We start from the raw sequence: 57,671 nt of genomic DNA on the forward strand, positions 1-57,671 counted from the left end.
TAAAATCTACTCAGTTAGTGAAACTTTATAATTTAAAAGATTTTAAGTCCTTTTTTCAAAAAAGGAAATGAAAGTATAACCAATTAAACTTAAAAGGGGATTAAATAAAGGATTAAATAGTATAAATATTTGTGTAAGTATTTATATAAGTATTTGGTGGGTTGAAAAATGGGGGGGGGGTTATATTTTAATGATAATAAAAAATGCAAGATATAATATACTATTATTGGGATTAAAAGGCTTGACTTAGGGAAGATAATTTCCCTAAGTTTAGAAATATTTAAAAAATTTTAATATTTTAAAAAATACTCTTGAATTTTTTTAGGATCACTTGTTTTTGTAAGCGCTAACATAAGTAAAACTCTTGCTTTTTGAGGATTCAAATCTTCAGCACTAATAAAACCTAATTTTTCATCTGAATCACTCACAGCAACACGACCTGCTACAACCCTTGAACTTACAACAACATCAAGTCCTTTTTTCATAAGCTCTTTTAAAACATTTTTTTGATCTTCATGTATACTTCCTGCACCACTTCCTGCAACAACTATGCCCTTAGTTCCATGTTCAAATAAAGCTTTTGCAGCGACGCCACTACCATCATTTGAATAACTATAAAGAATATCTACTTTTGGCAAACTTGTGAGTTTGCTTACATCAAAAGGAGCGTTTTTTGTATGAGCTTTAGTAACATTATTATAGAAAAAGACTTTACCATCTACTATATAACCCAAATCCCCAAAATCAGGAGAAGAGAAAGCATCAACATTTAAACTATGGGTTTTTACCACGCCTCTAGCACTTAAAATTTTATCATTCATAGCTACCATAACACCCTTACCCTTAGACTCTTTATCAGCAGCTAATGCTACAGCATTGTAAAGATTTTTTGACCCATCTGCACTTATAGCAGTTGATGGACGCATAGCGCCAACTAAAACTACAGGCTTATCGCTTTTAATGGTTAAATTTAAAAAATAAGCAGTTTCTTCCATAGTGTCAGTACCATGAGTTATAACCACACCATCCACCCCTTCGGCAAAAAGCTTATTGATTTCTTTAGCAAGCTTTAGCCAAATTTCATCACGCATATTTGAACTATCGATATTTGCTATTTGTTCCCCGCTAATATTAGCTAAATCTTGAATTTGTGGAACTGCTTTGATTAAAACATCTACACCAACAACCCCAGCTGTATAACCTGTTGTGGCAACAGCACTATCAATAGAACCTGCTATCGTTCCACCTGTTGCTAAAATAGCAATCTTTGGTTTAGCTTCTGCCATACATGCTCCTATAGATAAAAATACTAATACACACAATAGTAACTTTTTCACAATTCTCCCCTTGTTTGTTAAAATTCGTTTCATTAATGAAACTTATATAATATTAATAAATAATAAATAAAAATTTTATAAATTTTATAAAATTTCTTTAATAACAAATTGTGGAGTTACTAATCCTCTAAATTCATTCTTAGAAATACTTCCAAGCAAAGAAATATTTTGATTCAATTCTGGCTCTTTATCAAAATTAAAAAATAAAGCTTCTATGGTTTTATTTTCCTTGGTTAAAATAAGCTTTAAGTGTTTTTCATCTTTACCTAGAAGTTTTTTATTTTTTACACAAAGATTTTCTAAAACAAAAAAAGGTCGTGGATTTTTATGTCCAAAAGGTTCAAAAGATTCTAAAATTTCAAGCATTTCAAAATCAATTTCGCTAGGTTCTAAGATTCCTAAAATTTCATCTGTGTCCAAAAATTCACTTTCAGAAATTTGCGAACATTCTTTTTTGATTTTATTTTTAAATTGTTCAAAATTTTCAGAGTTTAAACTGATTCCAGCAGCACCTTTATGACCACCATAATTGCTTAATATAGTATTTGTCTTAGAAATTAAAGCTAAAATATCAATCTTGCCAACACTTCTTGCACTGCCTTTTAAGTGTTCTTCATTTTGAGAAAATACAAAAGCAGGTTTATTAAAATGTTTAGCTAAACGACTTGCCACAATCCCTAAAACCCCTTCATGCCAATTTAAACCCGATACCACAATACAAGAATCGTTTTCATCGATTTGATTTAAACTATCTTCAAAAAGCTGTTTTTCTTCATCTTTACGACTTTCATTAAAACTAACAATTTGCTCTAGATATTCTAAAGCTTTATTAAAATCTTTAGTGTGTAAAAATTCATAAGAAATACTTGCATCATCCATTCTTCCAGCACTATTTATAAGCGGAGCAATTAAAAATCCTATATTATCAAGAGCAAATTTATCCTTTTGATAATAATGCTTAATAGCCCGAAAAGCAGCTCTTTTAGATTTGTTAATATGATCTATACCACGCCTTACTAAAGCACGATTTAAATCTCTAAGCTCCATCATATCTGCAATAATTGCAATCGCCAAAAGTTCTAAAAATTTACTCATATCGTATTTAAGCTTGCAAACTTCTTTTAAAGCTGCTATCAAATACCATGCTACTTGAGCTCCACAAATTTCAATTTCTGGAAAATCACAATCTTTTTGCTTTGGATTGATAATGGCAAAAGCATCAGGTAAAACATCTTGAGGCATATGATGATCAGTGATAATCAAATCTATATTTTTTTCTTTACAGAGTTTGGCTGCTTCAAGAGCAGCTATTCCATTATCTACTGTTATTATTAAATTCACATCAAGTTCGTTGATAATCTCAGCATTTAATCCATATCCATCTTTAAAACGATTTGGAATTCTTACTATATAATCAAAACCTATATCATCGAAAAATTCTGCCATAATAACACAAGAAATGATTCCATCAACATCATAATCCCCTACTATGGCGACTTTCTCATTTTTTTCTACAGCTTCTTTGATGCGATTAGCTGCTTTATATGCATCCTTTAAACAGCATGGCAAAGGCAGATCGCAAAGTTTGGTATGCAAATCTTTTTCAAAGCGTGAAGCCAAAATTTTTTTAATTTCATTTTTATTAATTATCTTCATAGTTTATAGCTGCCTTGATAAAACCGCAAATCACAGGATTAACATGCTCAAGTCTTGATGTAAATTCTGGATGAAACTGCACAGCCAAGAAAAAAGGATGACAGTTAAGCTCAACTGCTTCGATCAATCCTTTGCTTTCACCACTTACAATCAAACCGTGTTTTTCAAAATCTGCTCTATATTTTGGATTTGCTTCATAACGGTGGCGGTGGCGTTCTTTTACACTTTTTGCTTCATTATAAACCTTAGCCAAAAGGGATTTTTCCTTAATATCGCATTTATAAGCTCCTAAACGCATAGTTCCGCCTAAAGGAGTTTTTGCAGTACGAATTTGTTTTTCTCCATTTGTATCCATAAATTCATCAATCAAATAAACCACAGGATTTTGGCATTTCTCATCAAATTCACTTGAATTTGCATCTTTAAGTTTTAATACATTTCTAGCAAATTCCACCAAAGCAAGCTGCATACCCAAACAAATTCCTAAAAAAGGAATTTTATTTTCTCTTGCGTATTGAATGGCTTTTATCTTACCTTCTACACCACGATATCCAAATCCCCCTGCAACTAAAATTCCACTCACATCTTTAAATACTTCAGCACTTTCCATATTTTCAAGTTTTTCACTATCTACCCATTTTAACTCCACTTTAGTATCTAGGGCTGCACCTGCATGTATAATAGCTTCAGTAAGGCTTTTATAGCTTTCTTTTAAATCCACATATTTGCCTACAAAAGCGATTTTAACTTCATTGCTTGGAGCTATAACTCTTTTTACCAAAGAGTCCCAATTTTCCATATTAGGTTTTAAATTTTTCAAATCCAAAATTTCAGCAATAGGACTTAAAATATCTTGCTTTAAAAAATTAAGTGGAATTTGATAAATACTAGCCGCATCAACACTTTCTATCACACAATTTTTTTCCACACCACAAGAAATAGCAATTTTATCTTTTAAATCCCTATCAAGAGCTTTTTCACTACGACAAATAATCATATCAGGACTAATGCCTATGCGTCTTAACTCGCCTACACTATGTTGAGTAGGCTTTGTTTTTAATTCCCCTGCAGCTTTGATAAAAGGTACTAGAGTAAGATGAATATTCATAGCATTATTTTTACCCACTTCCAAACGCAAAGCACGAATAGCTTCTAAAAAAGGCAAGCCTTCTATATCCCCAACAGTTCCGCCTATTTCAACGATGAGTATATCTTTGCCTTCTCCTGCTTTTTTAATGCGATCTTTGATTTCTCCTACTATATGAGGGATAACTTGAATGGTTTTGCCAAGATATTCTCCACGCCTTTCTTTTTCAATCACACTTTGATAAACGCGTCCTGTAGTAAAGTTATTATCTTGAGATAAACTCTCATCCAAAAAACGCTCATAATGTCCCAAATCAAGATCCGTTTCTGCTCCATCATCAGTTACAAAAACTTCCCCATGCTCAAAAGGACTCATGGTGCCTGGATCGACATTGATATAAGGATCAGCTTTTAAAATACTCACTTTAAGCCCTGAATTTTTTAAAAGTGTTGCGATAGAAGCAGCAGCTATCCCTTTACCCAAAGAACTTAAAACTCCGCCTGTTACAAAAATATATTTTGTTTGTTTCATTGATAATAAGCCTTATTTTTTTATCTAATTATAGCTTGATAAAACTTTTTATTTCATTAGAATTTTAAGTAAAAAATGCAAGAATTACAAAAAATATTTTTATCAAAAAAGGAATAAGCATGCAAATCACTTTACTTTTTCACACTCCATTATCTGTTTGTTCTCATGCAACAAGAACTTGTTGGCAAAGCTTTGAAAAAGGCGATTGCGGTGGCGAAAAAGATAAAGAACTTATCGATCGCGTGGGCAACAAATTCAAACACGCTTCAACCTTAGAACATCTAAACTATACTTTTTATATACAAGGAATTTCAAGAGCTTGCTTACAAGAAGTTGCAAGACACCGTCACACTAGTCCTAGTGTAAAAAGCACGCGTTATACCTTAAAAGAACTTCGCAATGAAGCTGAATTTAAAATAGGAGATTTTGAAAATGCAAGCCGTTATCTTGTGCTTTGTGGTAATGAAGAGGTTGATAACGCAAGCATTAAAGCCTTAGAAAATTTACGCACTATTTTACAAAAAAGCATTAGTCTAGATATAGCCAAATACTGCTTACCAGAAAGCTATAAAACCGAACTTACACTAACAATTAATGCAAGAAGTTTACAAAATTTCATATCTTTGCGTAGTTCAAAATCAGCTCTTTGGGAGATTAGAAATTTAGCAAATGCTTTATTTGAAGCCTTACCACAAGAACACAAATTTATATTTGAACATTGCTTACATAAAGATATAGAATAAATCATACTAATTTTATCTTATTTAAAATATTTTTATGCTACCATTATATAAAATCAAGCCTTTATACAAGTATATTTTCATATACCTTGTGCTTGATTATAGTTTCTTATAAGGACTTTTTATGGATAAACAATTTTTTCAAGATTTTCTAATGATTTCACAAGCTCATACTATAACTACTCTTGCTATGCTTTGCGTTGTTTTTTACGCATTAAAAAAAATGCGGGATATAAAAATCAATTTTTCTCTTCGCATGCTATTTGCGCTTTTAATGGGTTTGGGGTTTGGTTTTGCTTTGCAATATTTGGCAAATTTTCCAGATGCTAAAGAAGCAAGTAATATACTTTGGTATAGTGAAACAAAACATTGGTTTGCATTTGTAAGTTCTGTTTTTGTAGCTTTTATAAAAATGCTAGTTGTTCCTCTTGTAAGCATTTGCATTATAAAAGTAATTATAGAAATTGATAAAAATATCAAAATATCCTCCTTGCTTGGAATAAGTCTTTTTTGGATACTCTTTAGCACAGCCATAGCTGCAACCTTGGGTATATTTTTAGGTTATAGTTTTGATTTAGGAAGTAATTTTGCTATACATGAAGGAGATAAACAAATTCGCGAAATTCAAACTTTTTCAAATATTATACTAGGGCTAATACCTAGCAACATCATTACAGCTATTAATAAAGAAAATATTATAGCTATTGTCATTTTTTCTTTTTTTATAGGAATTAGTGCTAAAAAAATTTCTAAAAAAGAAGAGTATGAACAAGCCTTTAAAAGTTTTCATAATTTTATCCTAACCTTTTATAATATTATGATAAACATGACTGCTACAGTTATTAGATTTATGCCTTATGCTGTAGTTTGTATGATGGCTAATGTGCTTTTAAGCAATGGTTTTGAAGCTATCAAAACAGCTGGACTTTTTATAATACTTATTTATATAGCTATGTTTATAATGTTTGGGGTGCATTTTTTACTTCTTGCTTCACAAGGGCTAAACCCTATAAAATATGCAAAAAAAGCCTTTCCTGTATGGTTATTTGCATTTAGCTCAAGATCTTCTTTAGGCGCTTTGCCTATGACCACTTCAACTTTGCAAAATAAATTTGGAGTTAATTCAGCTATAGCTAATTTTGTAGCATCTATAGGTACAACAACAGGACTTAATGGTTGTGCAGGATATTTTCCGGCTTTAGCGGCAGTTTTTGTAGCTTTTGCTACACATACACATATTGATTTTACATTTGCTTTGATGATAGTTTTGGTAGCTGTTATTGGATCCTTGGGTATAGCTGGGGTACCTGGAAGCGCAACTATGGCAGCTTCTATTATGTTAGCAGGGATTGGATTTGGTAATAATTTTGTCATGCTAAGTTTGATTTTAGCCATAGATCCTATTATAGATATGGCAAGAACAGCAAGCAATGTCTCAGGAGCTATGACTTCGGCACTTTGTACTGCAAAAAATCTAAAAGCTCTAGACAAAGAAATTTACAATTCTTAATCTTTTAAAACCCAATGTTTTTCATTGGGTTTTAGTATTTATTGGCAACCTTCACATTCTATGCTACGATCTGCAACATTGACTTTTTCACTATCAGGGCTTTCACTTCTTAAATAATAAGTAGATTTTACTCCAAGCTCCCAAGCGAGTTGATAAATTTCATTTAAATATCCCCCACTTGCTTTATCGAGTGACAAAAAGATATTTAAACTCTGCCCTTGATCGATCCACTTACCACGCACAGCAGCAGCCTTTACAAGAATTTTTTGATCAAGTTCGTAGGCTGGAGTATAGTATTGCCAAGTATCAAGGCTTAAATTTGGCACAACAACAGGTATCATACCACTTAAATTTTGTTCAAACCACTTTCTTTTATAAACAGGTTCTATAGTCTGCGTAGTGCCTACCAAGATAGAAATAGAAGAAGTAGGTGCAATGGCCATCAAATAACCATTTCTCATACCATCTTTTTTAACTTTTTCTCTAAGTTTAACCCAATCGCATTCACTTTGATCAAATAAACCTTCTCTTAAAGTTAAAGCTTTAGCCTTAGGACTTGCTACATCAATAGGAAAAATCCCCTTGCTCCAGTTTGATCCTTCAAAATCTTCATAAGAACCTTTTTCAAGAGCTAAATTTGAACTCGCATTAATAGCCTCAAAGCTAATTTGCTCCATGATTTCATCGATTTTATTTAAATGCTCATCACTTCCCCAATGAATCTTAGCTTCAGCAAGCATTTGTGCCTCACCCATGACTCCAAGACCTATGGCGCGAGATTTTAAATTTGTATCTTTTACTTTTCTATGAGGATAAAAATTTAAATCAATTACATTATCAAGCATACGAATAGCCGTTGGCACAACACGCTCTATATCTTCTTTGGTATATACTTTGCTAAGATTTATACTTGCTAGATTACAAACGGCTGTTTTTCCATCATTTTTATATTTTTCTACTATATAAACTTTATTACCATCAATACTATCTAAAGTTGAGATTTTTTTGGCTGGTTTTTCATATCCCCCATCGATTACGACCTTTTGTTCTTCATCAAAATGAAGCTCATCTCCATTTTCAAAAACTACTTTAATTTGATAATAATTTGGCTCGGTATTTTGAAAAATTTCAGTACATAAATTTGAACTTCTAATAATTCCTACATGAGCATTTGGATTTGCTCTATTAGCACTATCTTTAAAACATAAAAATGGCAAGCCTGTTTCAAAATAATTTAGCAAAATTTTCTTCCAAAGCTCTTTAGCTTCTATGATTTCTTTGGTAATGCTTTCATCTTTTTCATATTCTTCATAGCGTTTTTCAAAAGCCTCGCCATATAAATCACACAAATCCGCTGTATCTGCAGGATCAAAAAGAGTCCATTTATCATTAGCTCTTACTCTCTTCATAAAAAGATCATTGATCCATAAAGCAGGGAAAAGTTCATGAGCACGGCGTCTTTCTTCACCTGAATTTTTACGCAAATCAATAAAATCACTTATATCCATGTGCCAAGGTTCTATATAAACGGCTATAGCTCCTTTTCTGGTTCCTAGTTGATCTACTGCCACGGCAATATCATTAGTAATTTTCAAGAAAGGTATGATCCCTCCTGCAGCGTTTTTATGTCCATCTATGCTTCCACCCATAGCACGCACTTTAGACCAATCCCAACCTATACCGCCACCAAATTTGGAAAGCAAAGCCATTTCTTGATAAGAATCAAAAATGCCTTCAATATTATCAGGAGTTGAACCTATATAGCAAGAGCTAAGTTGATGGCGCGTTGTCCTAGCGTTTGATAAAGTTGGAGTTGCAAGCATGAGTTCAAATTTAGAAATAAGATCATAAAATTTCTTTGCCCATTCTTGGGGATTAAATTCATTCTGCGCTAAAAACATCGCAATGGCCATAAACATTTGTTGAGGAAGTTCTATAGGCATACCTTTACTATCTTTAATCAAGTATCTATCATATAAAGTTTTAATACCAAGATAAGTAAATTGCATATCGCGTTCAGGTTTAATATAAGCATTTAAATCATCTAAATCGTATTTTTCTTTAAGACCAAGTAAAATTCTTCCTTCTTTTTCGCCCTTTTCAAAATATTCACGCAAATGATTATAGCGATTCATACCATTAACTTTCTTATACAAATCAAATAAAAAAAGTCTAGCTGCAACAAAGGTCCAATTTGGACAATCAATATCTATCTTATCTACCGCGGTTTTAATTAAAGTTTTTTGAATTTCTTCAGTTGAAATTCCATCGCGAAATTGAATCTTTGCATCGAGTTCAAGTTCGCTTAAATTCACACCTTCTAAATCTTTTACAGCATCAGAGGTGCATTTTTTAATCTTAGAAATATCCAATTCTTCTGTGCGACCATTTCTTTTAATAACTTTCATTGCCTTCCTTGCTTTTTATTTAAATGTTCTTTTAAAAATTGCATCAACATTTTTTGTATAGTAGTTATAATCGAAACATTTTCTTACATCCTCTTCGCTCAAACTTTTTCTTAAATCCTCATCCTCTAAAAGTGCCAACAAAAACAAACTTTCATTTTTTTCATTGATAGCAGCCTTGCCATTTTGCAAATCCGCCCAAACTTTCATAGCATTTCTTTGAACTATTTTATAAGCTTCTTCACGACTAATGCCTTTAAATGGAAGCTCTAAAAGCACCCTCCCTGAAAATACAAGCCCGCCTGTAAGATTTAAATTTTTCATCATATTTTCAGGATAAACCAAAAGCTTATCAATCATATTTGTAAGACGCATAAGCATAAAATCAGCCGTGATAAAAGCATCAGGCAAAATAAATCTTTCGACACTAGAATGAGATATATCTCTTTCATGCCAAAGTGCAACATTTTCTAAAGCTGGAGTTACAAAAGATCTAAGCACACGACAAAGCCCTGTGATATTTTCACTTAAAACGGGATTTCTTTTATGTGGCATAGCTGAACTTCCCTTTTGTCCTACACTAAAATACTCTTCAGCCTCATAAACTTCAGTTCTTTGAAAATGTCTTATGGCTACAGCGATTTGCTCACAACTTGAAGCTAAAATCGCAATAGCAGAAATAACTTGAGCGTAACGATCTCTTTGAATCACCTGATTTGAAACAGGAGCGGCTTTAAGACCTAAATTTTTACAAACTTCTTCTTCAAATTCCAAAGGTGCATGAGCAAAATTTCCCATTGCACCGCTGATTTTTCCATAGCTTATCACTTCTTTTGCATGTTCTAAAAGCTCTTTTGCATGCAAAATTTCATCATACCAAATAGCTAACACCAAACCAAAAGTGATAGGCTCTCCATGAATTCCATGACTTCTTCCTACCATTAAGGTGTTTTTATGCTCCAAAGCACGCTTTTTGATCACTTCTAAAAGCAAAGAAACATCTTCTAAAATAAGCTCCAAACTCTCTTTTATCTGTAAAGCAACAGCTGTATCTATACAATCAGAACTTGTCATTGCATAATGCACAAAACGACTCTCTTCTCCCAAACTTTCACTTACACTTGTAAGAAAAGCGATAACATCATGTTTTGTGGTTTTTTCTATTTCGTCTATTCTTGCAATATCAAATTTTGCATTTTTAAGAATTTTTTCGCAGTCTGTGTCATTAATGAGACCGAGTTTATTCCAAGCTTTTACAGCAGCTAATTCTACTTTTAACCACGCATCATATTTTGCTTGCATGTCCCATTTTTTAGCCATGATTTCTCTGCTATATCTTTGAACCATCTTTGAAACCTTTTTAGCTATAATTTTATATTTTAAAAAACGGAAATTATATCAAATTATCCTAAGAAAGTTATTAAATGGCCTACATAAAAATAAAACTCTCAAACAATGGAAAAAAGGCGTTTCAAGTCCTTATGGAAAATTTAAAAATTAGCATAAATGAAGCACAAAAACTCATAGACAAAAAAAGACTTTTTTGTGATGGAATTTTAGTAGAAGAAAAGAATAAAATTTTAAATGGTTTAGTAGAGCTTATAGTCTATGAAAACAACCCCAAAGGAGTAGAAATTGTCTTTGAAAATGAAGACTTTGCCATACTTGAAAAAGAAAGTGGGATCTTAAGCCATCCAAATGGTAGACATTGCAAATACAGTCTTAGTGATGAAATTTGGCATCTTTGGGGAAAAGAAGCTTGCGTAGCGCACAGGCTTGATAAAGAAACAAGCGGACTTATACTTGTAGCCAAAAATAAAAAAGCTCAAATTGATCTTAAAAGCTTGTTTGAAAAAAAACTAGTTCAAAAAGAATACCTTGCTCTAGCTCATGGAAAAATAGAAGAAAATTTTATAGTTGATAAAGCTATAAATTTAACTAAAAACTACGATGATATAAAAACAAGAATGCAAATTTGCAAAGAAGGAAAACAGGCTATCACTGAATTTGAAATTTTAGAATACTTTCCTAAAATCAACGCCACTCTTTTACTTTGCAAACCCTTAACAGGCAGGCAACACCAAATAAGAGTGCATTTGCACTATAAAAACCATACCATTTTAGGAGATCCGCTTTATGGGCTTAGCAAAGAACAAATCGAAAGCATTTTAGATGAAAAATTAAATCCTAAAGAACGCTTAAAACTTACAGGTGCCTTGCGTTTGTGTTTGCATTCTTATCGTTTGAAATTTCAATATAAAAATCAAAATTTTGATATCAACTCAAAAATAAACATAAAAGAAATTTTCAACAATTCCATAAAATAAAATGATGTTTCACTACGCTACAATCAATCACTTTTTTACCAAATTTTAAAACAAAAAAATAATTCTTGCTAAAACTTTAAGTATAATTAAATAAAAAAGCGAGATTTTCTAATGAAATTTGTTAATTTTATACAGGATCAAAAACCCAATCTAGGAGTACTAAATTCTAGTGGAAAAATTGTAAGTTTTGCTGATCTTGGCATTGAAACTAACGATATGAATGAATTTATTATCTATTTTGATAAATTTAAACACAAGCTTACAGACTTGGATTCTAAAATAGCCTATGAAATTCCAAAAGAAGATTATCTAGCTCCTATTATAGAACCTCGTCAAGATATTATATGTCTTGGGATTAATTTTTTAGATCATGCCAAAGAATCTGCCAAATTTAAGGGTGAAAAATTTGAAGAAAGAGAATATCCTGTATATTTTGGAAAACGCTGCAATCAAGCTACGCCGCCTTTTGGTGATATACCTTTACATGCAGATGTAACTTCTCAGCTTGATTATGAATGTGAGCTTGCATTTATTTTAAGTAAAGATGCTTATAAAATCAAAGCTAAAGATGCAAAAAATTATATCTTTGGCTATACTATTATCAATGAAATTTCAGCTCGCGAACTTCAAAAACGCCACAAACAATTCTACCGAGCAAAAAGTCTTGAAGGTAGCACTATAATGGGACCTTATATCACAAGCGTAGATGAAATTTCTTATCCTCCTAAACTCCAACTTCAAAGCTATGTCAATGATGAACTACGCCAAAACTCTAACACCCAATTATTTATTTTTGATATTGCTTATGTCTTAGAAGAACTTAGCGCGGGCATGCTTTTAAAAGCTGGAAGCATTATATCTATGGGAACTCCTAGTGGAGTAGGTATGGGGTTAAATCCACCTACTTTTTTAAAATCAGGAGATAAAGTACGTTGTGTCATAGAAAATTTAGGAGAACTTTGCAATAAAATAAAAAAACTTTAAATAAAAAATATCAATATATTAAACAATTTACCAAAATTAAAGTATAATGACATTCTGAGAAATTTAAACTTAAGGTAGAAATTTATTATGAAAAAAATAATAATAATTTTATGTTTATCTTATGCAAATATAGTCTTTGCAGTAGATATGATAACCCCTATTCCAAATTCCATCCCTTATGATAAAGAAAAAGCTAAGCTTGGAAAAAGTCTTTATATGGATAAAAGCTTATCCAAAGATGGAAAAGTTTCATGTAATACCTGCCATAGGCTTGATCAACACGGCGTTGATGGACTTGAATTTTCAATAGGAGTTGATAATCAACTTGATAAACCTTTTAACACTCCTACAACCTTTAATTCTGTGTTTAATTTTGTGCAATTTTGGAATGGCAGAGCCAAAGATTTAGCAGAACAAGCAAAGGTGCCTTTTTTTAATCCAAAAGAAATGGGACTAAGTCCTGAACTTCTTTTACAAAAAGTTAATTCTAATGAAGATTATGTAAAAACTTTTAAAAAACTTTATGGAGAAGTTACGGTAGAAAACATAGCTCTTGCAGTTGCAGAATTTGAAAAAACCTTAATCACTCCAAATTCTCCTTTTGATCGCTATCTTAGCGGAGATCAAAATGCTATTTCAGCTCAAGCTAAAAAAGGTTATGAAGATTTTAAAGCTAATGGCTGCATTTCTTGTCATCAAGGTCAAAATATAGGTGGAAATATGTTTCAAAAAATCGGTATTTTTGAAGAATACCCAAATCAAGAAGATTTAGGACGCTATGAAATCACAAAAAGAGAAGCTGATAAAATGATATTTAAGGTTCCTAGTTTAAGAAATATAGCCAAAACCGCGCCTTATTTCCATGATGGTTCTATACCTACTTTAGATGCTTGTGTTCAGTTTATGGCTTACTATCAACTAGGAAAATTTTTAGATCAAGAAACAGTTGATAATATAGTTGCATTCCTAGAAAGCTTGACAGGAGAATATCATGACAAATAAAAAAAGTTCATTTTTGATAAAATTTATTATTTTATCTACACTAGTTTTAGCTTTTATTCTTGTTTTGCTAGGTATTATTTTTAACAACTACTCCTCATCTAAAGATAATAAAGACTTAATAAACATAGTTCAGCAGCTACAAATTTCAGATGAAAAAATCAATTCCGTTTTTCAAAATAGTTTTAATTTTATTAACTATGATCCAAGTGTTCAAGCAATAAAAAAAATGCAAGAAAACTTTAAAAAACTTAAAACTTTTGGGATTGATATAAGCAAAGCGGAAGAAATTTTTAATGCCAAACTAATCCAGCTTAATTATTTCAAATCCGCAAATTCCATAGCAGTAAATTCAAAACTTTATTTGTTTGAATTGGCTAAAAATTATTTTGAAGAATTAGAACAAAACCATGAAACAAATAAAAACAACTATAGAACAATGAGTTCTATGTTAAGCGTTCTTTCAACTGAAAGTATTTTACAAAAAACAACACTCAATCAACTCAACAATCTTATGAAAGAAATCAAAAACGATACAAAAAGTGAAAATTTACAACTTTTTCTAAAACACTATAAAATGATTGTAAAACAGATTTCTATTATGCAAGATAATTCTTCTATTTATGAGAATAATTCTCTTATGAAAGAGTTAAAACAACTTAACACTTTCACCCAAAATACTATAGAACAATCCAATTTATTTAAATTTTATATCGCTTTAATAGTGTTTGGAATCACTCTTGTATTATTTGTATTTTTTATTTTATTAACACTAAAAAAAGTCATCATGCCAATTCATACTTTAGAAAAACTAAGCGCTAATTTAGCTAGTAAAGAAGCCAATCTACACTCTCGTTTAAATATAGATCCAAAAAGCGAACTTGGACAAAGTGCTCAATATATTAATTCATTTATATCCACCGTTCAAAACTCAATCATAGAAGCCATAGAAAATGCTAAATCAAGTCATCAAAATTCACAAAAGCTCAAAAACAACTCTATGATGCTTGAAAACAGTTCTAATTCACAACATGAACAAATTCAAGGTGTTAAAGAAATCACCTATGTCTTAGATGATCATATCAATCTTGCGGGAAATTTAGCGCAAGAAAGCATAGAAAATATGCAAGATATGCACATACTGATGGATAAGGTAGAACTTACTCTATCTGAACTTATAAATTTAATAAATGAAAATAATGAAAAAGAGCAAAATATAGTAGCCAATATGGATAATCTAACTCAAAGTGCAGATAATATCATAGAAATTACAAGTTCTATTAGAGATATAGCCGATCAAACCAATTTACTTGCCTTGAATGCAGCTATTGAAGCTGCAAGAGCGGGCGAACATGGACGGGGTTTTGCAGTTGTTGCTGATGAAGTAGGTCAACTTGCCGATAAAACAAGTAAATCTCTTTTAAATATAAATGCTACTGTTAATGCTATAGTCCAACAAATCAATGACAACAAAGCCTTGATGGATCTTATCCACGATTCTATGAAAGAAACCTCTTTAAAAACCAATGATTTACAACAAGAACTTGTAAATTCTATGCATAAACTAGAAAGCTCTATAGAATCAACCCAAACCATGAAAGATAAAAGCATGGAAGTAAAAGATAAAATGCTTATCCTAGGAACAAGCATAGACAAGGTTAATGAACTTGCAAATTCTGTTAAAGATTTATCATCCGAAATCAATAATATCTCTCAAAATGTTCTAAATGGTGCGTCTAAACTCTCTGAAAAATTAAGTAGCTTTCAGTAACTTTTTTCGTGTTAATTTAAATTAACACGAAATTTTAATAAAAAATTTATCTTTAATTTATGTTTTTAAAGTAAAATTAACGGTTTTTATTTCATAAGGAGATACTATGGAGTTTCTTGAACTTTTATTAGTTTTAATCGCCTTGATACTGATTATCAAAAAACCAGAAAAAGAAAATTTGGCTTTTGGTTTAGTAATGGTAGCTTGGCTTTTAATGGTTTTTTTCTATGTTGGCCACAAAACAGGCGCACTATTAACAATAATGAATCTGTAAGGAAGGGCTAAATGAACGAAATCAATAAAACAAAAAATTTCTACTCACTAATGTGTTTAGCAGGCTTTTTGATCATACTCTTACCTGTAGGTATTGCAAATTTTGTATTTGGTTATATGTTGGGTGATAGTCCCTGCACACTTTGCTGGGGACAAAGAGAAGCAATGATCTTTATCGGTGTGATGGCGCTTTTCATTGTTCGTTATGGTATGAAAGGTAAATACCTTGCTGCTCTTTTAATCATGACAGCAGTAGGCCTTTATCAATCTTTTGCTCACTATGGCAATCACGCTCATAGAGATTTAGATCAAGGTTTTGGTTTAGCAGTTTTTGGTATCCATACTTATTTTTGGGCTGAAGTGGTATTTTGGGCTGTTGTATTGCTTTTAGGTGTGATTTTTGCTTTTGCTCCTAAATTTAATGCTTTTGAAGCAGAATTAAATGGAGAAAAATTTAGAAAATATACGAAATTTTCTCTCGCAGCTGTAGTTATCAGTGCGATTGTAGTAGCTTCAAATGTTTTCCAAGCTTTTGTAAGCACAGGAATTCCTCCTTATGTGGGACAAGGCGATCCTGTAAGATTTAGCTTAAATCCAAAATACATCATTTGGAGTAAAGAAGGTTGGAATGGTTTATGGCAAAATATTTCTTTCTTAGGAAAGCGCGATGTTAAAGCTCCTGATTATGCTTTTGCACCTGCAAGTGAAAAACTTGGCATAAAATTTGATAATGATATCAACAATGCTCCATTTGCAAAAATCAATGATGAGCTTAAAATCACAAATGAACAAACTATAAATTTTGACAAAGCCATCAATACTCTTGATTATATCAACAATGAATTTGTAGCAAGCTCTAAATGGGATGTGGCTTTCTTAGATAATAATTTTAGCGTTAAAGAAGGTTTTGAGCTTGATCCTTATTTTTCAGCTACTATCGATCCAATTATTGGCATCATACCTTATATGAACGATAAATTCATTCTTATGGGCTCAAACAAATCTTTCTTAAGATTTGCAAAAAATCCTAATGCAAGTAAAGAAGATATCGCTAAACAATACGCTGATTTTGTAAAAGGTAATGATAAATTTAAAGGCCAAGGCGAAGGTTTAGGTCGTGGAAGACTTGATACTGTAAGAGCAAAATTTAACCATGTAGCAAGCATGAGCACAGATGGAAATTATCTTTATCTTGCAACTGTTCCAAACAACAAAGACGCTAAAACTTTTGTAATCTCTAAAATTTCTTTAAAAGATCGTGTTCTTTCAGGAGAATTTACTCCAAAAGCAAATCTTAAAGAAGGTAAAACTTTAGGCGATCTTTATGTAACTTCTATGACTTTTAAAGATGGAGAAATTTATGCACTAAGCAAAAATCACAATGTGATTGCCGTAATTGATCCAGTTAAGGAAGAAGTAGTAAAAACTATCGCTTTCCCAAGCTCTATCACTAATGCAAGAAGTATTTTCTTTAAAGATGGAAAAATCAACATTCTTTCTTATCAAGATGGAGCAAACAAGCTTTATACTCTAAACTAAGCTTTAAGTCCTAGTGAAAACTAGGACTTATATTTGATCTTATCTTTAAACCCTGCTTTTTCAAAACCTCTTAAACGAAGCAAACAACTATCGCACTCCCCACATGCTTCATCTTCACTCTCATAACAAGACCAAGTAAGTTCTAAAGGTACATTTTCTTTTAAAGCTAGTTCTACAATTTTAGCTTTGTTCAGTCTAACAAGCGGAGTTTTTATACAAACTTTGAAATTCTTACTCGTACCTTCATTGATAAATTCTTGTGCCTTTTGTATAAACTCATCAGTACAGTCAGGATAACCACTGCCATCTTCTTCTACCACCCCTATAAAAATACTCTCACAATTTTCCTTTTCAGCCAAAGATCCTGCTATGCTTAAGAAAATTCCATTGCGAAAAGGCACATAGGTGATAGGTGGGGTATTGCTTATGTAAAGCTCGTTTTTAGGAATGTCTATGCTTTTATCGGTTAAGGCATTACCCCCTATATCTTTGATAAAACTCACATCTAAAATATAAGATTTTTCTACTTTTAAAGCCTTGCAAATTTGCTTAAAACATTCTCTTTCTTTCTCTTGAGTGCGTTGTTCATAATCAAAATGCAAAGCGATGATTTCATAACCTTCTTTTTTGGCTAGATAAGCACACAAAGTACTATCCATACCGCCACTTATGATACAAAGTGCTTTTTTACTCATTTTTATCCTTAAATTTGCTATAATTTCGCAATTTTAACGAAAATTTTTAAATTTAAATTGCAAAAAAGGCAAAAGCATGATAAACATAAAACTCATAGAACACATTTTTAAAGCCGCTTCTATCAGTCGTTGGAATGATTATCCAAGAATGGCAAATTTGGTTGAGCTTGACAAACAAGCTCATAAATTCATCATCGCATATTTTATCGCTAAAATGGAAAAAGATGTGGATATGAGAGTGATTATAGAAGGGGGAATTTTTGAGTTTTTAAGTCGTGTGGTAGTAACCGATATACGCCCTGATGTGTATCATGAAATCGTGCGTCAAAAAAAAGCTGAAGTTAATGCTTGGGTTTTAAGCAAAATCGAACCTATGATAGAAGATATAGAAGAAGGAGAGTTTTTAAAGCGTTTTGAAGCGTATTTAAACGGCAATGCTTACGCTAAAGAAAGGCTTATCTTAAAAGCAGCTTCGTATTTTGCTACAAGATGGGAATTTAACATAGTTTATCAAACCTCAGCTTTTTTAAATGATATTGATGAGATTAAAAACAAAGTTGAAGAAGAATTAGAAGATTACTATGAGCTTATAGGAGCTAGAAAAATCGCTTTAAATCAAAAAATAGCCAAAATCATCGATCTTAGCGGAAGACTTCGCTTTCAAAAGCGTTGGGCTCAAACTCCACGCATACCAGAAACTGCGGTTTTAGGACATATGCTTGTGGTGGCGATTTTGGGATATTTTTACTCACTAAAAATCAAGGCTTGCGATAAAAGACTTGAGAATAATTTTTATTGTGCTTTGTTTCATGATTTGCCAGAGTCTTTAACGCGTGATATTATCAGCCCTGTAAAATACGGTATTGATGGGCTTCATGATATCATAAATGATTATGAAATGAAACTTATTAATGAAAGAATTTTACCCTTTGTGCCTGAGGGTTTAAGGGCTGAGTTTTCTTATATTTTAGGTATTAGAGAAGGTAGAAACGATGAGTCAAATTTTGTAAAAAATGAGTTTGAAAATCGCACTTATAAAAATGCTAAAATAGAGCTTTGTAGCGGAAGTTTAAGTTCTTTTAATGAAAATGAATTTGGTGCTATAGATGGTAAGGCGCTTAAATACTGCGATAAAATTGCTGCTTATATAGAAGCAGGACTTAGTATAAGCTATGGTGTAAAGTCTAAAGAACTTGAAAGTGGTTTTTTAGGAATGTATGAGTTTTTTAAAGAAAATCCTACTATAGATGGGGTGAATTTTTTTGAAATTTGTGAAAGTTTAAGAGAGTATTTTAAAATTTAAATAAGATTTTTATACTCCTATTTTCAATATGTTTTAAATAAAAATATTATAAATTCAAATTTTATTTTGTATAAAACATAAAGGAGTTATTATGAAAAAATACTTTCAAAAGCGCTATACTTTAGCCTTTTTTATAGGTATATTAGCGGGTATTTTCGGAGCTATTGTTAAATGGGGTTGGGAAGTACCTTTTCCTCCAAGAAATCCCAATATTTTTTGGCCAGCAGATGCTTTAGAACGTGTTACTCCACCTAAAATTTTTCTAGAACAACTAGGCTTACCTACTGATTGGACTTATATGTTTTCAGGTATGCAAATGCCTTTGTCAATTTTTATAGTGCATGTCGGTTTTTCTATTGTTTTTGGAGTGGCTTACTGTATGATAGCGGAAAAATGGCACCGTATTACTATGTGGCAAGGTGCAGTTTTTGGATTTTTTGTTTATCTTTTTGCCCATGTTATTGTAATGCCTTTAATTGCAGAAGTTCCACCACTTTCTGAAATTCCTTTTGATGAACACCTGTCTGAAATTTTTGGCCATATTGTTTGGCTGTGGGGTATGGAAATAGTTCGTAGAGATATAAGAAATCGTATAACTAAAGAAATAGAAGAATGAAAGTTTTCCTTTCATTCCATATCCAAAACCGCACCTTTACTAGCATTGCTAACAAGTTTTTGATACATTCTAAGCCATCTTGAAGGCACTTCTTTTTGAGGTAATACAAATTCTTTTTTGCGTTTAGCAATTTCTTCTTCGCTTAAATTTGCATGGATGGTATAAGCATCTACATCAATTTCTATTTCATCTCCATCTTTTAAAAGTCCTATAAGACCACCTTCAGCTGCTTCAGGGGAAATATGACCCACGCTTAAACCCCTTGTAGCCCCACTAAAACGACCATCGGTGATTAAAGCCACATCAGCACCCAAACCCATACCCATTAAAAGTGAAGTAGGGCTTAACATTTCTTGCATACCAGGACCCCCTTTTGGACCTTCATAGCGTATCACACAAACATTTCCTTTTTGCACCTTGCCTTTGATAATGCCTTTTATAGCTTCATCTTGAGAGTTAAAACAAACAGCTTTGCCTTTAAATTTTCTTTCTCCGATTATTCCTGCGGTTTTTATGACACAACCTTGCTCAGCTAAATTTCCAAACAAAATAGCAAGCCCACCTACTTTTGAGTAAGCATTATCTACCTTACGAATGATATTTTCATCTTTGATTTTGGCATTTTTTAAGCGTTCTTTGAGACTTTCTCCTGTGATAGTCAGTGCATCAAGTTCTAAAATATGTCCTTGTCTGCTTGAAATTTCAGCCATAACTGCACTCACACCCCCTGCTTTGTGGATATCATCCATATAAACACTATTTAGCGATGGGGCTATTTTTGCTATGTGTGCAACTTTGCTTGAGATGAAATTTAAATCTTTAATGTCTAGTGCTACCCCTGCTTCACGCGAAATGGCAAGCATGTGTAAAACTGTATTGCTACTTCCACCCATTGCCATATCTACTACCATAGCATTACGCACGGCTTTTTGAGTGATGATATTGCGAATTTTAAAACGCTCATCTAAGGCGATTTCACAAATACGACGCGCTGCTTTTCTTAAAAGCTCTTCTCTTTCTTTACTTAAGGCTAAGATGGTTCCATTACCTTCTAGTGCTATACCCATAGCTTCGCATAAGGTATTCATAGAATTTGCTGTAAACATTCCCGAGCAAGATCCACCGCTTGGACAAGCTGAACATTCTATGTCTTTAAATTCTTCTTCGCTAATTTTTTTGGCTTCATAAGCCCCTACAGCTTCAAAAACAGAGCTAAGGCTGATCTTTTCTCCTTTTTTGGTTACTCCTGAAGCCATAGGCCCACCACTTACAAAAATGGTTGGAACATTAACCCTTAAAGCTCCCATTAACATACCAGGAGTGATTTTATCGCAGTTTGGGATACAGATTAAAGCATCAAGTTGATGAGCATTCATCACTGTTTCAATGGAATTTGCGATAATTTCACGACTTGGTAAAGAATAAAGCATACCTTCATGCCCCATAGCTATACCATCATCTACACCTATGGTATTAAACTCAAAAGGCACACAACCATTTTTGCGTATCTCATCTTTAATGATTTTAGCATAATCATTTAAAAAATAATGCCCTGGGATTATGTCTATATAGCTATTTGCTACACCTATAAAAGGTTTGTCAAAATCTTCATCTTTCAAACCACAAGCACGAAGTAAAGAACGATTAGGTGCTTTTAAATGTCCTTTTTTTATCGCATCGCTTCTCATTGTAACTCCTGATAATAATTTTTTAAAATTATATTTAGCAAAGCTTAATTTTTGTGAAATTTATTTTGATATACATTTTCATAAATGATAAAAATTATTAATTGACAAAAATATTTTTTTATAATACAATGCTTTTTGATAATCAAAAAGGAGTCAAAATGAGACAATATGAAACCTATAAATGCCAAAAATGTGGCAATGAAGTAGAAGTTCAAAATGTAGGCGGTGGTAAACTTAGTTGTTGCGGTGAAGAAATGAAATGTATCACTACAGATTTAACTGCAGTAAATTTGATGAAAGCTTTTGCAGGCGAATCTATGGCAAGAAACAAATACGATTTGTTTGCTGATGTAGCTGAAGAAGAAGGTTGGCACGCGGTTGCTAGACATTTTAGAGAAGCAGCTGAAAATGAAAAATGGCATGCAAGAGCAGAATTTAAAGCATATCATGAAATCGTTGATGGCAAACCTTTAGAAGTAACTACAAAAAATCTAGTAAGTGCCGCAGAAGGTGAAAACTATGAGCACACAACTATGTATCCAAATTTTGCAAAAATCGCTGAAGATGAAGGTAAAAAGGCTATAGCAAGATTATTTACAGCTATTGGTAAAGTAGAAATCGAACACGAAAGAGAATATCTAGCGCTTAAAAAAATGCTTGAAGAAGAAGAATTTTTTAATAGCGAAGTAGAAGAATTATGGGTTTGTGAAGTATGCGGACATATACATCGTGGCAAAAAAGCTCCAGCAGCCTGTCCTTTATGTAAAGCACCAAAAGAGTATTTTAAACGCGAATTTTTGGGTTAAGTTAAGAAATTCTTATCCTTTTTAAGATAATATTATAATTATTTTTTAATAAAAGGATAAGAAAATGAAAAAATTACTATTTTTATTTTTTGCTTTAACGGCTTTTCTCTTTGGTGCTGTAAATATCAACACTGCAACACTAAAAGAATTAAAAAGTTTAAATGGTATTGGCGAAGCTAAGGCTAAAGCGATTTTAGAATACCGCAAAGAAGCAAATTTTACAAGTATTGATGATCTTAAAAAAGTTAAAGGCATAGGTGATAAGCTTTTTGAAAAAATCAAAAATGATATCACAGTAGAATAAAAGGGCATTTTTGCCCTTCTTTTTAGAAAAATTTTGAAAACTTTATTTGACACAAAAGAACTTTTAAACGAATTTGACATAAATTTAATTGGTATTGATGAAGCAGGACGCGGTGCTTTGGCAGGTCCTATGATGATGGCAGCTTGCAAATTGAACAAAAAACTTCATGGGTTGTGTGATTCTAAAAAACTAAGCGAAAAAAAACGCGAAGAACTTTATGAAATCATCATCAAAAATTCAAACTATCTCATACTTGCTTTTTCTTCAGAGCAAATCGACGCACTAGGCTTAAGCACTTGTTTAAAAACAGGCTTAAAGCTTATAAAAAAGCATTTTAAAACAGAAAATAACTTCTTATATGATGGAAAGACCAACCTAGGTATAAATGGGATAAAAACACAAATCAAAGCCGATTCTAGCATTTTGCAAGTAAGTGCAGCTAGCATACTTGCAAAAGTTAGTAAAGATAGGGTGATGAATTTCTTAGCTAAAGACTTTCCTTGTTATGAATTTGAAAAAAACAAAGCCTATGGCACAAAAGCTCATAAAGAACTTATAGCTAAATTTGGAATTTGCAAACTCCACCGAAAAAGTTTTAAACTTTTATGATTATTTTGCTAAATTTTGATGCAAACTCAAAGCACATTCTATACCATCTTTTATAGCCCAAACAACTAAAGATTGTCCTTTTCTAGCATCTCCACAAGCAAAGATTTTTTTATGAGTGGTTTGGAAATTTTCTGTGCTTATGTTGTTTTTCTCATCTAATTTCACTCCAAAATTTTTAGCGATAGCTTCTTCGCACCCGCTAAAACCCATAGCTAAAAGCACTAAATCCGCTTTATAAGTTTTTTTAGAATTTGAAATTTCGACATTTATAGCTTTGCCTTCTTTAAACTCGCGTTTTAAATCATTTGCTTCAACGCCTTCTACATGAGTTTTTCCTAAAAATTTCTTTGTCATTTTTTGATATTCCCTAGGATCTTTGCCATATACAGCAATGGCTTCTTCTAAACCATAATCAGTAGTAAAAATGTCAGCTTTTAAAGGCCAAGGATTGTTTTGGCTTCTTTGCAAAGGTCTTTTTGGACTTCTTTCAAAACGCACTATAGATTTAGCCCCTTGTCTTGTCGCTATAGCGATACAATCCACACTTGTATCCCCGCTTCCTATAACCAAGACATTTTTACCTTTGGCCGTATCTGCACCCTTGCCTGTTTTTAACAAAGTTTTGGTATTTTGCGTTAAAAAATCAAGGGCAAATTCAACCCCTTTTAGCTTTCTACCTTCTATATCAAGATCTATAGGCTTACTTGCTCCTGTACAAAGCACCAAAGCATCAAATTCTTTTAGAAGTTTTGAAACCTTATCTTTGCTGTCTATATTTTCATTCACTTTAAATTCAATCCCGCTTTTTTTAAGCAAATCCACCCGTCTTTGAACTATACTTTTATCAAGCTTCATATCAGGGATGCCATACATCAAAAGTCCGCCTATTTTATCGCTTCTTTCAAAAACACTTACTTTATAACCTAGTGAATTTAAAGTATTAGCACAAGCAAGTCCAGCGGGTCCACTTCCTATGATAGCGATTTTTTTGCCATTGTATTGCTTAGGTTTATTTACTCTTACTAAATTTTCTTTAAAAGCATTTTCTATAATGGATAATTCATTATTTTTGATACTCACACTTGTACCATTTATCGCACACACACAAGAATCCTCACAAGGAGCAGGGCAAACACGACCGGTAAATTCAGGAAAAGGATTAGTAAGTTCAAGTCTTTCATAAGCTTCTTCCCATAAAGAACGATAAATAAGATCGTTCCATTCAGGAATGAGATTGTTTAAAGGACAGCCTACGTCTTTCCCTTCGCTCATCACGCCCGTATGACAAAAGGCCACACCACAATCCATACATCGTCCGCCCTGAATTTCTTGTTCTTTTTTATCCAAAGGTATAGTAAATTCTTTGAAATTTAAAACCCTTTCCTTAGGAGCAATTTTTTTAAAATCCATTCTTTTAAAGTCTAAAAAACCTCTTGCATTTCCCATTTTTACTCCTTATTTTTGTGTGATTTTCAAAAATGCTGCTAAATTTGGATCTTTTTCATTTTTGCAAAGATCAAGCATTTTTAACATCTTTTCATAATCTCTTGGCATGACTTTAAAAAAGTCTTTTTTATCGAATTTTTCTAAAATATCTTTAGCCTTTTTAGAATCTGTATAAGCGATATGTTTTTCTATCACAGCTTTTAATTCTTTTTCATCCTTAGCATTAAGATCTTTAATATCCACAAGCTCGGTATTTACATGAGCTTCATTGTGTCTTCCAAAAATATAAACAACGCCCCCACTCATACCAGCAGCGAAATTCGCACCCACATCTCCAAGAACTACAACTTGCCCACCTGTCATATATTCACAACCATGCACGCCTGTTCCTAAAACCACAGCCAAAGCTCCTGAATTTCTTACACAAAATCTTTCCCCTGCTATACCATCTAAATACACTTCACCCTCAGTTGCTCCATATAAACAAGCATTTCCTGCGATGATATTTTCTTCAGGCGAAAAAGTAGCTTCATTTGAAATTTTTGCTATGATTTTGCCACCACTTAAACCCTTGCCTAAATAATCATTGCTATCGCCTATAATCTCAAGTTTAATGCCCTTTAACAAAAACGCTCCAAAGCTATTACCTGCATTGCCTATAGCTTTGATATGGATACTATCTTCATCTAAAGCATCTTTTCCATAAGTTTTTAAAATTTCACTTGAAAGCATAGTTGCAAAAGTACGACTTTGATTTCCTACTTCTAAAGAAAGTTTGATAGGCTCTTTTTTCTCCACAGCATTTTTACAAAGTGGTAGTAAAATTCTATAATCAATCGTTTTTTCAAGTTTATTGTCTTTATAATCTTTAAAATGCACAGCAGTTCTATTATAAGTAGGCAAGGATTTTAAAATTTTATCTAAATTTAGCTTTCCTGCTTTACCTTGCACACTTTTTTGGCGGAGTTTATCCACGCGACCTATCATATCATCTAGGCGTTCAAAACCAAGCCTTGCCATGTATTCTCTAAGCTCCTGGGCTATAAAATACATGAAATTAATCACATCATCTACTTTGCCTTTGAAACGATCTCTAAGTTCTGTATCTTGAGTGGCTATACCAAAAGGACAGGTATTTAGATGACAAACTCTCATCATCGTACAACCTAAAACAATCAAAGGCGCGGTTGCAAAACCAAATTCTTCAGCTCCTAAAAGTGCTGCTATGGCTAAATCACGCCCATTCATAAGCTTTCCATCAGTTTCTAATCTTACCCTATCTCTAAGCTTGTTTAAAATCAAAGTTTGATGTGTTTCAGCCAAACCTAACTCCCAAGGAATTCCTGCATGCGGTATAGAAGTTCTAGGACTTGCACCCGTACCTCCATCATAACCTGAAACAAGGATTAAATTCGCTCCTGCCTTAGCCACACCTGCAGCAACCGTTCCTATGCCATTTTCGCTTACAAGTTTTACTGAAATTTTAGCGTCTTTGTTAGCATTTTTTAGGTCATAAATAAGTTGAGCCAAATCTTCTATAGAATAAATATCATGATGAGGAGGTGGGGAAATAAGCGTCACACCTGCAGTAGAATGTCTAGCCTTGGCTATCCAAGGATAGACTTTAAAGCCCATTAATTGTCCGCCTTCACCTGGTTTTGCGCCTTGAGCGACTTTGATTTGAATTTCTTTTGCATGACTTAAGTAGTTTAAATCCACGCCAAAACGCCCACTTGCTACTTGCTTAATGGCTGAGTTTTTATCCACACCCTCTTTGATTTCATAGCGTTCTTCATCCTCTCCACCTTCACCTGAATTTGATTTAGCACCTATTTTATTCATAGCTTGTGCTAAACACTCGTGTGCTTCTTTAGAAATAGAACCATAACTCATCGCCCCTGTTCTAAAGCGTTTAACTATACTTTCTACACTTTCAACCTTATCTATACTGATAGCTTCACTAAAATCAAATTCCATCAAAGAACGCAAATTAACTTGTTTTTCATCTACTAAAGCCGAGTATTTTTTAAAGCTTTTATAGTCTTTGTTACGACAGGCTTGCTGAAGATTAAAAATCACAAGCGGATCGATTAAATGTTCTTCTTTAGCACTTCTAAAACTATGAATTCCTTTAGAATCTAAAGCCTTATGTGTATCATTAAAAGCATGTTTGTGTAAAGCAATGAGTTCTTTTTCAAAATCTTCTAAATCCATACCTTCAATGCGTGAAGTTGTAGAAGTGAAGTATTTATCAATCACCTTAGAGCTTAAACCCAAACATTCAAAAAGTGCAGAGCCATTATAACTTTGCAAGGTAGAAACTCCCATTTTAGAAGCAATTTTGACTATACCACTTGAACTTGCCTTGATGAAATTTTCTACCGCCTTTTCATAACTTAAATTTAAATCTTTATTGACAATGAGTTTTTGTATGCTCTCATAAACCAAATAAGGATTAATAACAGTCGCACCATAACCTAAAAGACATGCAAAATGATGAATTTCTCTAGGTTCACCACTTTCGATAATAAGACTTGTGTGTGTTCTTAAATTTTTTCTTACTAGATGATTATGCACTCCAGAAACAGCAAGCAAAGCGGGGATATAAGCGTTTTTTTCATCCACTCCTTTATCGCTTAAAATGATAATAGAAACACCTTTTTTAACCTCATCTTCTATCTTAACGCAAAGCTCATCTAAAGCCTTTTCTAAAGTTTTTTTAGAATAATCATAAAGTATAGAAAATTCTTTAACTTGAAATTTATTTAAAGCCTTAACTTCAAAAAGTTCTTCATTACTTATCACAGGCAAGGCTATTTTTACGCGTTTTGCATTGTTTTCATCAGGTTTTAATAAATTGCCTTCACTTCCTAGATAAATCCTTGTAGAAGTAACGATCTCTTCTCTTATGGCATCAAGAGGAGGGTTAGTTACTTGTGCAAAAAGTTGTTTAAAATAATTATACAAAGGTTGATAAGTTTTAGAAAGTATAGCCAAAGGAGTATCTACACCCATAGCTGCTATAGCTTCTTTACCATTTTGAGCCATAGCAGCCACACTCATTTTAAGCTCATCATAACTCCAACCAAAAGCTTTTTGGAGTTTTAAAACCTCATCTTCTTTTAAAAACTGATGTTTATAAACTCCGCTTTTTTGTTTTTCAAGTTCAACTAAATTTTTAAGCCATTTTTTATAAGGCTTAGCATTAGCATAATGCTCTTTGATTTCATTATCAGCTATAACCCTACCTCTTGCTGTATCAACGAGTAAAAGTTTTCCAGGTTCTAAGCGTTTTTTAGCTTTGATATTTTTTTCATCAAGTTTTAAAGCCCCTGTTTCACTTGAAAGTATGAGCATATCATCTTTTGTAAGATAATACCTTGAAGGACGAAAACCATTTCTATCCAAACTCGCCCCCATAATCACTCCATCAGTAAAAACTATAGCAGCAGGTCCATCCCAAGGCTCCATCAATAAAGAATGATACTCATAAAAAGCACGCTTTTTGCTTTCCATATTTTCATTTTTATGCCAAGGTTCTGGCACCATCATCATAAAAGCTTCTTCTAAAGTGCGACCATTTAGAGCTAAAAATTCTAAAGTATTATCAAACATTGCAGAATCACTGCTAGGTTTAGCTATGATGGGAAAAATTTCATCTAAATTTTCAAAATACTCACTTTGCATCAAGCCTTCTCTAGCTCTTATGCTATCAACATTTCCGCGTATGGTATTAATCTCTCCATTATGCACCATATAACGGTTTGGATGGGCTCTTTCCCAACTTGGGAAAGTATTAGTCGAAAAGCGAGAATGCACCAAAGCAATGGCTGATTTCATATTGACATCTTTAAAATCAAGATAAAAATCGCTCAATTGAGTTGAAAGAAGCATTCCTTTATAAACTATGGTGCGTGAAGAAAAACTTGAAAAATAAAATTTTGGCACATTAATAGCTCTTTTTTCTATAAGTCGACGCGTACTATAAAGCACTCTTTCAAACTCAAGTCCTGCACTTATTTTACTTGGTTTTTTCACAAAGGCTTGTAAAAAATAAGGCATAGCTTTTAAAGCACTTGCACCTATATCGCTAGGATTAAAAGGCACTTCTCTAAAACCTAAAAATTCAAGTTTTTTATCCTTTAAACCTTGTAAAAATATTTCTTTTGCTTCTTCTTTTGCATCAGTATTGGGTGATAAAAACATCTGTGCTACACCATAATCACCCTTTTTAGGAAGTTCAAAACCCAATTCTTGAGTTTTAAAAAAATCATGTGGAATTTGGATCAAAATCCCTGCCCCATCACCTGAATTTTCTTCAGCTCCTGCACCACCTCGGTGTTCAAGATTCATCAAAATTTCTAAAGCATCACAAATAACCTTATAAGAGGCAATACCGCGTATATTAGCAATTGCAGCGATACCGCAGGCATCATGTTCGTTCTTTGGGTGATATAAACCTATGCTTTGATTATTTTCTAGGATATTTTCTAAATCCATTCTGCTCTCCTTATAAGACTGATTTAAATTTTGTTAGCTTTATAAAGGATTATAGCATATATTTTTTTAAAATCGATATAATTTTTATCTTAAAAATAAATAAATTAAAAAATATTTTGATAGATTTGTAAAAATTATAAAAACATGGCGATAATACTACCTAAAATCAATAATGGGCCATTATAAAAAATAAAAGTTGGTATGCAAGTATCTTTAATGTGATCGTGTTGTTTATCAGCATTTAATCCTACAGTAGTTCCCATGGTTGTTTCACTAGCTGGACTTCCTGCATCTCCTAAAGCTCCTGCTACTCCTAAGATAAATATAATAAGTGCTGTACTAAAACCAAGTTCCAAACAAATAGGACAAAAAAGCGTAGCTATGATAGGTATAGTTCCAAAAGAAGTACCTATACCCATAGTGATGATAAGTCCTATTAAAAGCATAAAAAATACTGCTAAAAATTTACTTTGTTCCATCCAAGGAACGACTGAATTTACAAGCTCTACTACTGATCCACTTTCTTTTAAAACTTCTCCATATCCTGCAGCAACAAGGATAACAAAAGCTATAAAACCCATCATTTTAAGCCCATCATCAAAAACTTCATTGACTTTTGAAAATTCAACTCCACCCAAAATAACCATTAAAACAAAACCCAAAAGCCCTGATAAAGGTAAATTCATAGTCAAAATTTGCAAAATTAAAGTTAAAACAAGCCCAGCTAAAACGCCCCATTCCTTACGAGTCATTTCAAGATTTTCTAAATTTACTTTAGCAATTTCTACTTCTTGATATTCTCTTGGCTTACGATAAAACACAAAAAGCGCTAGAAAAAGTCCTGTTATCATACAAATAGCAGCAAAATACATAGTATTTGTAACATCATTTAAAGATACACTTACATTATTTGCATTTAAATTATCTTTTAAAAGATCTTGAAAAGTAAGTCCAAAGCCTACTGGCAAAACCATATAAGGCGTAGTAAGTCCAAAAGTTAAAGCACAAGCAACCGCTCTACGATCGATTTTAAGTTTATTAAAAAGACTTAAAAGAGGTGGAATTAACAAAGGTATAAAAGCCACATGAATAGGAATTAAATTTTGAGAAAAACAAGAAATCAAAGCTATAAACAAAAGCAATAAATATTTTTTATGAGATATAAAATGGCTTACTATCTTAATCAAATATGCAGTTAAATTTGTCTTTGAAATCGCTGCGGCAATGGCTCCTAAGAGTATATAGCTAAGAGCTGTTTTTAAATTTTCTTTCATTCCGCTTATAAGTATATTCATAGTATCTACGAGTTCAAGATGAGAAAATACACCTGCAACAAGAGCTGAAATCAAAAGACTCAAAAGCACATTAAAACGAAGCAAACAAAGTAAAGTCATCAAAACAACACTGATAATGATAGGATTAGTAAGTAAAGTCAAAATCATTCCTTAAATAATTTTAAAAATTTAATTGTAGAAAAAACTTAGTTAAAATGTAATAAAACTCGAACATATGATGATTTTATTTAATATGTAAAATTATAAAAATAATTAATTTTTTTAATTTAAATAATTAATATAATTAATTATTTAAATTTTTAAAATTTATAATAAAATAAAAGATTATATACATATTTAAGGATATTTCAATGAAACAGAACGATCAAAAAGAAAATCGTAGAGACTTTCTAAAAAATATAGGACTTGGTTTATTTGGCATTAGTGTATTGTCAAATTTTTCTTTTGAGAATTTTTTAGGAAGTAAGGCTTTGGCAAAAGAATTACCTGATTTTAAAATAGAAGGTAAAAAAGATCTTATCTATCATGGTGAAAAACCATTAACAGCAGAAACTGAAATTTATGCTCTTGATTCTGATTTTACAAAACCTGAAAATTTCTTTGTTAGAAATAATGGCTTACCACCAAGCCTAGAAACGATAAAAGAAAGACTTCATAAAGGTTGGACTTTAGAAATCGATGGAGAAAGTATTATCAATAAAAAATCTTACACCATAGAGGATTTAAAAAATAAATTTAAAACCTATACTTATGCCTTAACAGTTGAATGCGGTGGAAATGGTAGATCTGAAGTTATACCTAGCACAAAAGGAACTCAATGGGGTTATGGTGCAGTAGCTTGTGGTAGATGGACAGGAGTGCGTTTAAAAGATATTTTAAAAGATTGTGGCATCAAAAATGATGCGGTGTATATCGGATATTATGGTATAGATACAAAATTAAACGGTGAAGAAACTTCACCTATTAGTAGAGGGGTTCCTATTTCTAAAGCTTTACAAGATGAAACTTTAATTGCTTGGGCTTATGAAGGTAAAGATATTCCTTTAGTTAATGGCTATCCGCTTAGACTTGTTTGCGGTGGTTATCCTGCAAGTACAAGCGGTAAATGGCTTTATAAAATTTCAGTAAGAAATAAAATTCATGATGGTGAAAAAATGGAAGGTTCTTATAAAGTTCCTGTAAATCCAGTAAAACCAGGAGATTTTAACTATAAAGGCGAGATGAAAATCATAGAATCAATGCCTATAAGATCTGTAATTACCAATATCAAAAATGGTTCTGAAATAAAAGCAAATAAAAAATTTGAAGTTAGAGGTAAAGCTTGGGCTGGCGAACTTGAAGTTAGTGAAGTTTATGTAAGCAATGATTATGGCGTAACATGGACTAAAGCAAAAGTAGAAAAACCATTAAATAGATTAGCATGGCAAAAATGGAGTGCTCAAATATCAATACCGACAAAAGGATATTATGAAATTTGGGCAAGAGCTATCGATAGTCAAGGTAACAGTCAACCTATGGTTTTAGCACAGTGGAATCCAGGAGGATATATCAATAATGCATGCCATAGAGTTAATGTTTATGGAGTTTAAGTATGAAAAAAATTATATTGATCTTAGCATTGTTTTTAAGTGCAAGTTGGGCTCAAAATCTTGAAATTAACCCTGATACAGGATTGATTATCGATCCTGATTCACCTTTAGTGGAAGCAAATTGTTTAGCTTGTCATGGATCCAATCTCATTACCAACATGCACGCAAGTAGAAAAGCTTGGTTAGCAGCTATAAGATGGATGCAAGATAGTGAAGGACTTTGGGAAATAGAACCTGAAGATGAAGAAAAAATTTTAAATTATCTTGAAAAATATTATGGAGAAAAATACGATACAAGAAGAAGAATTCCTCTAGCTATACTCTTACAAAACAAAACTCATTGAAGAAATCATTTCTTCAATGATAAATTTACACATCCAAATGTTTTACATCTTTAGCGTGTGCTTGGATATAATCGCGTCTTGGTTCAACCTCATCACCCATAAAGAGATTAAAGGTATCATTTGCACTTTGTGCATCTTCAATAGTGATTTTTAAAAGTCTTCTTACGCTTGGATCCATTGTGGTTTCCCAAAGTTGCTCAGGATTCATTTCCCCTAAACCTTTATAGCGTTGTATAGTAGCACCTTTTTTAGCATTGGTTTCAACATCTTCAAGAACTTCTAAAATATCTTTATCAAATTCCAAGCCTCTATCTTTAATCTTATCAAAAATATAACTTGCTTCTTCATATAGTGGATGAGTGAAAAGTTCTTCATTGATCACAAGTTCTTCTAAGCCATTTTGAGTTTGAACGAAAGCTCGAATTTCATTTTCGTTGATATAATGATTTAAGATATTGTGTCCTTGTGTTTCTAAAAATTGTTTGATTACACTAAATAATTCTTCATTATTTCCTTTAACTAAATTTGAATTTTCTATCATATAGCGTATCACAGAAATCACATTAAAACGCTTTTCAAGATCTTTTAAAATCGCACGATAAGCTGCAACGATTTTTAAATAATCTTTTAAATCATTCATTCCTATACCTTCATAGTTTAAACCTTCTATTCCCGTTTCTATCAGGTATTCGCTCAAAGCTTTTTCATCTTTTAAATAAATTTGCTTTTTAGCTTTTTTATAAAGATATAAAGGTGGTTGTGCTAGATAAATATGTCCATTTGTTACAAGTTCATTCATAAAACGGAAGAAGAAAGTTAAAAGCAAGGTTTGTATATGAGATCCATCAACATCCGCATCTGTCATGATGATGATTTTATGATATCTAAGTTTTGAAAGATCAAAATCTTCACCTATACCACAGCCAAAAGCGGTAATCATATTTTGAATTTGCTCAGATTTTAAAATTTTATCTAGTCTTGCTTTTTCAACATTTAAAATTTTACCACGCAAAGGCAGTATAGCTTGGAAAGATCTTTCTCTACCTTGTTTTGCAGAACCTCCTGCAGAATCCCCTTCCACAAGATAAATTTCACTTTCACTTGGATCTTTACTTTGACAATCAGCTAATTTCCCTGGTAAAGTTCCTACGCTTAAACTTTCTTTTTTACGCGTTAATTCTCTGGCTTTTTTCGCTGCTTCTCTACCACGAGCAGCCATTAAAGCTTTGTTCATTATAGCTTTAGCTTCGATAGGATTTTCTTCAAAATATTTAGTCAAATACTCAAAACTTGCTTTTGAAACTATAGGACGCACATAAGTTGAACCAAGTTTTCCTTTGGTTTGTCCTTCAAATTGTGGTTCAGGCACCTTTACACTCACAACAGCGATTAAACCTTCACGCACATCTTCACCCGTGATTTTATTATCTTTTTCTCTAGCACTTGCATTTGCTTCTATATAGTTACTTATCACACGAGTTAAGCCCATTCTAAAACCAGCTTCATGTGTTCCACCATCTGGAGTTTTGATATTATTTACAAAAGAGAGTAAATTTTCGCTATAAGTATCATTGTAAAGCAAAGCTACTTCAACATTCACATCTTCTTCATCTATGCTAAAGAAAATTGCTTTAGTTAAAGCTTCTTTTTTATTTAAGTCTGTAACAAACTGAGAAATTCCACCTTCAAAGTGAAAACTTTCATGTTTGCCTACGCGGTTATCTTTAAAATTTATAGTGATTTTTGGATTTAAGTATGCAAGTTCACGAAATCTTTTAGCCAAAATTTCATAATCAAATTCAGTCACTTCAAAAATTTGATCATCAGGCCAAAATTCTATAGTTGTTCCTGTCTTTTTACTTTTTCCTATCACACCAAATTCACTGATAACTTTACCTTCTGAAAATTCTTGACGATAAATTTCTCCATTTCTTTCAACTGTAGCTACAAGTTTTTTAGAGAGTGCATTTACAACTGAAACCCCAACACCGTGCAAACCACCTGAAACTTTATAAGTATCTTTATCGAATTTTCCCCCTGCATGAAGGACAGTTAAAACAACAGTTAAAGTTGGCATATTTTCAGTTGGGTGCATATCAACAGGAATACCACGACCATTATCACTAACTATACAGCTTCCTTCAGTAGTGATTTCTACATCTATAGTATCACAATGTCCTGCCATAGCTTCATCGATAGAATTATCCACAACTTCATAAATCATATGATGAAGTCCGCCTATGTTTGTATCTCCTATATACATACCTGGGCGTTTTCTAACAGCTTCTAGGCCTTTTAGGACTTTAATATTACTCGCACCGTAATTTTCTTGCATATTTTTCCTTTATCTTTTACTTGTTCTTATTATAAAACCATAGGCATGATAATCATTGATAGTCCTTGGGATTTGACTATAAATGCTGAATTAGGTTCATTTACACTTAAAGTGAATTTTTCTTCTTCTATAGAAGTTAAGAAGTCAAGTAAATATTTGATTTTTATAGTAAGATTAAATTCTTCACTCACTCCTGTTTGAATTTCAAGTTCTGTTTTTGCTTCCATATTGTCTAAACTTATACCTTCAAAGATGATTTTATCTTTGTTAAAATGAAGTTTCATTTTTTCAGTTACAACGCTGATTTTTTTAAGACTATCTATAAAATCTTCAGTTGAAAAGCTAAGTTCTTGTTTGAAAGTTTTTGGTATAACTTTTTCATAATCTGGAAATTTATCGTTAATAAGTTTTGTAAAGAATTCAAAGTTTTCATTTTTAGCGATAAGCATATTTTGATCATAAAAAATTTCTATTTTTTCATAGAAAAGTTTTTGCATTTCCATGATAGCTTTTTTAGGGATACTAAAACTGAATTCTTGATTATTTGCTTTTTCTAAAGTATAGATTGCAAGGCGTTTTGTATCAGTTCCTACGAAGTTAATTTTATCTGTTTTTATATCTAAAAATGCACCATTTAAGGAGTATTTTGGGTTGTTTGTATCAATACTTGGTAATATCTTTTTAAGAGAACGACTTAAGTCACTTGAGTCAATGTCAAATTGGTTTTTTCCTTCTGTATTTGGAAAATTTGGAAAATCTTCGTGATTAAACATAGGAAGTTTATATTTTGTGCTTTTTTGTCTTATAAATAAGAAATTATCAATAGTTTCTAAAACAACTTCTTCATTATTTAAGCTTTTAATAACATCTGTAATACTTTTTGCATTTGCAGTAGCAAAACCACTTGATTCTACGCGGATTTTTTTTATCTTATAGTTGATACCTATTTCATAATCACTAGCTCTAATAAGAAGTTTATCTTCATCAACATGAAAAAAAAGATGAGAAGTAATGGTGCTTGAATCTTTTTTTTCTACATAAGCATTACATAAAATCACTGCAGATTCTAAAGTATTTTTATTGATACTTAACTTCATTTTTTCTCCTTGGTTTATTTTAATTTAAATTCGTTGTAATAATAAGCTTGTTGAAATTGTGAAATTCTTCAAAGCAAAATAATCAAATTTGTATTTTATCATACTTTGCTTAATTTCTTTTTTTCACACTCTAGAATTTATTTTTCACATCCTTTCACTTAACTTTGACTTTTAACAAGAATTTTGTTTTTAAGTTCTTCGATTTTTGCTTTTAAAGAAGCATCATTTTCTATCATTTCTGTGATTTTTTTAACATTATGTGAAATAGCTGTATGATCTTTCATTTCAAAATAATTCGCAAGTTGTGGCATAGTCAAAGCCGTAAGTGCCCTAGCTAGGTAAATCACAATGCGTCTTGCTGTGACTATATTTTGAGTTTTTTTATTGGATTTCACATCGCTTGGTTTGATGTTAAATTCTTTACATACTAAAGATAAAATATCATCTATGGTGATATTTTCTTTCTTTTCTTTGATATGATCTTTCATCACACTTTTTGCAAGTTCGAGTGTGATTTCTTGTCCTAGTATGGTTGCATAAGCATTTAAACTTATGATGATACCTTCGATTTCTCTTATATTATCCCCTAAAGAAGTAGCGATATAGTTTATGATATCATTAGAAAGATTGATATCGTTAAATTCACATTTTTTTCTTATGATGGCTATTTTTGTATCTAGTTGAGGTGGAGTTATATCAGCTATGATCCCATGTGCAAAACGACTTTTTAAGCGTTCGGTTATACCTTTTAGCATGTTGGGTGGATTGTCTGAAGTCATGATGATTTGTCCATCGTTGTTTTTGATTTCATTAAATATAAAGAAAAATTCTTCTTGAATTTTATCGGTTTTTCCTAAAAACTGCACATCATCTATAAGCAAAACATCGCAGTTTCTATATTTTTCATGAAATTTATCTAAAGAGCCATTTTTTAAATTTGAAGTAAAATCATTGATAAAATTTTCACTTGTAGCGTAAATGACTTTTTTTCCCATTTCTAAGCTTGCATTTCCAACCGCTTGAAGTAAATGTGTTTTTCCAAGTCCTGTAGGTCCATAAACAAAGATAGGATTATAAAGTTTTCCAAGCTTGTCTTTATGTATTATAGCTTTACATGCTCCATAAGCGTATTTGTTAGAATCCCCTACAACAAAACTTTCAAAAGTAAAAGAAGGATTTAAAATCGTGCTTTGTGCCTTTATATGAGCTATGTCGATTTTTGTGCTTTTGTTGCTTTGCTTAGCACTTTGTGCTTGTATGTTTATGATGGCTTTATTTCCGCTTTGCACTTCATAAAAATGTGCGATTTTTTTGCCGTATTTTGTTTGTATGAATTTAGCCATGAGTTCATTTGGAGCATTAAAAACCAAAAGATCTGCTTTGCTTTGCTTTTCATTGAATTTTAAATTTGATAGATAGTTTTCGTATTCGTTTTCGCTTAATTCTTTTTTTAAATTTTCAAGTATTTGGCTTGGATTCATAATCTCTCTTTAAATTTTGCATAATGTATAAATTTTATCTTAAATTTCATAAAAAAAGGTTAAAATCCGCTTTTGTATTTTATTTTCAAAAGGTATGAATTTGAAAATTTTAGGTATAGATCCAGGTTCGAGAAATTGTGGTTATGCTATCATAGAAGTCAGCAAAGGAAAAAATATTCTCATAGAAGCAGGGCTTATAAAGATAAAGCCAAGCATCTTACAGTATCAAATCACAGAGCTTTGCGAGGGTTTGGATTTGATTTTTAAAAATCATTCTTTTGATGAGGTGGCTATAGAAGATATCTTTTTTGCTTACAATCCAAAAACCGTTTTAAAACTTGCACAATTTCGCGGAGCCCTATCTTTAAAAATTCTTCAAATTCATGGAGACTTTGCAGAATACACTCCCTTACAAGTGAAAAAAGCCGTCACAGGAAAAGCCAAAGCAACCAAAGAACAAGTTGCTTTTATGGTAAAAAGACTTTTAGGACTTAGTAAAGATGTCAAGCCTTTAGATATCACAGATGCTATAGCAGTGGCTTTAACCCATGCGGCAAATTTAAGAGTTAGGGTATGATTTTGGTAATTTTCATTACACAAAAGCCCAAAGTTCCATAAACTCCTAAAATACCTTTAAATTTTTTCTATAAATTTTTAAAAAATTCATAAAAAATTTCAAAAGTTGGAACAGAACTTGCTTGTAAAACTTCACATAAACGCAAAAGTTTTTAAAGTCAAAGCGTTAAATTTTTAAAGCAATATTTTATAAAGGATTTAAGATGATGAGATCACTTTGGTCTGGCGTAAGCGGACTACAAGCACATCAAGTTGCGATGGATGTTGAAGGTAATAACATTTCAAATGTTAATACCACTGGTTTTAAATACTCTCGTGCAGATTTTGGAACTATGTTTAGCCAAACAGTAAAAATCGCTACAACTCCAACTGATGGAAGAGGCGGACAAAATCCACTTCAAATCGGTCTTGGCGTTTCAGTAAGTTCTACTACAAGAATTCACTCTCAAGGTTCAGTTCAAACTACAGATAAAAACACTGACGTTGCTATCAATGGTGATGGTTTTTTCATGGTAAGTGATGATGGCGGTCTTACAAACTATCTTACAAGAAGTGGGGATTTTAAACTTGATGCTTATGGAAATTTCGTTAATAACTCTGGTTTTGTTGTTCAAGGATGGAATATCAACTGGGATGATCAAACCATAGATAGCTCAAGAACTCCACAAAACATTTTCATCGATCCAGGTATGCATATCCCTGCAGCAAAATCAACCGAAGTAGCTATCAAAGCAAATTTAAATAGTGGTTTAAATATAGGAACTTCAAGTAGAAATCTTTATGGTCTTGACTCAGTTCATGGTTATAATACTAAAACCAACAAAGCTGAAGATGAAAACGATACTGGAACGACTCAGTTTTATACCACTTCTAAAAACTCGATTGAAGTAACTGAAAAAGGTGTGGATGCAGGATCGCTTTTTAACGCCAGTGGAACAGGGCTAAATTTAAGAGATGGTCAAGGAATTTGGGTTTCATACGCTGATGCAAAATATACTATCAATAAAACCGGAACAGCTTTTGATGAAAATAATAAAGCTAATCAAGGTGATACAGGCAATGGTGTAATTTTTTGGGGTAATAAAGATAATAAAGTAACTCTTGATATCACTATAAATGGAGTTAAAATTCAAAACTCAGACATACAAAGTCTTGATGATGCTATAGCTTATATCAACACTTTCACTGCACCAACTGATACTAGAGATGGAACGGGAGTAAAAGCGGTTAAAAAATCTGATGGAACAGGGTTTGAACTTGTTAATGATAATGCTGATGGCACCACAGACAATATGAAAAATATCGATTTAACTGTAAATCAAGCTAATACGGCAGGTGAATTACACTCTTTAACTTATGATAAAAATACGGATACATTTAAAGCTGCTTCCAAAAAAGCAAATGGAAATTCAAATTGGATAGATAACGCAAATGCTGTAGCTGGAACAACAGAAAGAGTTCAAGTTGTTACTGCGCATAAATATATTTATAGTTCAAATCCTGTAGATTTAGCTCCTATGTATAATCCTGATGGAGGTCCTGGTTTTGATGCTACAGGAGGAACTAATTTAACCGATCCTGCTTCTAAAAACTATAGAGATGCTCTTAATGGTGGACTTTTAAATACTACTGCAAGACAGTTTAGAACCACAGAAGATTTAAGAGAGCTTTTGCAAAGAGATGCTAGATATGGGGTAGACTATGATGGAGATGGTAAATTTAGCACAACTGGAGATGTAAACCAAGCTGTAAAAGTTGTGGTAAATGATACAGGGCATTTTGCTATCTCAAATGCTAAAGAAAATTCAACTATACCAGCAGGAGCAACAGGTAATAATGCTGCTATTGCAACTGGTACACCAAAAAATATGAGTTTTAATATCACTGCTTATTCTAATAAAGAAGGCACAGTGAGTACAAACGATGCTTTTACAGCTATCTTTAAAGCTTGGGATGGTCCTTTAGTAACGGGTGGATCGATCAAAGAAAGCGAACAACTTAAACTTTCATCTTTTTCAGCCGCACTTGATATCTATGATTCTTTAGGCTCAAAACACAGTCTTGAAGTACAGTTTGTAAAACAAAGTACCACTCAAGATGGGGGTAATGAATGGCAAATGATCATCCGTGTGCCAGAACCTGCAGAGATCAACACTACAGGAGAAGGTCCTACGAACATCATCGTGGGTAGTGCAAGATTTAACAACGATGGATCTTTGGCTAGCTATACACCAAAAACTATAAGCTTTTCACCAAACAATGGTGCTGCGCCAAATCAACAAATCAAACTTTCCTTTGGAACAAGCGGAAGCAATGACGGCCTTGTAAGCTCAAACTCTGCTTCAACTCTAACAGGACAAGCAACCGATGGTTATACTTCGGGTAACTTAAAACCTGATGCTATCCGCGTTGATGATAAAGGAAATATCTTAGGCGAATTTACCAATGGTAAAACTTTTGCAGTGGCAAAAATCGCTATGGCTTCAGTGGCTAATAACTCAGGTCTTGAGGAAATCGGCGGAAACCTTTTCAAAGTTACTGCAAATAGTGGTAATATCGTAGTAGGTGAAGCAGGAACAGGGGGTCGTGGTGAGATGAAAACCTCAGCTCTTGAAATGTCAAATGTGGATTTGAGCCGTTCTTTAACAGAACTTATCATTATCCAAAGGGGTTATCAAGCAAACTCAAAAACCATTTCAACCAGTGATCAAATGCTTCAAACCTTGATCCAGCTTAAACAATAATTTAAGCTTAGCATTCTATAAAATATTGTTTTTTGCTCCCTTAAAGGGAGCAAGCCTTGCTTTACAAGCCTATCTTGGTAGTCTTGTAATACTAGGCTTAGGCTTGAACTGCCTTCAATTTATTGCTAACTCACTCTTGCTAGGGGTGAGTTGCAATAAAATTGCATTTTCTTATCTGTATCATAATCGTTTTAAAAACTTATTTTGTTATAATTTTTGCTCGAAATTTAAATTTTTAAGGAAAATCTATGCGTTATGGTGAAAAAGAAATCAAAGAATTTGATGTAGAAAATATGGAAATTTGGCCAAATGATGCGAAAAATGACTATATCATTAAAATCACTTTGCCTGAATTTATGTGTTGTTGTCCGCGTTCGGGTTATCCTGACTTTGCGACGATTTATCTTGAATATATGCCTGATAAATTTGTGGTTGAGCTTAAGGCGATAAAGCTTTATATCAATACTTTTATGTATAGAAATGTTTCACATGAAGCAAGTATCAATGAAATTTACAATACTTTAAAAGATAAACTAAAACCAAAATGGATTAAAGTTGTGGGGGATTTTAACCCGCGTGGAAATGTGCATACGGTGATAGAATGTCGTAGTGATATAGTTGTTCCAAAATAATATTTGAGTAAAATATTCACATATTTTTATGTAAAGATTAAATATTTTATAAAAAATTCTTATTTAATCTTTGAAGAATATATAATATAAAAAGATATAAAATTTTTAGATCGAATTTTATTATAAGGAGTTAGGATGAATAAAAAATTATTAAGCATTGTCGCAAGTGCTACTTTGTTTTCAAATTTGGCTTTAGCAGATGAGAATTCTGGTTTTTTTATAGGTGCTGATGCAGCTTGGATGCATGCTCAAGTAAAAAGCGATCTTAAGCATAATGGGAATAAAAGTTCAGTGATCAATGGAGATATGATAGAAAATATTCCGGTTTTAGATTTGAAAATAGGATATCGTTTAAATCAACTTCATAGAATTTATTTTCTTTATGCTAATTCTGATGGCTTTGATGATTTTATTACAACTCCTCAGTTTAATATAGAAGCTGATTTTTCTATAAATAAATTTTTATTAGGTTATGATTTTACTCCAGAACTTTTTGAAAAAACAAGAGGAGTTTTAGGTGTGTATTCTGGTTATGCAAGAACAGATATTGATTTAAAAACTTCGCGTTTATCTTTATCTAAAAAATTTGATGGTTTTGTTTATGGAGTTAAAGCAGGTGCTATATATGAGCTAACTGAACACAATGAAATAGAACTAGGTGTTAAAGCTGAACAAATAAGATATAATTCTAGAAATTTTTATGAAAATAGCATCGGATCAAATTTTTATGATCCTAAACAAACAAACTATAGTATTTATTTAGGATATGCTTATAAATTTTAATAAAATGCAACTTAAAGTTGCATTTTATTAACCTCCACCGATAAAGTATTTTTCAACATCATCAAGTAATTTTTCACAAATTTGAGAATCTGTATTTTTTTCTACTATAAGATTTATATAAGTTTTAGTATCTCTAAAGCTTCCTGCTGATTTTGAATTTTCGCGAGTGAGTTTTTGAGTATCTCTAGTGTATTCTATATTGATGTTAAATTTTAGTGCAGCACTTGCTTCACCTAAATTCGTTTTTACTACTACATTCATTTTAGAAGCTTTAGCGAGTGTAGCTTGGGTTTTATTTATGATTTCTTTAAAGCGTTGGCAAGATCGTATGAGCGTAGCAATAAATTTGTTATCAAGTCCCTCATAAGCTACTTTGAGTTTGTTTTTGATATCTTTTGTACTTTCCTTTTCAGGGGCTACAAAAACCATGTAAAAACCATTTTTTATAGCTACATTGTCTGTTTTTACATCGCGTCCACTTGACATAACTTTAACATAAATGGCATTATCAAGATAAACACGATCTACCATAGGGCCATAAATTTCGTATTCTTTTTTTCGGACTATGACTTCACGAGCTAGGACATTTAATTTCACATTGGCTTCGTGGATAACAGGTTCCATTTCTTTTTTAATCTCTAAGAGTTCTTTTAACATCAACATCCTTTTTGTTACTTAAAATTACAATTATATCAATAATTTTCTTAATTTAAGAATTTTACAAACACATTTACTAAAAATATGATACATTAGGAATTAATTTTAACAAAGGAGGAAAAGATGAAACAAATTTTTAAAATTTCAAATTCAGTCCAACAAAAAAGTAAAGATACTTTTAATCTACTACTGCAACTCTCACTTTAAAACTCAATTTTATTTTTAATCATTTTTTATATTTTTAAGTTTTTATCATTGTTGTCAAGTTTTTGAATTTTTTTAAATTCATTTAGTTTGTTTGGTTTTAAAGGATTAAATCATGAAAGATAATAAAATCATAATCTTTGATACCACTTTGCGTGATGGAGAACAAGCTTTAGGCAGTTCTTTAGGTATCAATCAAAAATTACAAATCGCTTTAGCGCTTGAAAATTTAGGCGTAGATATTATAGAAGCAGGTTTTCCGGTATCTTCACAAGGGGATTTTAAAGCGGTACAAAAGATCGCTTCTAAGGTTAAAAACTCAACTATTTGTGCGCTTTCTAGGGCATTGGATAAAGATATAGATATGGCTTATGAAGCTTTAAAAGTGGCAAAGCATTTTAGAATTCATACTTTTATAGCCACTTCGACTTTGCATATACAAGATAAATTAAAAAAAGATTTTGATGAAATTTTGTCTATGGCAAAAAGAGCGATTATAAGAGCAAGATCTTATACTGATGATGTAGAATTTTCATGCGAAGATGCAGGAAGAACTCCTATAGATAATCTTTGTTTTATGGTGGAAAATGCGATAAAAGCAGGTGCTAAAACTATAAATATCCCAGATACTGTGGGCTATACCTTGCCAAGTGAATTTGCTAATATCATCAAAATTTTATTTAACAAAGTGCCAAATATAGACAAAGCTATCATTTCTGTGCATTGTCACAATGACTTAGGTATGGCAACGGGTAATAGCTTAAGTGCTATTTTACAAGGTGCAAGACAGATAGAGTGCACTATAAATGGACTTGGTGAAAGGGCGGGCAATTGTGCTTTAGAAGAAGTGGTTATGGCAATAAAAACTAGGAAAGATTATTTAAAAGGTTTTTATACTGATATTAAATGTGAAAATATCTCTAAAACTTCAAAATTAGTTTCAGCTATTACTAATGAAAGCATACCTTCGCATAAAGCTATAGTGGGTAGCAATGCGTTTTCTCATAGTTCTGGCATTCATCAAGATGGAGTGCTTAAAAATAGGCAAACTTACGAGATCATAAGCCCTAGTGCTATAGGAATTCATGAAAATCGTATGTTAATGACGGCAAGAAGCGGAAGAGCTATGATAAAAACTTGCCTTGAAAATTTAGGCTATGATGAAAATACTTATAATTTAGATGATGTTTATGAGCGTTTTTTACGCCTTGCGGATAAAAAGGGTCAAGTGTATGATTATGATTTGGAAGCTTTGATGTTTTTAAGCTATGAAAATGAAGAAGAAAATGAATTTATACTTGAAAAATTAAGCGTGATTAGTGGCAATATCCCAACAGCTTGTGTTTGTATGCGTATCAAAGAAGAGCTAAAAACTGAAGCTTGCACAGGAAATGGTCCTGTTGAAGCAGTTTTTAATTGTATTGCTAGGATAACAAATTTAAAGCCTGTGCTAAAAGCTTATAGTATCAATGCAAAAAGTTCAGGGGTAGATGCTCAAGGACAAGTGGATGTAGATTTGGAATTTAAAGGGAGAAAATTCCATGGAAAAGGACTTTCAACAGATGTTATAGAAGCTTCAGCGCAGGCTTTTGTGAGTGCTTACAATGCGATTTATCGCTCTTTAAAAGTAGAAGAAAGGAAAATGGCATGAAAACTTATAAAGTAGCTATCCTAGCAGGAGATGGTATAGGACCTTTGGTAATGAAAGAAGCTTTAAAAATTTTAACTTTTATTGAGCAAAAATACAATTTTAATTTTGAATTTAACGAAGCTAAAATAGGTGGTGCAAGTATAGATGCTTATGGAGTGGCTTTAAGTGATGAAACTTTAAAGCTTTGTGAGCAAAGTGATGCGATTTTATTTGGTTCTGTGGGTGGACCTAAGTGGGATAATTTGCCCATAGATCAAAGACCTGAAAGAGCCTCGCTTTTGCCTTTAAGAAAGCATTTTAATTTGTTTGCAAATTTGCGTCCTTGTAAAATTTATGAAAGTTTAACTCATGTTTCACCTTTAAAAAATGAGATTATCCAAAAAGGAGTGGATATTTTATGTGTTAGAGAACTTACAGGTGGGATTTATTTTGGTAAGCAAGATTTAGGCAAAGAAAGTGCGTATGATACTGAAATTTACACTAAAAAAGAGATAGAAAGGATAGCTCATATCGCTTTTGAAAGTGCAAGAATAAGAAAGAAAAAAGTGCATTTAATCGACAAGGCGAATGTTTTAGCAAGTTCTATTTTATGGCGAGAAGTGGTGGCAAATGTTGCAAAAGATTATCAAGATATAAACTTAGAGTACATGTATGTGGATAATGCTGCGATGCAGATTGTAAAAAATCCTAGCATTTTTGATGTTATGCTTTGTTCAAATCTTTTCGGTGATATTTTGAGTGATGAGTTAGCTGCCATTAATGGATCTTTAGGTTTGTTAAGTTCAGCAAGTTTAAACGATAAAGGTTTTGGACTTTATGAGCCAGCAGGTGGAAGTGCGCCTGATATAGCTCATTTAAATATAGCCAATCCCATAGCTCAAATTTTAAGTGCGGCTTTGATGTTAAAGTATAGTTTCAAAGAAGAACAAGCCGCACAGGATATAGAAAATGCTATATCTTTGGCATTGGCACAAGGAAAAATGACTAAGGATTTAAATGCTAAGTCGTATTTAAATACTGATGAAATGGGGGATTGTATTTTAGAAATTTTAAAGGAGAATAATAATGGCTAAAACTTTATATGAAAAAGTCTTTGATGCTCATGTGGTTTATGAAGGCAAAAACGAACTTCCTATACTTTATATCGATAGGCATTTAATCCATGAAGTAACAAGTCCTCAAGCATTTTCAGGGCTTAAAATGGCTAAGCGTAGAATGGCAAGAGCGGATTTAACTTTAGCTACTATAGATCATGATGTTTCAACTAAAAGTGTGGATTTAAATGCTTGCTCTGATATGGCAAAAGAGCAAATTACAACTTTGATGCAAAATACTAAGGAATTTGGAGTAAGGCTTTTAGGACTTGGAGATAAAAATCAAGGCATAGTTCATATAGTAAGTCCTGAGCTTGGCTTTACTTTGCCTGGAGTTACTTTAGTTTGTGGGGATTCTCATACGGCAACACATGGGGCTTTTGGAGCTTTAGCCTTTGGTATAGGCACGAGTGAAGTAGAGCATGTCATGGCAACGCAAACTTTAAAACAAGTCAAACTTAAAACTATGAAAATCGAATGTAAAGGGCAGTTTCAAAAAGGTGTTTATGCTAAGGATTTGATTTTGTATTTGATCGCACAATACGGCACGGCAAAAGGCACGGGCTATGCTATAGAATTTTGCGGAGAACTTATAAGAAATTTAAGTATGGAAGCTAGAATGACTCTTTGTAATATGGCTATAGAATTTGGAGCGAAAGTAGGTATGATAGCTCCTGATGAGATCACTTTTGAGTATATTAAGGGAAAGGAATTTGCACCTAAAGGAGAAGAATTTCAAAAGTATTGTGAGTATTGGAAGAGTTTAAGAAGTGATGAAGGAGCAAAATATGATGAGAGTATTACTCTAGATGTAAGCAAGATACAACCACAAATTAGCTATGGAACAAATCCTTCGCAAGTGATTGGCATAGATGAAAAAATTCCAAAAATAAGTGATTTTAAAAATCAAAGTGAGCAAAAATCTTTACTTGATGCTTTATCTTATGTAAATTTAGAGCAAGATCAAGTTATAGAAGGGGTAAAAATCGACATTGTATTTATAGGATCTTGCACAAATGGGCGTTTAGAAGATCTTAAAATAGCCGCAGATATCTTAAAAGGGCGCAAAATTCATAAAAATGTTAAAGCTTTAATCGTGCCTGGTTCAATGCAAGTAAGAAAAGAAGCTGAAAATTTAGGACTTGATAAGATTTTTATCGAGGCAGGGTGTGAGTGGAGATATGCAGGGTGTTCTATGTGTCTTGGTATGAATGATGACAAAGCAAATTCAGGTCAAAGAGTTGCTTCAACTTCAAATCGTAACTTTGTAGGCAGACAAGGTAAAGGTTCTATCACTCATTTGATGAGTCCTGCAAGTGCGGCAGCTTGTGCCATAGAAGGTGTTATTTGTGATAATAGAAAGTATTTAGGAGTTTAATATGCAAAAATTTATTATACATAAAGGTATAGCTTGTCCTTTAGAATATGCTAACATAGATACAGATCAAATTATACCTAAACAATTTTTACTTGCAGTGTCTAAGCAAGGTTTTGGTAGGCATTTGTTCCATGATTTGCGTTATTTAGATGATAAAGAAAGTGTTTTAAATATGGATTTTAATCTTAACAAAAAAGAATATCAAAATAGCTCTATTTTGGTGAGTTTTGAAAATTTTGGTAGTGGCTCTTCAAGAGAGCATGCGCCTTGGGCTTTGGTTGATTATGGTATTAGAGCTATTATCGCACCTTCTTTTGCGGATATTTTTAAAAACAATGCCTTAGGAAATGGTTTACTTACCATAGAACTTGCTAAAGATGAGGTTTTGGAAATAGTTGATGAGTTAAAAAAATCCCAAGATAAAAATATAGAAATTTCTTTGTTGGAAAAAAGAGTATTTTTTAAAGATAAGATTTTTTCTTTTGATTTAGATGATTTTCACAGAATTTGTCTTTTGGAAGGACTTGATAATATAGCTTTAACTTTAAAACATGAAGCACAAATCAAAGCCTATGAGAAAAACTCAAAAAGCTTTTTGGTTTAGAATTTTTTCATAAGCTAAAAAAGGATCTTGGTAATTGGGTATGTCAAAATTTCCACAAAAATTAAAATCGAGCTTTTTAAAAAGCGAATTCATAGGAAAATTTTTACTATGAGTATCTGCTCTTAAACTTGCCTTGTGATTTTCCAAGGCAAAATTTTCGCAAAAATTTAAAAGTTTTTGTGCTACGCCTTTGCCCTTTGCCTTTTGTTTGACGGCTAAACGGTGTAGATAAAAGGCTTTATCATCATAATTTTTGTTAAAAATAACTTGTTTATAAAATTCAGGTTCAAATTTTTCATTGATACAGATAAAGCCTAAAATTTCATCATTTTCTTTAAACACATAAAGTTCTTGTGCTTGTATATCTTCTTGAAAAACTATTTCATTGGGATAATTCTCATCCCATTGGTGAAAATTCATAGCTTTCATAGCATTTAAAGCATCTTTTGTGATTTCAAGTATAGAATTTAAATCTTTATGGATGGCTTTTTGTATGATAGTGTTTTGCATGATAATCCTTTGTATAAGGAAGGGTGATGGTGGCTCCGATTGGACTTGAACCAACGGCCACTACCATGTCAAGGTAGTGCTCTACCAGCTGAGCTACGGAACCATATGGTGGAGCATAGCGGGTTCGAACCGCTGACCCCAACGCTGCCAGCGTTGTGCTCTCCCAGCTGAGCTAATGCCCCTTTATAAGTCTGAGATTTTATCGCAATATTACTTGTTTTTGGCTGAAAACTAAAATCAAATTTTTAATTTATGATGTAATATATGTATAAAAAGATTTATTTTTATGAAAAATTAGAGAATTAATGAGAGTAATTTTACTATTTGATTAATTCTAAAATATCTCTTTTTTTGTTAAGTTCAAGTTGTCTAGAATAATAAAAATATTTGGTCAAAACCAAAATTCCTATATGGAATTCTTTTTTCTTATCTAAAAATTTCTTAATATATTGATGAGCATTATTAATAATTTCCAATGCATCTTTTGGGCGACTTTTAAAATATTCAATTACTGCTGACAAATTCTCATTATCAATCAAAGCAAAGTGATAATTTGGTTTTAAAGTTCCTTCCATAAACCAAGTTTCGCAAGTTATTTTTGGAGCTAAAACTAAAGAATTAGAATTCATAGCCCATTTTAAGTTGCTTGCTACATCGTTACCCTCTAAAGAAATTATAAATTTATACTTCATTTGTTCTTTTTTATTTAAAAAGTTTTTTTTCCATTGGCTAGATTGTTTTGAAGTATCTCCTATATCGCAAAAAGTTCTACCAAAATAAGAATCAAAAAATTCTTTTCTATGTTTTTGAAATACTGCTCCTCTAAATATTGCTATATCCTTTTTATTTTCATAGTTTATGTTATCTTTTAAAAAGCAAAAATGCCTATTTTTATCAAGTTTTAATAAAATATTATTTATATTATTTTCCAAAGATCTTGATTTGCAAATAGTTGCTTCTTTAAAAGTATGTCTTACATCGCCAAATTCTTTATTCCATAAAAATTCATCTTTAAAGTATTTACTGATTTCATAAGCATCAAAAGCATAAGAGGTGTCTTTAAAAGGAAATTTTCCTATTTTTTCCTTTGCTGTAGGTGTAAAAAATTCATTTATTTGATTATAATATTTAACTCGAGTTTGTATTTCTTCTAAGTCTTTAATATTGTATTTTAAAATATCATTAAAAATTTTATCTAAATTTATTTGAAAAAAATATCTTGGTATAAAAGATATTCCTATTCCTTTTAAATTCATCAAAAGTCTTGATTGTAGCATTATAAAAAACCTAATAAATAAAATTTTTAATATTTTATCAAAAATTTAAGAATTTGTAAACAATAAAATAACTTTTGACAAAACAATAATTTTTAAATATTAAAAATAAGAATGGCAGACAGGAAGGGATTCGAACCCTCGAAAGCTTGCACTTTACACGCGTTCCAGGCGTGCTCCTTCAACCGCTCGGACACCTGTCTATGAAATAAAGCGTTCATTATATCTATAAAAGCTTTAAAAATAAAGAAATTTTTTAAATATTGAAAATAAAATTATTTTTTAAAAAAATCAGAAAATTTTTAGTAAAAAGTAGTATAATTATATTTTTATTTTTAGTCAGGGTAGCTCAGCTGGTTAGAGCGCTGGTCTCATAAGCCGGAGGTCGGGAGTTCAAGTCTCCCCCTTGACACCATTAAATGTAATAATTATTTTTTTTCTTTTGTTACTACAAAAACAATTCCACCAAAACCTATAATCACAACAGCTGTTATAAAAACGATTTCAAAAATATCTAACATTGTCATTGTTCTTTTGCCCTTTCTTTAAGCTGTCCACAAGCAGCTGAAATGTCAAGCCCTTTACTTTCTCTTATAGTGCAAGTTACACCTTTATTACTGAGTAAATCTTGGAATTTAATCGCATTTTCTAAACTAGGGCGTTTATATAAACTTCCTTCATGTGGATTAAAGAGTATTAAATTCACTTTAGCTTTAATGCCGTTTAAAAGCTTGACTAATTCTTTAGCGTGTTCAAGCTTATCATTGATACCATCAATTAAAAGATATTCAAACATTACCCTTTTTCTTTGATCTATAGGAAATTCACGCACCGCATCCATAATCGCAGCGATATTATAAGCTTTATTGATAGGCATAAGCTCAGTTCGAAGCTCATCATTAACCGCATGCAATGATATAGCAAGTAAAACACCTAAATTCATTTGACCTAATTCTTTGATTTGTTTTGCTAAACCGCTAGTGCTGATGGTTTGACGGCGAGGACTTATGGCAAGCCCCTCATTTTGCGCTAAAATTTTTACCGCTTTAGAAACATTTTTAAGATTATCCAAAGGCTCGCCCATACCCATATATACTATATTTACACGGCGTTCATAAGGGATATTGTTTTGTTTCTTTATCCATAAAATTTGTCCGACTATCTCACCTGCACTTAAATTTCTTTTCAAACCACTCTTGGCAGTAAGACAAAAACTACATCCGCTTTTACAACCTACTTGAGAAGAAACACAGATAGTATATCTCGCATGAGAAATTCTTTTGCCTTCTGTGTCTATTTTTTCTTCTTTCATAGGCAAAAGCACACTTTCTACCCTTAAACCATCGATAAGTTCAAAAAGATATTTTATACTTCCATCTTTGCTTTGCTCATTTTTAACGCATTTTACAGGAGAAAAATGAAAATTTTGCGCAAGTTCTAAACGTAGATCTTTTGGTAAACTTGACATATCGGAAAAATCATTGGCGTATTTTTGATAAATCCATTGATAAATTTGTTTCACGCGAAACATCGGTTTGATTTTTTCTCCTAATTCTTCAGGTAAAAAATCTAAAATATTAACAAGCTCTTTCAAAATTATTTTCCTTTTTGAATTTTTAAATATAATGATATTTTTTTAAGTATTCTTCTAATTTTTCTTTTGCCTTTTGATGATTTTTTATAAAATCTTCGTGAGCGTTTTCATTACAAAAATTTGTTGCGCATAAAATACACTCTGCATCAATATTTAAATTTTTAGCTACACTTAAAACAGAAAAAGCTTCCATATTTTCTGCAAAAAAACCTAATTTCGAAAATTCTTTTGCTGCTTTTGAATTTTGACAAATGTAATTTGAAGAATTGATTTTGATTGTTTCACGAGAAACATTTTCTTTTTCTAAGCAAATTTCATATTTTGCAGGAGTATAAAAAGCATGTGAAATTTTAGAAAATTCTACATTAAAAGCACATGAACTTCTATAAATTTCTAAAATTTCCCCCTTATCATAAAGCCCACAAGTTCCTATAAATATGAGTTTTGATGGTTTTTCTTTTAAGCAAAGTTGACCCAAATGAAAAGCTGATTCAACCAAACCTATACCTATAGCTTTTGCAAAAGAAAAATTTTCATTTCCACCCGCACAAACAATCATTTTGATCCTTATGAAATTTTACAAAAATAATTCTACCTAAAAAGACTTAATTAAGAATTTTTAGATAAAATTATTTCTTATGGTTAAAGCAAAAAAACAATACGGACAAAATTTTTTAATCGATAAAAGCGTATTAGCAAAAATCATCCAAGCCATACCCAAAGAGATGAACAATATCATTGAGATTGGGCCTGGCTTAGGTGATTTAACGCAAGAACTTTTAAAAATTTCTCAAGTAAAAGCTTATGAAATCGATAATGATCTCATACCTATTTTAAAAAAGAAATTTCAAAAAGAACTTGAATGTGGAAAATTTAACTTGATCCATCAAGACGCAAGCGAAGCTTTTAATCCTAGTCTTGATGAAAAACCATATTTTTTGGTTGCAAATTTGCCTTATTATGTTGCAAGTCACATTATATTAAAAGCTTTAGAAGATAAAAATTGTCTAGGGCTTATTGTAATGGTGCAAAAAGAAATGGCTGAAAAATTCTGCGCTAAAGAAGGAAATAGTGAGTTTTCTTCCTTAGGTGTTTTAAGTGCAATGATTTGCGAAAGAAAAATACTTTTTGATGTTGATCCACAATGTTTTAATCCTCCACCAAAAGTTATGTCAGCGGTGATGAGTTTGATTAAAACTAAGGATTTTGATGAACTTTGCGAAATAGAAAATTTCAAAAATTTTCTAAAAGACTGTTTTAAAGCTCCTAGAAAACAACTCTTAGGAAATTTAAAAACATATAAAGCAAAAGTTTTAGAAGTTTTAAGCACCCTTGGCTTAAAAGAAAACATCAGACCACATGAAATTTGCGTTGATTCATACCTTAAAATTTATGACAAATTAAAGGATGAATATGGACGAAAACAAAGAGATAAATAAAAACGAACAAAATCCGAACTCAAATTCAAAAAACAATAAACGCTATAAATATAAAAATCGCAGAAAAAAATTAGCCGATTCTTTGCAAAATGAAAATGATACTCCAAAAATTGATCAAAATTCTAACAAGGAAATTTCTGAAAACTCAGAGAATAAAACTGAGAAAAAAAAGAAAAAAAATCGCAATCTTCCTTCAAAACTCACAGGCAATGAAGATTGGCAAATCGCTCTTGCAGAATGTATAGAAGCTAACCGTGTTTCACATGAAAGCCGCTTACACCCTTTAAAATATAATAATTCTAGCGAACATAAAATCCGCATTACTCCTTTAGGAGGCTTAGGGGAAATTGGTGGAAATATTAGCGTTTTTGAAACCAATAAAGATGCAATCATAATAGATATAGGTATGAGTTTTCCTGATGGAACTATGCATGGGGTAGATATTATCATTCCTGATTTTGATTATGTAAGAAAAATTAAAGATAAAATTCGTGGTATAGTGATTACCCATGCACACGAAGATCATATCGGTGCGGTGCCTTATTTCTTTAAAGAATTTCAATTTCCTATCTACGCTACACCTTTGGCTTTAGGAATGATTTCAAACAAATTTGAAGAACATGGCTTAAAAGCAGAACGTAAATGGTTTCGTCCTGTAGAAAAACGCAAAGTTTATGAGATAGGTGAATTTGATATAGAGTGGATTCACATCACGCATTCTATCATTGATGCTTCAGCACTTGCGATCAAGACAAAAGCAGGAACGATTATCCACACAGGTGATTTTAAAATCGATCAAACTCCAATCGATGGCTATCCAACAGACTTAGGGCGTTTGGCGCATTATGGAGAAGAAGGGGTTTTATGTCTTTTAAGCGATAGTACAAATTCCTATAAAGAAGGCTATACAAAAAGTGAAAGCTCCGTAGGACCAACTTTTGATCAAATTTTTGCACGCACCAAAGGCAGGGTGATCATGAGCACCTTTAGTTCTAATATCCACCGCGTTTATCAAGCTATCACTTATGGTTTAAAATACGGTAGAAAAGTTTGTGTGATCGGTCGTTCTATGGAAAGAAATCTTTATACCACTATGGAATTAGGCTACATCAAACTTGATAGAAAAATTTTCATCGATGCTGATGAAGTAAGCAAATATAAAGACAATGAAGTGCTTATCGTAACTACAGGAAGTCAAGGCGAAACCATGAGTGCGCTTTATAGAATGGCAACAGATGAGCATAAATTTATAAAAATCAAACCTACAGATCAAGTGATCATTTCAGCTAAAGCCATACCAGGAAATGAAGCAAGTGTTTCTGCGGTGCTTGATTATCTTTTAAAAGCAGGAGCTAAAGTAGCGTATCAAGAATTTAGTGAAATTCATGTAAGCGGACACGCTAGTATAGAAGAACAAAAGCTTATGCTAACCCTTACTAAGCCTAAATTTTTCCTACCAGTTCATGGAGAATACAATCACATCACCAAACACAAAGAAACAGCGATGAAATGCGGTATTCCTGAAAGAAATATCTATCTTATGAGTGATGGTGATCAAGTAGAACTTTGCCAAAAATATGTTAAACGCATAAAAACCGTAAAAACAGGTAAAGTTTTTGTGGATAATCAAATCAACAAACAAATCGCCGATGATGTAGTTATAGATCGCCAAAAACTTGCAGATAGTGGTATAGTGGTTATTATCGCACAAATTGACAAAGCTACAAAAACACTGATCAACAAACCAAGAGTATTTAGCTATGGGCTAGTAGCTGACAAACACGATCATGCTTTTAGCAAAGATATGGCTGAAGTTTTAGGACAATTTTTCATCAATGTTAAAGATGAAGTACTCAATGATCCAAGATTTTTAGAAAATCAAATCCGCCAAGTTTTAAGAAAACATATCTTTAGAAAGATTAAAAAATACCCAACCATAGTTCCAACTATTTTTGTAATGTAAAAAAGGGCAAAAACGCCCTTTTTAAGGAAGAACAAATGAGAATTAATAAATTTATATCCCATAACACCCGCTATTCACGCCGTGAAGCTGATGAACTTATTAAACAAGGCTTAGTAAAAATAAACAACAAAATTGCCCTTTTAAGTGATGAAGTTAAATTTGATGATAAAGTCTTTGTTAAAGGTAAAAGAGTACAAAAAAGAACGCAATTTAGCGTGATAATCTACCATAAACAAAAAGGTGAAATTGTCAGTAAAAAAGACGATCGTGGAAGAAAAACTATATACGATACCTTGCCAAGACAATTTAGTACTTGGCTTAGTGTAGGCAGACTGGATTATGCAAGTGAAGGCTTGCTTTTGCTTACAGATTCTCCTGTGATTGCCGATGCTTTAATGCATAGCGATTTAGAAAGAGAATACTACCTTAAAGTTAAAGGTACGGTGAGCAAACAAGTCATCGAAGCGATGCAAAATGGACTTGAGATTAAAAACGAAAAAAAAGGCGCACATGCAAAAACTAAAATTACCTCTATGAGTTTTGCTCCTTTTATAGACTTTGAAATTTTTGGATCAAGTGGAGGTTATACTAAGCTTAGAGTAGTTATAAATGAAGGTAAAAATAGAGAACTTAGACGATTTTTTGGACATTTTGATCTTGAAGTCATGGATCTTAAGCGTGTTGCTTTTGGAGCATTAGATCTTGGTATGTTAAAGGCTGGAAAACATCGCTATTTAGAAAATGGAGAATATGAAAAACTAAGAGATTTTTTGAAAATGAATAATATATATTATTAATTTTTTATAGGTTATTTTAATTTGAAGGGAGATTAAAATAAAAGACTTTAAATTATTTTAAAATTTTTGTAATTTATGTGAAGATGGACAAATTTAACTTAAATTGTTTTTTACATAAAATAAAAATCTTTTTCTATTTCTCTGCAAATTTGACTTTTGCAATGTAATTCTTTTTTATATTTTTTCAAAATTTCAAAAGTACTTGAGATAAAAATGCCAAAACCACATTCTTTGACATACTTAAAAACATTTTCAAATTCTTTTTGTGAAATATTGTTTAAATTTGCATTGAATTCTAAATCTTTGCTTACGATATTAAGTTGTGAGTTGAATTTAGCTCCTTGTATTTTTCCTTCATAATTTAAAGAATATTTTTGTAAAGCAAGTTTAATAAAATTATTATTTTTTTGATGTTTGTTAAGAGTGTTTTTTAAAATGTTGCCAATTTGAATATCTTTTGCATAGACATTTATTTTTCCAAAATCTTCTTTGAAATTACTGTAAATAATTCTAAGATTTTCAGTATAAGCAAGAATAAAAATTTCGTCGCCTACAAAAAAATTTTTAATATCGCAAACTATCTTTTTGTCTTTAATGTTACATTGATAATCTGCAGCACCTACTCTAGCACCACGTATTCCATAAAATTGCAAAATATCATAAACTAGGCATAAAAATAAGTTCTTTATCTCTACTATAAGGATCTTTAAGAGAATTTAATCCTTTATTGATGCAGGTTAGTGAATTTTCAAGGTTTACGCCAAAGGCAAAAGTGCAAAACGTTAAAATGTAAAAGATGAATTTTATGCTTTTTCCTTAAGTAAATATAAAAAAATTATTTTACAAAACATTTTGATGTTATGTTTTGATAATTTAATTTTTTTGGATAATTATATATTTTATTCCTTAAAATAAATATAATTCATTGATTGTTAAAATTTTCACCAAAAAATAAAATATTTCCATTTCGTCCTTTTAAAAAGGAAAATAATATAAAATTTTCATTGAATTTCTTGACTTTGAAAACAAGATTTTATATACTCTCATTTCAATTTTTATAAATTGGTTAGTTTTTAACTAACGAGTTCTTTTTAAAGGAAATATTATGGAAAGAATTAGGCTTAAGCTAAAAGCTTATGACCATCGAGTACTAGACAGAACAGTTGCAGCAATCGTAGAAGCTGTTAAAAGAACAGGTGCGGATATCAGAGGTCCGATACCAATGCCTACTAAAATCAAACGCTATACAGTTTTAAAATCTCCACACATTAACAAAGATTCTCGTGAGCAGTTTGAAATAAGAATTCACGCGCGTATGCTAGATATAGTAGCAGCGACTCCAGATACAGTTGATTCTTTAACTAAGCTTGATTTAGCGCCAGAAGTAAGCGTTGAAGTAAGAGCTATGGGTAAGTAAGGATAAGATATGGAATATATTGTAGAAAAAATCGGAATGAGTAGAACAATTACTAATCCAAGTATCGCTGTAACTTTACTAAGAGTTGTAAATGCAAAAGTATGTGAAGTTGAAGGCGGAAAGGCTTTAGTAGCATATCCAAAAGGTAAAGCAAGTAATAAATGTGTCGCAGGACAACAAAAAAAGTATAATCTTTCTGCAGAATACAATAGATTTGCGACTTTAGAAGTAGCAAATACTGAAGCAGGAGATTTAGATGAAACTCCATTAAATGAAGCAAAAATTTTAAAAGTAAGCTTTAACACTAAAGGTAGAGGTTATAGCGGTGTTATGAAAAGACATAACTTCGCAGGGGGTCCAGCAAGTCACGGTTCTAGATTTCACAGACGCCACGGATCTATTGGTAATAGAGAATGGCCAGGTCGTGTTCAACCAGGTATGAAAATGGCAGGACACTATGGAAATACTAAAGTGACCGTTAAAAACGAAGTTGTATCTTATGATGCTGAAAACAAAATTTTAGTAGTTAAAGGTGCAGTACCAGGTTATAATGGTGCTATGGGTAAAATAAGGATTGCAAAATGAGTAAAGTAGTTGTTTTAAATGATAAATTAGAAAAAGCAGGTGAACTTGATTTACCTTCAAAATATGCGGAAGTAAATCCACACAATCTTTACTTATATGTAAAATCTTACCTTGCAAGTTTAAGAGCAAATACAGCTCATACTAAAGGTAGAAGTGATGTAAGTGGTGGTGGTAAAAAACCTTGGAGACAAAAAGGTCGTGGCGGTGCTAGAGCGGGTTCAACAAGAACTAACGTTTGGGTAGGCGGTGCGGTTGCTTTTGGTCCAACAAATGAAAGAAACTACTTTCAAAAAGTAAATAAAAAACAAAAAAGATTGGCGCTTGAAAGAGCTTTAGCAGATAAAGCAGCTAAAGGTGCGTTATTTACTGCTGATTCTTTGGCTATTGAAAGTGGTAAAACAAAAGATGCAAACGCTGTGATTAAAAAACTTGGCGTCAAAGATGCTTTAATCGTTAAAGATTTACTAGATGAAAAAACACTTTTAGCTTACAGAAATTTAGC

At 32.0% G+C, this 57,671-nt stretch carries 49 protein-coding genes and 4 tRNA genes (1 of these 53 running past the window's edge); 30 read left to right on the forward strand and 23 right to left on the reverse strand.

Annotated features, from left to right (window positions below):
- Positions 1-290: 290 nt before the first annotated feature.
- The 3 genes from AJ881_RS04365 to AJ881_RS04375 all read right to left on the reverse strand — a co-directional run bounded on the left by AJ881_RS04365 (position 291) and on the right by AJ881_RS04375 (position 4,611).
- Positions 291-1,337: a type II asparaginase gene (locus AJ881_RS04365; protein ID WP_083259449.1), complete on the reverse strand. Its 1,047-nt coding sequence runs from the start codon at positions 1,335-1,337 to the stop codon at positions 291-293.
- A gap of 84 nt (positions 1,338-1,421) precedes the next feature.
- On the reverse strand, positions 1,422-2,993 hold the full coding sequence (recJ, locus tag AJ881_RS04370; protein WP_044305655.1) for a single-stranded-DNA-specific exonuclease RecJ: 1,572 nt from the start codon (positions 2,991-2,993) through the stop codon (positions 1,422-1,424).
- A complete protein-coding gene (locus tag AJ881_RS04375) occupies positions 2,980-4,611 on the reverse strand; it encodes a CTP synthase (protein WP_002860871.1) in 1,632 nt (543 codons plus the stop codon). The genes recJ and AJ881_RS04375 overlap by 14 nt, the downstream gene beginning before the upstream one ends.
- Before the next feature lie 119 nt (positions 4,612-4,730).
- Between AJ881_RS04375 and thyX the strand changes: the two genes are divergently transcribed.
- The gene (thyX, locus tag AJ881_RS04380) at positions 4,731-5,354 is read left to right on the forward strand and encodes an FAD-dependent thymidylate synthase (protein WP_002853111.1); all 624 of its coding nucleotides are present in this window, start codon (positions 4,731-4,733) and stop codon (positions 5,352-5,354) included.
- Between the two features lie 121 nt (positions 5,355-5,475).
- Positions 5,476-6,861 (forward strand): cation:dicarboxylate symporter family transporter, encoded by a 1,386-nt coding sequence (locus AJ881_RS04385; RefSeq protein WP_044778560.1) that lies wholly within the window; start codon positions 5,476-5,478, stop codon positions 6,859-6,861.
- Positions 6,862-6,899: 38 nt separating this feature from the next.
- Here the strand turns inward: AJ881_RS04385 and AJ881_RS04390 are convergent, their stop codons facing one another.
- Complete coding sequence (locus AJ881_RS04390) at positions 6,900-9,269, reverse strand: ribonucleoside-diphosphate reductase subunit alpha (RefSeq protein ID WP_070282596.1); 2,370 nt, start codon at positions 9,267-9,269, stop codon at positions 6,900-6,902.
- Between the two features lie 15 nt (positions 9,270-9,284).
- Positions 9,285-10,613 (reverse strand): adenylosuccinate lyase, encoded by a 1,329-nt coding sequence (gene purB, locus AJ881_RS04395; protein ID WP_070282598.1) that lies wholly within the window; start codon positions 10,611-10,613, stop codon positions 9,285-9,287.
- Positions 10,614-10,690: 77 nt separating this feature from the next.
- Here purB and AJ881_RS04400 point away from each other — a divergent pair, with 77 nt between their 5' ends.
- From AJ881_RS04400 to dsbI, 6 genes are all read left to right on the forward strand, one after another.
- A complete protein-coding gene (locus AJ881_RS04400; RefSeq protein WP_044779733.1) occupies positions 10,691-11,593 on the forward strand; it encodes an RluA family pseudouridine synthase in 903 nt (300 codons plus the stop codon).
- Between the two features lie 111 nt (positions 11,594-11,704).
- Positions 11,705-12,577, forward strand: coding sequence for a fumarylacetoacetate hydrolase family protein (locus AJ881_RS04405; RefSeq protein ID WP_002860866.1), 873 nt, complete (start codon positions 11,705-11,707; stop codon positions 12,575-12,577).
- Between the two features lie 87 nt (positions 12,578-12,664).
- Positions 12,665-13,579, forward strand: a complete 915-nt coding sequence (locus AJ881_RS04410) for a cytochrome-c peroxidase (protein WP_070282600.1) — start codon at positions 12,665-12,667, stop codon at positions 13,577-13,579.
- Positions 13,569-15,347: a methyl-accepting chemotaxis protein gene (locus AJ881_RS04415; RefSeq protein ID WP_070274255.1), complete on the forward strand. Its 1,779-nt coding sequence runs from the start codon at positions 13,569-13,571 to the stop codon at positions 15,345-15,347. Before AJ881_RS04410 ends, AJ881_RS04415 begins: the two co-directional genes overlap by 11 nt.
- Before the next feature lie 106 nt (positions 15,348-15,453).
- Entirely contained in the window at positions 15,454-15,621 is a 168-nt protein-coding gene (gene dba, locus AJ881_RS04420) for a disulfide bond formation protein Dba (RefSeq protein WP_002779270.1), read from the forward strand.
- An 11-nt stretch (positions 15,622-15,632) separates the two neighbouring features.
- Positions 15,633-17,159 carry a disulfide bond formation protein DsbI gene (gene dsbI, locus AJ881_RS04425; RefSeq protein ID WP_070282602.1) on the forward strand — a complete coding sequence of 509 codons (1,527 nt, stop codon included), beginning with the start codon at positions 15,633-15,635 and terminating at the stop codon, positions 17,157-17,159.
- 20 nt (positions 17,160-17,179) lie between these two features.
- Here dsbI and queC read toward each other — a convergent pair whose 3' ends face one another.
- Positions 17,180-17,854, reverse strand: a complete 675-nt coding sequence (gene queC, locus AJ881_RS04430) for a 7-cyano-7-deazaguanine synthase QueC (protein ID WP_070282604.1) — start codon at positions 17,852-17,854, stop codon at positions 17,180-17,182.
- A gap of 76 nt (positions 17,855-17,930) precedes the next feature.
- Here queC and AJ881_RS04435 point away from each other — a divergent pair, with 76 nt between their 5' ends.
- Positions 17,931-19,157, forward strand: coding sequence for an HD domain-containing protein (locus AJ881_RS04435; protein WP_002866794.1), 1,227 nt, complete (start codon positions 17,931-17,933; stop codon positions 19,155-19,157).
- Positions 19,158-19,248: 91 nt separating this feature from the next.
- The gene (locus tag AJ881_RS04440) at positions 19,249-19,773 is read left to right on the forward strand and encodes a YagU family protein (RefSeq protein ID WP_002880648.1); all 525 of its coding nucleotides are present in this window, start codon (positions 19,249-19,251) and stop codon (positions 19,771-19,773) included.
- A gap of 11 nt (positions 19,774-19,784) precedes the next feature.
- On the opposite strand, the gene ilvD is transcribed toward AJ881_RS04440, so the two are convergent.
- Positions 19,785-21,461 (reverse strand): dihydroxy-acid dehydratase, encoded by a 1,677-nt coding sequence (gene ilvD, locus AJ881_RS04445; RefSeq protein ID WP_044778568.1) that lies wholly within the window; start codon positions 21,459-21,461, stop codon positions 19,785-19,787.
- 158 nt (positions 21,462-21,619) lie between these two features.
- Between ilvD and AJ881_RS04450 the strand changes: the two genes are divergently transcribed.
- The 3 genes from AJ881_RS04450 (at position 21,620) to AJ881_RS04460 (ending at position 23,180) form a co-directional block, all read left to right on the forward strand.
- Complete coding sequence (locus AJ881_RS04450) at positions 21,620-22,267, forward strand: ferritin family protein (protein ID WP_002855562.1); 648 nt, start codon at positions 21,620-21,622, stop codon at positions 22,265-22,267.
- Between the two features lie 64 nt (positions 22,268-22,331).
- Positions 22,332-22,571 carry a ComEA family DNA-binding protein gene (locus tag AJ881_RS04455; protein ID WP_002855574.1) on the forward strand — a complete coding sequence of 80 codons (240 nt, stop codon included), beginning with the start codon at positions 22,332-22,334 and terminating at the stop codon, positions 22,569-22,571.
- A gap of 33 nt (positions 22,572-22,604) precedes the next feature.
- Positions 22,605-23,180 carry a ribonuclease HII gene (locus AJ881_RS04460; RefSeq protein ID WP_070282606.1) on the forward strand — a complete coding sequence of 192 codons (576 nt, stop codon included), beginning with the start codon at positions 22,605-22,607 and terminating at the stop codon, positions 23,178-23,180.
- Here the strand turns inward: AJ881_RS04460 and AJ881_RS04465 are convergent, their stop codons facing one another.
- The 3 genes from AJ881_RS04465 to AJ881_RS04475 form a co-directional block, all read right to left on the reverse strand.
- Positions 23,181-24,626, reverse strand: coding sequence for a glutamate synthase subunit beta (locus tag AJ881_RS04465; RefSeq protein ID WP_070282608.1), 1,446 nt, complete (start codon positions 24,624-24,626; stop codon positions 23,181-23,183).
- Between the two features lie 9 nt (positions 24,627-24,635).
- On the reverse strand, positions 24,636-29,126 hold the full coding sequence (gene gltB, locus AJ881_RS04470) for a glutamate synthase large subunit (RefSeq protein WP_070282610.1): 4,491 nt from the start codon (positions 29,124-29,126) through the stop codon (positions 24,636-24,638).
- 134 nt (positions 29,127-29,260) lie between these two features.
- Positions 29,261-30,568 (reverse strand): Na+/H+ antiporter family protein, encoded by a 1,308-nt coding sequence (locus AJ881_RS04475; protein ID WP_070282612.1) that lies wholly within the window; start codon positions 30,566-30,568, stop codon positions 29,261-29,263.
- 203 nt (positions 30,569-30,771) lie between these two features.
- Between AJ881_RS04475 and AJ881_RS04480 the strand changes: the two genes are divergently transcribed.
- Complete coding sequence (locus tag AJ881_RS04480; protein WP_070282614.1) at positions 30,772-32,010, forward strand: sulfite oxidase; 1,239 nt, start codon at positions 30,772-30,774, stop codon at positions 32,008-32,010.
- Between the two features lie 2 nt (positions 32,011-32,012).
- Entirely contained in the window at positions 32,013-32,354 is a 342-nt protein-coding gene (locus tag AJ881_RS04485; RefSeq protein ID WP_002853099.1) for a monoheme cytochrome C, read from the forward strand.
- Positions 32,355-32,379: 25 nt separating this feature from the next.
- Here the strand turns inward: AJ881_RS04485 and gyrB are convergent, their stop codons facing one another.
- From gyrB to dnaA, 3 genes are all read right to left on the reverse strand, one after another.
- Positions 32,380-34,689: a DNA topoisomerase (ATP-hydrolyzing) subunit B gene (gyrB, locus tag AJ881_RS04490; RefSeq protein ID WP_070282616.1), complete on the reverse strand. Its 2,310-nt coding sequence runs from the start codon at positions 34,687-34,689 to the stop codon at positions 32,380-32,382.
- Between the two features lie 29 nt (positions 34,690-34,718).
- The gene (gene dnaN / locus AJ881_RS04495; RefSeq protein WP_052949453.1) at positions 34,719-35,786 is read right to left on the reverse strand and encodes a DNA polymerase III subunit beta; all 1,068 of its coding nucleotides are present in this window, start codon (positions 35,784-35,786) and stop codon (positions 34,719-34,721) included.
- A gap of 158 nt (positions 35,787-35,944) precedes the next feature.
- Entirely contained in the window at positions 35,945-37,267 is a 1,323-nt protein-coding gene (gene dnaA / locus AJ881_RS04500; protein WP_070277439.1) for a chromosomal replication initiator protein DnaA, read from the reverse strand.
- A 94-nt stretch (positions 37,268-37,361) separates the two neighbouring features.
- Between dnaA and ruvC the strand changes: the two genes are divergently transcribed.
- The 4 genes from ruvC (at position 37,362) to AJ881_RS04525 (ending at position 42,002) form a co-directional block, all read left to right on the forward strand.
- Positions 37,362-37,844 (forward strand): crossover junction endodeoxyribonuclease RuvC, encoded by a 483-nt coding sequence (ruvC, locus tag AJ881_RS04505; RefSeq protein ID WP_083259450.1) that lies wholly within the window; start codon positions 37,362-37,364, stop codon positions 37,842-37,844.
- 202 nt (positions 37,845-38,046) lie between these two features.
- Positions 38,047-40,587, forward strand: coding sequence for a flagellar hook protein FlgE (gene flgE, locus AJ881_RS04510; protein ID WP_070282620.1), 2,541 nt, complete (start codon positions 38,047-38,049; stop codon positions 40,585-40,587).
- A gap of 248 nt (positions 40,588-40,835) precedes the next feature.
- Positions 40,836-41,219, forward strand: a complete 384-nt coding sequence (gene queF, locus AJ881_RS04520; RefSeq protein ID WP_044778580.1) for a preQ(1) synthase — start codon at positions 40,836-40,838, stop codon at positions 41,217-41,219.
- A 135-nt stretch (positions 41,220-41,354) separates the two neighbouring features.
- Positions 41,355-42,002, forward strand: a complete 648-nt coding sequence (locus AJ881_RS04525; RefSeq protein ID WP_070282622.1) for an outer membrane beta-barrel protein — start codon at positions 41,355-41,357, stop codon at positions 42,000-42,002.
- A 27-nt stretch (positions 42,003-42,029) separates the two neighbouring features.
- Here the strand turns inward: AJ881_RS04525 and AJ881_RS04530 are convergent, their stop codons facing one another.
- Positions 42,030-42,659 carry a hypothetical protein gene (locus tag AJ881_RS04530; RefSeq protein ID WP_002870446.1) on the reverse strand — a complete coding sequence of 210 codons (630 nt, stop codon included), beginning with the start codon at positions 42,657-42,659 and terminating at the stop codon, positions 42,030-42,032.
- Between the two features lie 319 nt (positions 42,660-42,978).
- Here AJ881_RS04530 and leuA point away from each other — a divergent pair, with 319 nt between their 5' ends.
- From leuA to leuD, 4 genes are read left to right on the forward strand one after another with little or no spacing between them, the layout of a single operon-like run.
- Entirely contained in the window at positions 42,979-44,514 is a 1,536-nt protein-coding gene (leuA, locus tag AJ881_RS04535; RefSeq protein ID WP_070282624.1) for a 2-isopropylmalate synthase, read from the forward strand.
- Positions 44,511-45,587 (forward strand): 3-isopropylmalate dehydrogenase, encoded by a 1,077-nt coding sequence (gene leuB / locus AJ881_RS04540; protein WP_070282625.1) that lies wholly within the window; start codon positions 44,511-44,513, stop codon positions 45,585-45,587. The genes leuA and leuB overlap by 4 nt, the downstream gene beginning before the upstream one ends.
- Positions 45,574-46,986, forward strand: a complete 1,413-nt coding sequence (gene leuC / locus AJ881_RS04545; RefSeq protein WP_079861333.1) for a 3-isopropylmalate dehydratase large subunit — start codon at positions 45,574-45,576, stop codon at positions 46,984-46,986. Before leuB ends, leuC begins: the two co-directional genes overlap by 14 nt.
- Position 46,987: 1 nt before the next feature.
- On the forward strand, positions 46,988-47,590 hold the full coding sequence (leuD, locus tag AJ881_RS04550) for a 3-isopropylmalate dehydratase small subunit (RefSeq protein ID WP_052791657.1): 603 nt from the start codon (positions 46,988-46,990) through the stop codon (positions 47,588-47,590).
- Here the strand turns inward: leuD and AJ881_RS04555 are convergent.
- The 5 genes from AJ881_RS04555 to AJ881_RS04575 all read right to left on the reverse strand — a co-directional run bounded on the left by AJ881_RS04555 (position 47,570) and on the right by AJ881_RS04575 (position 49,577).
- On the reverse strand, positions 47,570-48,100 hold the full coding sequence (locus AJ881_RS04555; protein ID WP_044779748.1) for a GNAT family N-acetyltransferase: 531 nt from the start codon (positions 48,098-48,100) through the stop codon (positions 47,570-47,572). The genes leuD and AJ881_RS04555 overlap by 21 nt on opposite strands.
- Positions 48,101-48,127: 27 nt before the next feature.
- A tRNA-Val gene (locus tag AJ881_RS04560) sits at positions 48,128-48,203 on the reverse strand.
- A 3-nt stretch (positions 48,204-48,206) separates the two neighbouring features.
- Positions 48,207-48,282: transfer RNA gene (locus AJ881_RS04565), tRNA-Ala, on the reverse strand.
- A gap of 138 nt (positions 48,283-48,420) precedes the next feature.
- Positions 48,421-49,377, reverse strand: coding sequence for a glycosyl transferase family 90 (locus AJ881_RS04570; RefSeq protein ID WP_052859149.1), 957 nt, complete (start codon positions 49,375-49,377; stop codon positions 48,421-48,423).
- Between the two features lie 112 nt (positions 49,378-49,489).
- Positions 49,490-49,577, reverse strand: a tRNA-Ser gene (locus tag AJ881_RS04575).
- Between the two features lie 135 nt (positions 49,578-49,712).
- Here AJ881_RS04575 and AJ881_RS04580 point away from each other — a divergent pair.
- A tRNA-Met gene (locus AJ881_RS04580) sits at positions 49,713-49,789 on the forward strand.
- A 13-nt stretch (positions 49,790-49,802) separates the two neighbouring features.
- Here the strand turns inward: AJ881_RS04580 and AJ881_RS04585 are convergent.
- Genes AJ881_RS04585 through AJ881_RS04595 form a run of 3 tightly spaced genes read right to left on the reverse strand, consistent with a single transcriptional unit; the run spans position 49,803 to position 51,527 of the window.
- Positions 49,803-49,901, reverse strand: a complete 99-nt coding sequence (locus tag AJ881_RS04585) for a hypothetical protein (protein ID WP_002869298.1) — start codon at positions 49,899-49,901, stop codon at positions 49,803-49,805.
- Positions 49,898-50,968, reverse strand: a complete 1,071-nt coding sequence (rlmN, locus tag AJ881_RS04590) for a 23S rRNA (adenine(2503)-C(2))-methyltransferase RlmN (protein WP_070282627.1) — start codon at positions 50,966-50,968, stop codon at positions 49,898-49,900. The genes AJ881_RS04585 and rlmN overlap by 4 nt, the downstream gene beginning before the upstream one ends.
- A 22-nt stretch (positions 50,969-50,990) precedes the next feature.
- Complete coding sequence (locus AJ881_RS04595) at positions 50,991-51,527, reverse strand: purine-nucleoside phosphorylase (RefSeq protein ID WP_002870453.1); 537 nt, start codon at positions 51,525-51,527, stop codon at positions 50,991-50,993.
- 79 nt (positions 51,528-51,606) lie between these two features.
- Here AJ881_RS04595 and rsmA point away from each other — a divergent pair, with 79 nt between their 5' ends.
- The 3 genes from rsmA to AJ881_RS04610 are packed head-to-tail and all read left to right on the forward strand — an operon-like array spanning position 51,607 to position 55,167.
- Positions 51,607-52,407 carry a 16S rRNA (adenine(1518)-N(6)/adenine(1519)-N(6))-dimethyltransferase RsmA gene (gene rsmA / locus AJ881_RS04600; protein ID WP_002870454.1) on the forward strand — a complete coding sequence of 267 codons (801 nt, stop codon included), beginning with the start codon at positions 51,607-51,609 and terminating at the stop codon, positions 52,405-52,407.
- Positions 52,376-54,370 carry a ribonuclease J gene (locus AJ881_RS04605; RefSeq protein WP_074497638.1) on the forward strand — a complete coding sequence of 665 codons (1,995 nt, stop codon included), beginning with the start codon at positions 52,376-52,378 and terminating at the stop codon, positions 54,368-54,370. The genes rsmA and AJ881_RS04605 overlap by 32 nt, the downstream gene beginning before the upstream one ends.
- 35 nt (positions 54,371-54,405) lie before the next feature.
- Positions 54,406-55,167, forward strand: a complete 762-nt coding sequence (locus AJ881_RS04610) for a pseudouridine synthase (RefSeq protein ID WP_002937493.1) — start codon at positions 54,406-54,408, stop codon at positions 55,165-55,167.
- Between the two features lie 110 nt (positions 55,168-55,277).
- Here the strand turns inward: AJ881_RS04610 and AJ881_RS04615 are convergent, their stop codons facing one another.
- Positions 55,278-55,820 (reverse strand): hypothetical protein, encoded by a 543-nt coding sequence (locus AJ881_RS04615; RefSeq protein WP_070282629.1) that lies wholly within the window; start codon positions 55,818-55,820, stop codon positions 55,278-55,280.
- Positions 55,821-56,272: 452 nt separating this feature from the next.
- Here AJ881_RS04615 and rpsJ point away from each other — a divergent pair, with 452 nt between their 5' ends.
- The 3 genes in view from rpsJ to rplD are tightly spaced (at most 9 nt apart) and all read left to right on the forward strand, a layout consistent with a single transcriptional unit that may run on beyond the window.
- Entirely contained in the window at positions 56,273-56,584 is a 312-nt protein-coding gene (rpsJ, locus tag AJ881_RS04620; protein WP_002779353.1) for a 30S ribosomal protein S10, read from the forward strand.
- A gap of 9 nt (positions 56,585-56,593) precedes the next feature.
- Positions 56,594-57,169: a 50S ribosomal protein L3 gene (gene rplC / locus AJ881_RS04625; protein WP_002779987.1), complete on the forward strand. Its 576-nt coding sequence runs from the start codon at positions 56,594-56,596 to the stop codon at positions 57,167-57,169.
- Positions 57,166-57,671: the 5' portion of a 50S ribosomal protein L4 gene (gene rplD, locus AJ881_RS04630; RefSeq protein WP_002791636.1), read on the forward strand. It continues 109 nt past the right edge of the window; only the first 506 of its 615 coding nucleotides appear in the window; its start codon is at positions 57,166-57,168; its stop codon lies off the right edge, out of view. The genes rplC and rplD overlap by 4 nt, the downstream gene beginning before the upstream one ends.

This window comes from Campylobacter sp. BCW_6460 (assembly GCF_001762705.1).
In the GTDB taxonomy this organism is placed as follows: domain Bacteria; phylum Campylobacterota; class Campylobacteria; order Campylobacterales; family Campylobacteraceae; genus Campylobacter_D; species Campylobacter_D jejuni.

What these genes read in the sequence shown, in the direction of transcription:
- AJ881_RS04440 (WP_002880648.1), top strand. Translation starts at nt 19,249, where the DNA reads ATGAAAAAATACTTTCAAAAGCGCTATACTTTAGCCTTTTTTATAGGT.
- queC (WP_070282604.1), bottom strand. Translation starts at nt 17,854, where the DNA reads ATGAGTAAAAAAGCACTTTGTATCATAAGTGGCGGTATGGATAGTACT.
- AJ881_RS04525 (WP_070282622.1), top strand. Translation starts at nt 41,355, where the DNA reads ATGAATAAAAAATTATTAAGCATTGTCGCAAGTGCTACTTTGTTTTCA.
- AJ881_RS04390 (WP_070282596.1), bottom strand. Translation starts at nt 9,269, where the DNA reads ATGAAAGTTATTAAAAGAAATGGTCGCACAGAAGAATTGGATATTTCT.
- AJ881_RS04480 (WP_070282614.1), top strand. Translation starts at nt 30,772, where the DNA reads ATGAAACAGAACGATCAAAAAGAAAATCGTAGAGACTTTCTAAAAAAT.
- AJ881_RS04610 (WP_002937493.1), top strand. Translation starts at nt 54,406, where the DNA reads ATGAGAATTAATAAATTTATATCCCATAACACCCGCTATTCACGCCGT.
- rsmA (WP_002870454.1), top strand. Translation starts at nt 51,607, where the DNA reads ATGGTTAAAGCAAAAAAACAATACGGACAAAATTTTTTAATCGATAAA.
- AJ881_RS04455 (WP_002855574.1), top strand. Translation starts at nt 22,332, where the DNA reads ATGAAAAAATTACTATTTTTATTTTTTGCTTTAACGGCTTTTCTCTTT.
- AJ881_RS04485 (WP_002853099.1), top strand. Translation starts at nt 32,013, where the DNA reads ATGAAAAAAATTATATTGATCTTAGCATTGTTTTTAAGTGCAAGTTGG.
- AJ881_RS04605 (WP_074497638.1), top strand. Translation starts at nt 52,376, where the DNA reads ATGAATATGGACGAAAACAAAGAGATAAATAAAAACGAACAAAATCCG.
- dnaN (WP_052949453.1), bottom strand. Translation starts at nt 35,786, where the DNA reads ATGAAGTTAAGTATCAATAAAAATACTTTAGAATCTGCAGTGATTTTA.
- AJ881_RS04410 (WP_070282600.1), top strand. Translation starts at nt 12,665, where the DNA reads ATGAAAAAAATAATAATAATTTTATGTTTATCTTATGCAAATATAGTC.
- AJ881_RS04585 (WP_002869298.1), bottom strand. Translation starts at nt 49,901, where the DNA reads ATGACAATGTTAGATATTTTTGAAATCGTTTTTATAACAGCTGTTGTG.
- AJ881_RS04530 (WP_002870446.1), bottom strand. Translation starts at nt 42,659, where the DNA reads ATGTTAAAAGAACTCTTAGAGATTAAAAAAGAAATGGAACCTGTTATC.
- AJ881_RS04400 (WP_044779733.1), top strand. Translation starts at nt 10,691, where the DNA reads ATGGCCTACATAAAAATAAAACTCTCAAACAATGGAAAAAAGGCGTTT.
- thyX (WP_002853111.1), top strand. Translation starts at nt 4,731, where the DNA reads ATGCAAATCACTTTACTTTTTCACACTCCATTATCTGTTTGTTCTCAT.
- AJ881_RS04570 (WP_052859149.1), bottom strand. Translation starts at nt 49,377, where the DNA reads ATGCTACAATCAAGACTTTTGATGAATTTAAAAGGAATAGGAATATCT.
- flgE (WP_070282620.1), top strand. Translation starts at nt 38,047, where the DNA reads ATGATGAGATCACTTTGGTCTGGCGTAAGCGGACTACAAGCACATCAA.
- gyrB (WP_070282616.1), bottom strand. Translation starts at nt 34,689, where the DNA reads ATGCAAGAAAATTACGGTGCGAGTAATATTAAAGTCCTAAAAGGCCTA.
- leuA (WP_070282624.1), top strand. Translation starts at nt 42,979, where the DNA reads ATGAAAGATAATAAAATCATAATCTTTGATACCACTTTGCGTGATGGA.
- gltB (WP_070282610.1), bottom strand. Translation starts at nt 29,126, where the DNA reads ATGGATTTAGAAAATATCCTAGAAAATAATCAAAGCATAGGTTTATAT.
- queF (WP_044778580.1), top strand. Translation starts at nt 40,836, where the DNA reads ATGCGTTATGGTGAAAAAGAAATCAAAGAATTTGATGTAGAAAATATG.
- AJ881_RS04450 (WP_002855562.1), top strand. Translation starts at nt 21,620, where the DNA reads ATGAGACAATATGAAACCTATAAATGCCAAAAATGTGGCAATGAAGTA.
- leuB (WP_070282625.1), top strand. Translation starts at nt 44,511, where the DNA reads ATGAAAACTTATAAAGTAGCTATCCTAGCAGGAGATGGTATAGGACCT.
- recJ (WP_044305655.1), bottom strand. Translation starts at nt 2,993, where the DNA reads ATGAAGATAATTAATAAAAATGAAATTAAAAAAATTTTGGCTTCACGC.
- rplC (WP_002779987.1), top strand. Translation starts at nt 56,594, where the DNA reads ATGGAATATATTGTAGAAAAAATCGGAATGAGTAGAACAATTACTAAT.
- dba (WP_002779270.1), top strand. Translation starts at nt 15,454, where the DNA reads ATGGAGTTTCTTGAACTTTTATTAGTTTTAATCGCCTTGATACTGATT.
- AJ881_RS04555 (WP_044779748.1), bottom strand. Translation starts at nt 48,100, where the DNA reads ATGCAAAACACTATCATACAAAAAGCCATCCATAAAGATTTAAATTCT.
- dnaA (WP_070277439.1), bottom strand. Translation starts at nt 37,267, where the DNA reads ATGAATCCAAGCCAAATACTTGAAAATTTAAAAAAAGAATTAAGCGAA.
- AJ881_RS04435 (WP_002866794.1), top strand. Translation starts at nt 17,931, where the DNA reads ATGATAAACATAAAACTCATAGAACACATTTTTAAAGCCGCTTCTATC.
- AJ881_RS04475 (WP_070282612.1), bottom strand. Translation starts at nt 30,568, where the DNA reads ATGATTTTGACTTTACTTACTAATCCTATCATTATCAGTGTTGTTTTG.
- purB (WP_070282598.1), bottom strand. Translation starts at nt 10,613, where the DNA reads ATGGTTCAAAGATATAGCAGAGAAATCATGGCTAAAAAATGGGACATG.
- ruvC (WP_083259450.1), top strand. Translation starts at nt 37,362, where the DNA reads ATGAATTTGAAAATTTTAGGTATAGATCCAGGTTCGAGAAATTGTGGT.
- AJ881_RS04405 (WP_002860866.1), top strand. Translation starts at nt 11,705, where the DNA reads ATGAAATTTGTTAATTTTATACAGGATCAAAAACCCAATCTAGGAGTA.
- AJ881_RS04595 (WP_002870453.1), bottom strand. Translation starts at nt 51,527, where the DNA reads ATGATTGTTTGTGCGGGTGGAAATGAAAATTTTTCTTTTGCAAAAGCT.
- leuD (WP_052791657.1), top strand. Translation starts at nt 46,988, where the DNA reads ATGCAAAAATTTATTATACATAAAGGTATAGCTTGTCCTTTAGAATAT.
- rpsJ (WP_002779353.1), top strand. Translation starts at nt 56,273, where the DNA reads ATGGAAAGAATTAGGCTTAAGCTAAAAGCTTATGACCATCGAGTACTA.
- AJ881_RS04465 (WP_070282608.1), bottom strand. Translation starts at nt 24,626, where the DNA reads ATGGGAAATGCAAGAGGTTTTTTAGACTTTAAAAGAATGGATTTTAAA.
- ilvD (WP_044778568.1), bottom strand. Translation starts at nt 21,461, where the DNA reads ATGAGAAGCGATGCGATAAAAAAAGGACATTTAAAAGCACCTAATCGT.
- AJ881_RS04415 (WP_070274255.1), top strand. Translation starts at nt 13,569, where the DNA reads ATGACAAATAAAAAAAGTTCATTTTTGATAAAATTTATTATTTTATCT.
- AJ881_RS04375 (WP_002860871.1), bottom strand. Translation starts at nt 4,611, where the DNA reads ATGAAACAAACAAAATATATTTTTGTAACAGGCGGAGTTTTAAGTTCT.
- dsbI (WP_070282602.1), top strand. Translation starts at nt 15,633, where the DNA reads ATGAACGAAATCAATAAAACAAAAAATTTCTACTCACTAATGTGTTTA.
- AJ881_RS04385 (WP_044778560.1), top strand. Translation starts at nt 5,476, where the DNA reads ATGGATAAACAATTTTTTCAAGATTTTCTAATGATTTCACAAGCTCAT.